We start from the raw sequence: 55,823 nt of genomic DNA, 5'->3' as shown, positions 1-55,823 counted from the left end.
TTTCTTTGGGCCCGTTTGGGGGGGGGTGGGTGTGCGCCCCCGGGGCCGGGCCCCCCCCCCCCCCCCGGGGGCCCGAACCGTCAGATCAGGCCCGGGGCGTCCATGACCTGGGTCTGCTCCATGGCCTTGACGTACTTCGGCTCCTCCATGCGGCGCATGGCCTCCTCGGGGTCGGGCGCTTCCACGCGCTCTTGGAGCCACCAGATGTTGCCGAGGGGGTCGCGCAGGCGGGCGACGCGGTCGCCCCAGGCCTGGACGTCGGTCACGGGGGTCACGATCGTCGCTCCGGCGCCGACGGCGCGGGCGAGTACGGCTTCGGCGTCGTCGACGTAGAGCCGCAGCAGCGCCGGGGTGTCCACAGTGAACGGCGTGTCGAAGAGCATCACGATCGAGGTCCCTATGCGGACTTCGGCGTGGCCGATCCTGCCGGGCTCGAGTTCGACCCGGCCGAGCTCCTCGCCGTCGAAGGCGTCCTTGATGAAGTCGATGACGCGGGCGGTGTCGCTCGTGACGATCCAGGGCGTGACGGTGCCGTAGCCCTCGGGGACCGGTTCGGGCTTGGTGCTCATGGCGACTCGCTTTCACTCGTGGAACGATGCCGCCTCAGAATATCAGAACGGAATAGTTTGTTCCCGCATTGGGGCGAGCGGGTCGAGGGCGATGGCGTTCGTGCGCACGATCTCCAGGGCGCGGGCCAGCGCGCCGAGGGTGACCACGCCGCCGCCGAGCGGGGAGGCCGCGAGCTCGGGCGCGGGCGGGTGGGTCAGCTCGTCGAGGCGGGCGGCCGTGCGGGGCAGGAGCAGGCCGAGGGACTCGGCCACGGCTCCGGAGAAGACGATGCGCTCCACGTCGAGGAGCCCGCCGAGCACCGCGCAGATGCGGGCGAGCCGCTCGGCCATGCGGTCGAGGAGCGCGAGCGCGGCCGGGTCGCCGGCCTCGGCGGCATGGAACACGATCTCGGCGCCGAGCTGCTCCTTGGGCGTCTTCATGATCAGGCTGTCGTCGCTCACTGCGCCTGAGGTGCGCAGGTCGAGGGCCCAGGTGCGGAGCAGGGCCGCGATGCCGTGGGTCGAGCCGACGCCTTCGACGAGCGAGAGGAGCCGCAGCTCGCCCGCCGCGCCGCGCTTGCCGCGCACGAGGTGGCCGTCGACCACGTAGCCCGCGCCGAACCGCTCCCCCGACATCAGGGCGATGTAGGAGGAGGCGCCGACCCCGGCGCCGAGGGCGCCTTCGGCGAGCGCCGCGAGGTTCGCGTCATTCTCGACCTCGGTGAGCCAGCCGCGCTCGCGGAAGTGCGCGGCGAAACCGGGGTTCATGCGGGACCAGAACTCGAACTCGCCATCGGGCGAGGCGCCGTCGAGGTCGGTGGGGGCGGGCACGCCGACGGCGGCGCAGAGGACCGACCGCTCCAGGACGCCCGCGGCGTCGAGCGCCTTCGCGATGGTCCGGTCGGCGATGGAGACGCGGTCCTCGATGCCGTCCGGGTCGACCTCGGTGTGGACGCGCGCGAGTTCGCGCCCGCGCAGGTCGGCGACCGCGGCCGTCACGCAGTGCTGGCCGGCGTCGACGCCGACGACCGATCCGGCGTCGGCGCGGAGCCCGTACCTGCGGGCGGGGCGGCCCTTGCGGTACTCCTCCCCCGCGGCGCGGGCGTTCGGGAGCTCCGCGAACCAGCCCCGTTCGACGAGGTCGTCGCAGAGCGCTATCACCGTGGAGCGGGTCAGCCCGGTGGCGGCGATGGCGTCGCTGGCGGTGAACGCGGTCGTGCTCCAGGCGTACTCGAGCACGGCGGCGGCGTTCGCCCGGCGCAGTGCGAACGCGTACTTCTCGTCTTCTCGGGGCAACTCTCTTGACACCTCGGCTTTCCGTGCCTCAGTATGGCAGGAGCCACTTGATTTTCAAATTAGATTTAATCAGGATATCAACAGCTGAAAGGCTCATGTCCATGACCGAGCTGCTCACGAGCACCACCGACAACGCCGCACCCGGCCGCATCGACGCCGACTGGTGGCGCCAGGCGACCGTCTACCAGATCTACCCGCGCAGCTTCGCCGACGCGAACGGCGACGGCCTCGGCGACCTCCCCGGCATCACCTCCCGCGTCGACTACCTCGCCGGACTCGGGGTCGACGCCGTCTGGCTCAGCCCGTTCTACCCCTCCGAGCTGGCCGACGGCGGCTACGACGTCGCCGACTACCGCGACGTCGACCCGCGCCTGGGCACCCTCGCCGACTTCGACGACATGATCGCGGCCCTGCACGCCGCGGGCATCAAGCTCATCGTCGACATCGTCCCCAACCACTCGTCCGACCAGCACGAGTGGTTCCAGCAGGCCCTGGCCTCCCCGAAGGGCTCCCCCGAACGCGACCGGTACGTCTTCCGCGACGGCCTCGGCCCGCACGGCGAACTGCCGCCCGCCGACTGGGTCTGCATGTTCGGCGGCCCGGCCTGGGAGGCCGTGGGCGACGGCCAGTGGTACCTCCACCTGTTCGCCCCCGAGCAGCCGGACTTCAACTGGCGCAACCAGGACGTGCGCGACGACTTCCTCAAGACCCTGCGGTTCTGGTCCGACCGCGGCGTGGACGGCTTCCGCGTCGACGTCGCGCACGCCCTCGCCAAGCACCTCCCCGAGGACCTGCCCTCCGAGGCCGAGCTCGCGGCGATGGACCGGGCCACCGGCACCCACCTGCTGTGGGACCGCGACGAGGTGCACGACATCTACGCCGGCTGGCGCGAGGTCTTCAACGAGTACGAGCCGCCGCGCATCGCCGTCGCCGAGGCCTGGGTCGACCCGCCCGCGCGCCGCGCCCGCTACGCCAGCGCCGAGGGCCTGGGCCAGGCGTTCAACTTCGACCTCCTCGAAGCCGACTTCGACGCGGGGGCGTTCCGCCGCATCATCGTCGACAACCTCGAGCAGGCCGCCGCGTCCGGTTCCTCCACGACCTGGGTGTTCTCCAACCACGACGTGGTGCGCCACGCGACCCGGTACGGCCTGCCGCCGAACGGGGACCGGCCGCGCCACTACAACCGCAAGTGGCTGCTCTCGGGCGGCTCCGACCCGGTGCTCGACACCGCCGCCGGGCTGCGCCGCGCGCGGGCCGCGACCCTGCTCATGCTCGCGCTGCCGGGCAGCGCGTACCTCTACCAGGGCGAGGAGCTCGGCCTGGGCGAGGTCGCGGAGATCCCGGACGAGGAGCGGCAGGACCCGACCTTCTTCCGCAGCCCCGGCACCGACGTGGGCCGCGACGGCTGCCGGGTGCCGATCCCGTGGACGGAGAAGGGTGAGTCCTACGGGTTCGGCAGCGCCGAAGCCCATCTGCCGCAACCGGAGTGGTTCGGCGCGGTCTCGGTCGAGGCGCAGTCGGACGACCCTGACTCGACCCTCAACCTGTACCGCGACGCCCTGGCGCTGCGGCGGCGGCTCCAGACCGACGAGTCGCTGACGTGGGTGGACTCGGGACCGCAGGTGCTGCATCTGCGCCGGACGAACGGCTGGGAGGCCGTGGCGAACTTCGGCGCGACCGCCGTGCCGCTGCCCGCCGGCGAGGTGCTGATCGCCAGCGGGCCGGTCGACGGCGAACTGCCGCCCGAGACCACGGTCTGGCTGCGCGGCGGCGAGTGAGTTCCCGGCCCCGCCTCCGGTGCGCGATGGGCGCATCGGAGGCGGGGCCTGGTGCGGGAGCGCCGGGTGGGATAGGCTCAGGGTTTGAAACGATTCAAACTGCGGTCGGGGCCGCAGCGGCGGTCAGGGGTACCGGCGGCCGCGGCGTCCGGGCCGCAGGTTGCCCCACCCGTCATCTCCCGATAGGCCCGCACATGACGCAGCGACAGTTTCCCCGGCCCAAGGATTTCCTGCCCTTGGTGAAGTTCAAGAAGCCGGACTTCAACGCGAAGCGGCGGCGCCTGCGCGCCGCCCTCACGATCGAGGACCTGCGCCGGATCGCCAAGAAGCGCACCCCGCGCGCCGCGTTCGACTACACCGAGGGCGCCGCCGAGGCCGAGCTCTCGCTGGCGCGGGCGCGGCAGGCGTTCAAGGACATCGAGTTCCATCCCGCGATCCTGCGGGACGTCTCGAAACTCGACACCGGGTGGGACGTGCTCGGCCGACGCTCGGCGCTGCCGTTCGGCATCGCCCCCACGGGGTTCACGCGCATGATGCACACCGAGGGCGAGCGGGCCGGCGCCGGAGCCGCGGCCGCCGCCGGCATCCCGTTCGCGCTGTCCACGATGGGCACCACGCCGATCGAGGACGTCGCCGAGGCGGGAGGCGCGAACGGCCGCAACTGGTTCCAGCTGTACATGTGGAAGGACCGCGACCGCTCCATGGCGCTCGTCGACCGGGCCGCCGCGGCCGGGTTCGACACCCTGCTGGTCACTGTGGACGTACCGGTGGCGGGGGCGCGGCTGCGGGACAAGCGCAACGGCTTCGCGATCCCGCCGGAGCTGACGGTGAAGACCGTCTTCGACATGGCGAAGCACCCGAACTGGTGGTTCGACATGCTCACCACCGAGCCGCTCGCGTTCGCGTCGCTCTCGCGCTGGTCCGGGACCGTGGCCGACCTGCTGAACTCCATGTTCGACCCGACGGTGGACTACGAGGACCTGGCCTGGATCAAGGCGCAGTGGCCCGGCAAGCTCGTGGTCAAGGGCGTGCAGACCGTCGCCGACGCGAAGCGCTTGGCGGACATGGGAGTCGACGGCATCACCCTCTCCAACCACGGCGGCCGCCAGCTCGACCGCGCCCCGGTCCCCTTCCACCTCCTGCCCGAGGTGGTGCGCGAGGTCGGCCGGGACACGGAGGTGCACGTGGACACCGGGATCATGTCCGGCGCGGACATCGTGGCCTCGATCGCTCTGGGCGCCAGGTTCACCATGATCGGCCGGGCGTACCTGTACGGCCTCATGGCGGGCGGCCGCGACGGTGTGGACCGCACCATCGCGATCCTCAAGGAGGAGGTCGAGCGCACCATGAGGCTCCTCGGCGTGGCGAGCCTGGAGGAGCTGGAGCCGGGCCACGTGACCCAGCTCCAGCGGCTCATCCCCCGCTAGGCACCGCGCTGGCGGCGTCGAGCGTGTACGGGTAGAACGTTGACGGGGTGAAGGCCGAGCCGCTGGTGACGCGGTCGCCGGTGCAGTCGACGAGGATGCTGCCGCTCTGGCGCAGCTGCGCGGTCGCGTCGGGGTAGAACGGGTCGTTCACGTTGTCGAAGTAGGAGTTCTCGATGACCATCTTCGTGGCGCCGCGGGAGTAGTTGCCGTACCCGCTGACGTCCTGCAGGTGGTTGTTGTAGAGGTGCGCGTAGGCGACGTTGTCGGTGCTCGGGTTGCGCTGGTTCGTGCCGTGGATCCAGTTGTGGTGGATGGTGATCCGGGCGGTCGTGTTCTCGGTCCAGCCGATGCCGAAGGACTTGTTGCCCGGACCGAGCTCGTTCCAGGAGACCGTGAGGTTCGTGGTGTCCTTGCGGGAGTCGATGAGGCCGTCGTTCATGTTGTAGATGCGGTTGTGGTCGATCCACACGTTGCTGGCGGTGTCCATCTGGATGCCGTCGTAGTCGTACGCGTCGTCGCCGGGGTCGTCGTCGGCCATGAGCGTGTCGCGGATCGTCAGGTTGCGGATGATGACGTTGTTCGTGCCCGCGCCGAGGAAGAACCCGCCGCCCACGATCTGGCCGGAGGTGCCGACGCCGATGATCGTCTTGTTCGAGCCGACGCGGATCTCCTTTCCTTTGGGGCTGATGTTGATCGCGGCCGCGACCTTGATGATGTAAGCGCCCGAGGCGTTCGCATAGGTCTCCAGGTCCGCCTGGTTCGTTACGGTGACGGTGGTGCCGCCCTGGCCGCCGGTGGTGCCGTTGCCGAAGCCCTCCAGGTCGTCCACGTGCCCGGGGCGGCCCGAGCCGTCGACCGGGACGAGCCGCCACTGCTGGTTCACGGCACCGGTCGCCGTGTACTGGGAGATCCTGCCGCCCTTCACGGTCGACCACTCCCAGAGGTCGAGGGCCTTGCCGGAGGCGCGGTTCACGAAGGTGGCGTAGCCGCCGCTCTCCTGGATGCGCCACTGCTGGTTGGTGGAGTTCGCGTCGCCCCACTGCTGGACTTTCGCGCCGTCCGCGGTGGAGCCGCTCGCGACGTCGAGGACCTTATTCGAATGCCGGGCCTGAATACGGTAGTAGCCGCCGCCGGAGTCGACGAAGCGGAACTGCTGGTCGTAGGAGCCGTTGGCGTCCCATTGGACGGCTTCGGCGCCGTTGTCGGGCGAGGCCGCCCGGATGCCGAGGACGAGGCCGGAGTGGCGGGACTGGAGCTGGTACCAGGTGCCGACCTCGAAGGCCTCCGCCTTCGGGGTGTGCCAGGCGCTCACGCCGGTGGCGGCGAGGACGGCGCTGGCGAGGAACGCGAGGACCAGCGTCAGGCGCTTGGCGCGAGTCGCGGGCGGGCGCGGCGGTGCGCTCGCGGGCGGTGAGGAGGACATGGCGTGCCTTTCGATCGGAGGGGGCGACGGTCGCCGTCCGACGCTGCGGATATCGACGAACATCACATTTATTTTCATCAATTTACATAATGCGGGGGAACTCTGGCAAGCGTTGGCAGTCGTCGATTTCGGACGGTTCGCTCCAGGCCGGTCGGCCGCGAACCGGCGCGGCGCCGGCGCGCGCGGCGTTAGGGTGGCCCCATGATCGCGATCGACCTCGAAGGCAGGACTGCGCTCGTCACCGGCTCCACCCAGGGCATCGGCGAGGCCATCGCCGCGAAGCTCGCCCTCGCCGGGGCGCGCGTGGGCGTCAACGGCCGCAAGCCCGCGACCGTCGACGCCGCCGTGGCCCGCATCAACGAGATCACCTTCACCGACCGCTGCTTCGCCGCTCCGGGCGACCTCGCCACCGAGGACGGCACCGCCGCGCTCGCCGACGGGCTCCCGACGGTCGACATCCTCGTCAACAACCTCGGGATCTTCGGCGCCGAGCCGGCCCTGGAGATCGCCGACGACGAATGGCGGCGCTACTTCGAGGTCAACGTGCTCTCCGCCGTGCGCCTGATCCGCACGTACCTGCCCGGCATGACCGCGCGGGGCTGGGGCCGCGTCCTCAACATCGCCAGCGACTCCGCCGTGGTCATCCCCGAGGAGATGATCCACTACGGCACCACCAAGACCGCGCTCCTCGGCGTCTCCCGCGGCTTCGCCAAGTCCTCGGCCGGCTCCGGGGTCACCGTCAACTCGGTGATCGCCGGGCCCACCCGCACCGGCGGCGTGGAGGACTTCGTCTACCAGCTCGTCGACCGGGACCTGTCGTGGGAGGAGGCGCAGCGCGAGTTCATGCGGCTGCACCGCCCGCAGTCCCTGCTGCGCCGCCTCATCGAGCCCGAGGAGATCGCGAACCTGGTGGCGTACCTGAGCTCGCCGCTCGCGTCCGCGACCACCGGCGCGGCCGTGCGGGTCGACGGCGGGTACGTGGACTCGATCCTTCCCTGACCGCCGGAGCAGCGGCGACGCTGAGCGGCCGTGAGTCGTCAACCGATTGCCAGCGCTATTTCCGCGGAACCCTCGCCTCCGCGAACCGGGCGGGCCTCCGGTATGCTCAGTAGGCCCTGTCGCGGAACGCGGCTGCGTGGCACCAAACGATTGCCGGATGACAACCTCCGGCAACAAGCGCGAAAGGGGAGGCATGGAGCAGTCCGACGCCGCCACCCGTCCCCGCAACGGCGATCGCAAGGCGCCCCCGACGATCTACGACATCGCGCGCCTGACCGGGGTGAGCCCCTCGACGGTGTCGCGCGCGCTCAACAAGCCCGGGCGGCTCAACGCGCAGACCGAGCGGCGCATCCGCGACGCCGCCGCCGAGCTCGGCTACCGGATCAACCCGATGGCGCGGGCCCTGCCGACCGGGAAGACCGGCACGCTCGGCCTCCTCGTCTCGGACATCACGAACCCGGCGTACTTCGACCTGGTGCGCGCCGCCGAGCGGGTGGCCTCCGAGACCGGCATGACCATCGTCTTCGCGGACTCGCAGGAGTCCCCCGAGCTCGAGCGGGCCACGGCCGAGCGGCTCCAGACCTCTGTGGACGGCCTGCTGCTGGTGGGCTCGCGCCTGGAGGACCACCAGATCCAGGACCTCTCCTCGGTGAAGCCGCTCGTGGTCGTGAACCGCCTCGTCGAGGGCATCCCGGCCGTCATCCCCGATGTGCGCCCGGGCATCACGACCGCGCTGGAGCGGCTGCGCGAGGCCGGCCACCGCCGCATCGCCTACCTGGCCGGGCCCGAGGCCTCGTGGATGAACGGGCAGCGCTGGCAGCACGCGTTCGAGATCGCGGTGCAGTGGGACATGTCCATCGTGGAGATCAAGTCGAACGCGCCGACCCGTGAGGGCGGCGCGGAGGCCTTCGGGCGGGTGAAGGCCGCCGACGTGAGCGCGGTGCTCGCCTACAACGACCTTGTGGCGCTGGGACTCCTGCGGGAGTGCCGGGACCACGGCCTGGACGTGCCGGGCCGGTTGAGCATCATCGGGTTCGACGACATCTTCGGGGCCGACCTGCCGACGCCGGCGCTGACCACGATCCGGATGCCGCTGGCGCTGGCCGGCGAGCGCGGGATCAGGCGGCTGCTCATCGAGATCGACGGCGGCGCTTCGGAGAACGAGGCGGCGCTGCCGACGGTGTTCGTCGACCGCGAGTCGATCGGGCCCGCCGCCTAAGACGCTGCGCAGGAGGGCGTCGAGCGCGGGGTTGCCGTGGCGGTGGCGCCACACGCCGTGGAGCTCGACGGTGTCCGGCGGCAGGTCCGCGATGTCGAGGAAGACCAGGTTCGAGAGGTTGAACGCGCTGGCCGAGGAGGGCACGAGCGCGACCCCGAGCCCGGCGTTGACGACCGACAGGACCGTGTGGACCTGGCTGATGTGCTGCACGTACCGGGGCTTCAGATGGGCCTGCTGGAACGCGGCGACCACGAGCTCGTAGAAGTACCAGGCCTCCGAGGGCGAGTACGTGACGACGTCGTGCTCGGCGATGTCCTCCATTGTGGGCGTTCGGTGGAGGCGCGTGAGGGCGTGGTCGCGCGGGGCGGCGAGGATGAGCGAGTCCCTGGCCACGAGCCGGGAGTCGAGCAGGTCCGAGCGGGGCACCTGGCGCACGAGGCCGACCTCGATCTCCCCTGCCAGGAGCGCGTCGAGCTGCGCGTGCGTGACCATCTCGCTGAGGACGAGGTCGACGCCGGGCAGTTCGGCGGCGGCCACGCTGATCCACCGCCCGAGGACGGTGAGGGCCGAGACTGCGGTGAAGCCGATGCGGATGGTCCCGGCGGTGCCCGCGGCGACGCGGCGGGCGCGCAGCGGCGCGGTGTCGGCCGACGACAGGAGGCGGCGGGCCTCCTCGAGGAAGATCCGGCCGGCGGGGGTGAGCTCGGCGCCGCGCTGGGTGCGCAGGAACAGGTCGAAGCCGACGGCGCGCTCGAGGCGCTGGATCTGGCGGCTCAGCGGCGGCTGCGTCATGCGCAGTCGCTCTGCGGCCCTTCCGAAGTGGGACTCCTCGGCGACCGCCACAAATCCGCGGAGTTGGTCGAGTGTGTACCCGATGTCGCCTGTGGCCATGCCCTGAAGGTATCAGTCGATGTCGAATGAGTGTTGGACCGGTATGACCCACGGCGGATACGGTACGGACCACATCCCCGAAACAGGAGACTGCCGCATATGTCGCGATACACCCCCGCAGAGATCCAGCGTGCGCTGGGCGAGGGGCTCTTGTCCTTCCCCGTGACCCACTTCCAGCAGGACCTCTCGTTCGACGAGGCGGGTTACCGGAAGCACTTGGGGCACTTGGCGTCCTTCCCTGCGGCGGGACTGTTCGCGGCGGGCGGCACGGGCGAGTTCTTCTCGCTCACCCCCGACGAGGTCGGCCGGGTCGTGCGCGTCGCCGCCGACGAGGCCGCCGGCGCCGTCCCGATCATCGCCCCGGCAGGGCAGGGCACCGCCCAGGCGGTCGCGTTCGCCCGCGACGCCGAGGCCGCCGGCGCCGACGCGGTGCTGCTGTTCCCGCCGTACCTCACCGAGGCCGGCCAGGACGGCCTGGTCGCCCACGTGCGCGCCGTCTGCGCGGCGACCTCGCTGGGCGTCATCGTCTACCACCGGTCGAACGCCGAGTACAGCGTCGGCACGATCGAGCGGCTCGCCGCCGAGTGCCCGAACCTCATCGGCTTCAAGGACGGCGTGGGCGACATCGAGTTCATGACCCGCCTGTACGCGACCCTCGGCGAGCGGCTGCTGTACATCGGCGGCCTGCCCACGGCCGAGACCTTCGCGCTGCCCTACATCCAGCTCGGCGTGACCACGTACTCCTCGGCGATCTTCAACTTCGTCCCCGAGTTCGCGCTCGCGTTCTACGACGCGGTGCGCGCCGGGGACCGCCCCGAGGTGTACCGGCGGCTGCGCGAGTTCGTGCTGCCCTACCTGGACATCCGCAACGCCGGCAAGGGTTACGCGGTGTCGATCGTCAAGGCGGGCATGACGGCCGTGGGCCGCTCGGCCGGTCCCGTCCGCCCGCCGCTCACCGACCTGAACGAGGGCGAACTGGCCGCGCTCGCAGCGCTGATCGAGCAGTCCGCCTCGTGACGCGACTCGAACCGGCCGCTGGCCCAGCGGAACAGGCGACCACCCCCACCGTGACCGCGATGCGCGTCGTGCCCGTGGCCGGGCAGGACTCCATGCTGCTCAACCTCTCCGGTGCGCACGCCCCGTACTTCACGCGCAACCTCGTGATCCTCACCGACGAGTCCGGGAACACCGGCGTCGGCGAGGTGCCCGGTGGCGAGGCCATCGCGCAGACCCTCCGCGACGCCGCCGACCTCGTGGTGGGCTCCGGGATCGGCGCGTACCGGTCCGTGCTCGAGGCCGTGCGCCACCGCTTCGCGGACCGCGACGCGGCCGGGCGCGGCAGCCAGACCTTCGACCAGCGCGTCACCGTGCACGTCCGCACCGCGCTCGAGGCGGCACTGCTCGACCTGCTCGGCAAGCACCTCGGCGTGCCGGTCGCAGAGCTGCTCGGGGACGGGCCGCAGCGCACCAGCGTGCCCGTCCTCGGGTACCTGTTCTTCATCGGCGACCGGGGCCGCACGGACCTGCCGTACCGCGACGGCTCCGGCGCGGACGACGCCTGGACGCGGCTGCGCGACGAAGCGGCGCTGACGCCCGAATCCGTGGTGGCCCTGGCTGAAGCGGCCGAGGCGCGGTACGGGTTCCGGGACTTCAAACTCAAGGGAGGCGTGCTGCCGGGACCGCAGGAGGCCGAGGCCGTCAGGGCGCTCGCCGAGCGGTTCCCCGACGCACGGATCACTTTGGACCCCAATGGGGCCTGGTCGCTCAACGAAGCGATCGAACTGTGCCGGGGACTCGAAGGCGTACTCGCCTATGCCGAAGACCCTTGTGGAGCGGAGAACGGCTATTCAGGCCGTGAAGTACTCGCCGAATTCAAGCGCGCCACCGGAATGCGCACCGCGACCAATATGATCGCCTGCGACTGGCGGGAGTTCGCGCACGCGGTCCGTTCGAGCGCGGTCGACATCCCCCTGGCCGACCCCCACTTCTGGACCATGGCCGGCTCGGTGCGCGTCGCGCAGGCCTGCGAGGCCTTCGGCCTGACCTGGGGTTCCCACTCCAACAACCACTTCGACGTCTCGCTGGCGATGTTCACCCACGTCGCCGCCGCCGCGCCCGGCGAGATCACCGCCATCGACACGCACTGGATCTGGCAGGACGGACAGCGCCTCACCGTCGAACCGCCGCGCATCGAGAAGGGCGCCATCGCAGTGCCCACCGCGCCTGGTCTCGGCATCGAACTCGATGCGGCGCAAGTAGAAGCAGCTCACGAGCAGTATACGAGAAATGCTCTGGGCGCGCGCGATGACGCCACCGCTATGAAATACCTTGTCCCCGGATGGATGTTCAACCCGAAACGCCCCTCGCTGGGGTGAATTCGGTGGCTATTCGATCACTAAGAGGAGCAGACAATGCAACACCCCCTCCCCCGACGCGGACTGCTCGCCGGTCTCGCCGCCGTGCCTCCGCTCGTCGCGCTGTCGGCCTGCCAGGTGCAGGGCGGCGCTGACGAGGCGAACGCGACCTTCCCGACCCGCGCGGTCGACTTCTGGGTCCCTTTCGACGCCGGCGGCTCCGGCGACCTCATCAGCCGCGCAGTGGCCAAGGCCGCCGAAGAGCCCCTCGGCGAGTCGCTTCCGGTCACCAACAAGCCCGGTGCCAACGGCGCCGTCGGGCTCAAGGAACTGCTCGCGGGCAAGGCCGACGGCTACACGATCTCCCTCGCCGTCAAGTCGCTGTTCGCCATCGGCCCGCTCATCGTGGACGACCCCGACGCGGTCGTCATCGAGGACCTGCGCATCATCACCACCCTGACCAACGAGGGCTACGTGCTCGTGGTCCACGCCGACTCGCCGTACCAGACCCTCGCGGACCTGCTCGCGGCCGACCAGGTCAACTACGGGACCACGGGTGTCGGCACCGGTTCGCAGCTCTCGGCCGGACTGCTGTTCGGGCTCGCGCAGGTCCCCGCGACCGACGTGCCGTTCGACGGCGGCGGCCCCACGGTCACCGCGCTACTGGGCCAGGACATCGACGCGGCGTCGCTCTCGCTCGCCGAGACCATGCCGCACATCGAGGCCGGGGACATGCGGCCCCTGTGCGTGTTCTCCGAGGAGCGCAGCGTCTACCTCAACGACGTGCCGACCGCAGTGGAGTCGGGTCACGACATCCTCGTCGACCAGCGCCGGTTCATCGTCGTCCCCGCCGACACCCCCGACGAGGTCGTGGGCGTGCTGACCCTGGCGTTCGAGGAGGCCCGCGAGGGCTCCGAGTACGGCCAGTTCCTCCAGGACAACTTCATGGAGCGCTGGGAGGTCGACGGCATCGAGGCCGAACTGCACCTGGCCGAGGCCACCCAGCAGTTCGCCGACCAGATCGAAGCGTCCGGCGTCGAGCTGGGCACCGCGGAATGAGCGAGGCGGTCATGGCCGATGCCGAAACCGAAGCGGCCCTGGGCGAGCAGCCTGAGGAGCCGCGCGCGGGCGGACGGGTCCAGTCGGTGGTCGCGGGTGCGATCCCCGTGCTGCTCGGCGCCGTCGCCGCCTGGTTGAGCTTCGGACTGAACATCGGGAGCCTCACCGAACCCGGGCCGGGGCTCTGGCCGCTGATCGTGGCCGGCCTGCTCGTGGCCTCCGGGATCGGGATCATCGCCGTGACCGCCAAGACCCGCAGGGACACCGAGGCGTTCACGCGCGGGACGATCGCGGTGCTCGCCGCCGCGGGCGGCCTCGCCGTGTACGCCTCGCTGTACGAGATCGTGGGCTTCGAGGTGCCGACGGTGCTCCTGCTGTTCGCGTGGCTGCGGTTCCTGAGCCGCGAGTCGTGGCTCATGAGCGCGATCCTGGCGGTCGCCGTCACGGCGGTCGCGTACGCCCTGTTCATCATCGGGCTCAACGTGCCGCTCCCGCACCTCATCGCCTTCTAGTCCGTCCCCTCTGGAGTAACGAACGTGGACTTCTCCTCCGTGCTCTCCGGGTTCGCGGTGGCGTTCGAGTGGCAGAACATCCTCTTCTGCCTGCTCGGCGTCACTGTCGGGATGCTGATCGGCGTGCTGCCGGGCCTCGGCCCGGCCGCGACGATCGCGATCCTGCTGCCCATCACCTACAACCTGGAACCGACGGCGGCCGTCATCATGCTCGCCGGGATCTTCTACGGCGCGCAGTACGGCGGCACCATCACCTCGGTGCTGCTGCGCCTCCCCGGCGAGGCCTCCACAGTGGTCACCGCGCTGGACGGGCATGCGCTCGCGCGGCGCGGCCAGGCCGGACCCGCGCTGGGGATCGCCGCGATCGCCTCGTTCATCGGCGGCACCGCGTCGATCATCCTGCTCTCGTTCATCGCCCCGGCCCTGGCCGGCGTCGCGCTGGCGTTCGGCCCGGCCGAGTACACGGTCCTGGCGCTGATCGGGATCTTCCTGGTCGGCACGCTCGGGAACGGCTCGATCATCAAGAGCGCCGCCGCCGCGTCCGCGGGCCTCCTGCTCGCCGTGGTCGGGCTGGACCCGCTGCTGGGCACCCCGCGGTTCACGTTCGGCACGGACCAGCTCGCCGACGGCATCGACTTCACCATCGTCGCCATGGGGCTCTTCGGGGTCGGCGAGATCCTCTACAACCTCGAGCACCGCGACCGGCCGCAGACGGCCGTGCCGTCGTTCGGGCGGGCGATCCCCGGCCGCCTGCACTGGCTCCAGTCCCGGCTGGCGATCCTGCGCGGCTCGGTCACCGGCTTCGTCCTCGGCATCCTGCCCGGCGGCGGGGCGACCATGGCCTCGCTGGTGGCGTACGCCGTCGAGAAGCGCTCCGCGAAGGACCCGTCCCGGTTCGGCAAGGGCGCCATCGAAGGCGTCGCCGGCCCGGAGTCGGCCAACAACGCGGCGGCGACCTCGTCGTTCATCCCGCTGCTGACGCTGGGCATCCCGGCGAACGCGACCATGGCGGTGCTGTTCGGGGCGCTCATGCTCCAGGGCATCACGCCGGGACCGGGGCTCATGAGCGACCACCCGGACGTGTTCTGGGGCGTCGTGAACTCGATGTACCTGGGCAACCTGCTGCTGCTGGTGCTGAGCATCCCGCTCATCGGGCTGTTCGTGCGGATGCTGAAGGTGCGCCCGGGGGTCCTGGCGCCGATCACCATCGTCATCACGATGATCGGCACCTACTCGATCCGCAACAACGCCTTCGACATGCTGCTCGTGATCGGCCTGGGCCTGCTCGGCTACGGGATGCGCAAGCTCGGGTTCGAGCCGGGGCCGTTCGTGCTCGCGTTCGTGCTCGGCTCGCTCCTGGAGGCGTCGTTCCGCCGTTCCATGCGGATCTTCGGGGGCGACGTGAGCGAGTTCGTGCAGCGGCCCGTCTCCGGGACGCTCGTGGCGATCCTGGTCCTGACCGTGGTCGTCGTGCCGCTGCTGCGCAAGGTCCGCACCCGCCAGACGGCGAACGCCGAAGAAGAAGGCGTCAGAGCGGACTGACCGTGTCCGCACTGAGCGGGGGTCGGGGGGGGGGGGGGGGGGCGCCCCCCCCCCCCCCCCCCCCCCCCCCCGGTGCGTTCCAGTGCAATTCGATTGACATCGATGCGGCGCTGGCGCATCGTTGGCGCTTGTGCCCCTCATCGACCGCTCGCGCGTGAACCCGTACCTGCTCTACCTCGCGGTGCGGGTCGGGCTGTCCTTCCTCGTCGCCATGGCCTTCACGACCTCGATCGTGTACCGGGTCGAGGAGGGTGGGATGAACCCGTTCGAGCTCATGCTGATCGGCACCGTGCTCGAGGCCGCGTACCTGGTGTTCCAGCTGCCCACCGGGTTCCTGGCCGACCTCGTGAGCCGCCGCGCGTGTGTCGTGGCGGGCTTCGGGGTGTACGCGGGCGGCCTGGTCTGGATGGGGCTCTCGGCCGCGTTCTGGGCGCACCTGGCGGCGCAGGTGCTCTTGGCGCTCGGTGCGGCCCTCATGAGCGGCGCCCAGGAGTCCTGGGTCGCCGACGAGACGCAGCGGGCCGAGATGACCCCGGTCTACCTGCGCGCCACGCAGCTCAGCTTCATCGGCGGCATCACCGGCAGCCTCCTCAGCGGGGCTCTGGGCACGATCGCGCTGAGCCTGCCGATGCTCGTCGGCGGCGCGCTCATGGGCCTCGGCACGGTCGCGCTCGCGCTCGTCATGCCCGAGCGGCACTTCCAGCGCCCCGCCGGCGACGGCAAGGTGCGGAGCGTGCTCGGGCAGGCGCGGGCCGAAGTGGGCGAACAGGTCCGCACCGCGCGCCGCGCCCCGCGGCTCGTGCCCGGCCTGGTCCTGCTGCTGGGCATGACGTTCGCGTTCGGGCTGTGGAGCGAGAGCTTCGACCGGCTCTCCGGCGCGTTCCTGCTGGAGGACATCGGGTTCCCGACGGTGTTCAGCCTCGAGCCGGCCATGTGGTTCAGCCTCATCTCGTGCGCCGTGGCGCTCGGCGGCATCGGCGTCACCGAGTGGGCCACCCGGCGCACCGCGCGCCTCGGCTCGGGCGCGATCATCGGGATGCTGGTGCTGTTCACCGTCCTCACGCTCGCGGGCGTCATCGGATTCGGTCTGGTGCAGGGCTTCTGGGTCGCACTCGTGTGCATGCTGCTGGTCTCGGTGACCCGGCCGCTGTACGAGCCGCTCGTGAACGGCTGGCTGGTGGTCAGGGTCGAACCGAAGGTCCGCGCCACCGCACTGTCCGCAAGGGACATGTTCGACAGCGGCGGCCAGATCATCGGCGGACCCGTCATCGGCGCGATCGGCACCGCGTTCACCCTCCGGGCCGCGCTGCTCACCGGCGGCGCCCTGCTCGTCCCGGCGGTCCTGTGCCTCGTCGGCATGGGCCGGAAAGCGGGCGAGCCGGAGCCCGAATCCGTGGGCGCCACCGCGGGCCGCTGATCCAGACACCGCTCTCACCTGGGGATATGACGCCAGGGGGGCCGTGCTGTTCCCCCGCTGGCGCGCCCCGGTCAAGGCCCGGTCCTTGGCGCGGGGCCGAAACGGAGCGAAGATGGACCGGAACCGGAAACGGGCGTACGTCGAAACCAGGCGCTCAAGCCCACCAGTGTCACTCGATCTTCTCAAGGAGCCACCGTGCCGACCGTCACCGCCTGGGCCGCGCCGTCCGCGACCGAGCCGCTCGTCAAGACCACCATCGAACGCCGCGAGCTCGGCCCGCACGACGTGCTCATCGAGATCAAGTACGCCGGCGTCTGCCACTCCGACATCCACACCGTGCGCGGCGACTGGGGCCCGAAGCAGTACCCGCTCGCGCCCGGGCACGAGATCGTCGGCTTCGTCACCGAGGTCGGCGCCGAGGTCGTCAAGCACGCCGTCGGCGACCGGGTCGGCGTCGGCTGCATGGTCCGCTCGTGCCGCGAATGCGAGCAGTGCCTCAAGGGCAACGAGCAGTACTGCCTCAAGGGCTTCGTCGACACCTACGGCTCGGTCGACGCCGACGGGACCATCACCCAGGGCGGCTACACCACCCACATCGTCGTCGACGACCACTTCGTGCTGCGCATCCCCGAAGCCATCCCCTTCGAGGCCGCCGCGCCGCTCCTGTGCGCCGGCATCACCACGTACTCGCCGCTGCGCCACTGGAACGCCGGCCCCGGCAAGAAGGTCGCGGTCATCGGCATGGGCGGCCTCGGCCACATGGCCGTCAAGTTCGCCCACGCCCTCGGCGCCGAGGTCACCGTCGTGTCGCAGTCGCTGAAGAAGCAGGAGGACGGCCTCCGCCTGGGCGCCGACCACTACTACGCGACCAGCGACCCCGCCACGTTCGAAACCCTCTCGGGGACGTTCGACCTCATCATCCACACCGTCTCGGCCAGGGTCGATTTCGACGCCTACCTGCAGCTCCTCAAGGTGGACGGCGCGCTCGTGAACGTCGGCGCGCCCGCCGAGCCGCTGTCAGTGGCCGTGTTCCCCCTGCTCCTGGGCCGCTTCTCCATCGCCGGCTCCGCCATCGGCGGCATCGCCGAGACCCAGGAGATGCTCGACTTCTGCGCCGAGCACGGCATCGCCTCCGACGTCGAGGTCATCGCCGCCGACCAGATCAACGAGGCCTACGAGCGCGTGCTCGCCTCCGACGTGCGCTACCGCTTCGTCATCGACACCGACACCATGCGGTAAGGGCCGCAAGCAATGCGAAACGCCGGGGCGCTGATGCGCCCCGGCGTTCGGCGTTGCTACTGCTGCACTTCCACGGCCGGCGAATCCGCCACCGGGGAGGCCATGTCGAGCAGGGCCAGCGCGTCCTCCTGGTCGGTGCCCGGCTCGGCGTAGTAGACGATCATCCGCACCCCGTTGCCGCCGGCGAGGTCGAACCCCTGGTAGCCGAGGGTGATGTCGCCCAGGAGCGGGTGGTGGTAGGACTTGCGGCCCGTGGTGTGGGGCCGCACCTCGTACCGGTCCCAGAGCTTCGCGAACGCCGGGCTCTTCACCGACAACTCCCCCACCAGGGCCTGCAGGTCAGGCGCGTCCGGCTCGGTGCCGGCCAGCGCCCGCAGGTTGGCCACGCAGCCGCGCACCTGGTTCTCCCAGTCCGCGAAGAACGCCTTCGCGTCCGGGTGCAGGAACATGTAGCGGGCGACGTTGCGCTTGGCCGCGGGCCAGTCGTCGATGCCCGGCAGCAGGCGCAGGCCGCCGGGGTTGGCGGCGAGGACGTCCATGTTGCGGCTCATCACGTACGCGGGGTTCGGGCGCAGGCGCTCGAGGATCTGCGCGATCCCCGGCGGCAGGGTGCGGCTCGGGGCCTTCGGGGCGTCGGTGGAGCGGCGGGCGGCGCTGGCGGCGAGGTCGCGCAGGTGCTCGTGCTCGGCCTCGCTGAGTTTGAGGGCCCGGGCGAGCGCGTCGACGACCTGCGGGCTCGGGCGGGTCTCCTTGCCGCGCTCGAGGCGGGTGTAGTAGTCGATGCTGACGCCCGCGAGGGTGGCGAGCTCTTCGCGGCGCAGCCCGGGGGTGCGGCGGATGCCGGGGCCGGCGGTCAGGCCGACCTCGGCAGGGGTGATCTCCTCGCGTCGGGCGCGCAGGAACCGTCCGAGCGCGGAAGCGGCGCCGGGCTGCTGCGTATTCGTCATGCCTCCAAGTGTTCCACCGGCGCGACCTGGGCCGCCGCGGGTTGAGGGGCCGCGTTGCACCCCGGCACCGCGTTCAGGTCGGCCTCGAACGGCAGGTGTGAGTTGCGACACTCGTTCGGGCGTTTCCAGCGGATTCCCAGTGGTTTCCCACTTATGTCCATTTCGGTCTGCGCAGCTGGCCTGTCATGGTGGGGCGCAAGGGTATTGACTCCCTTGCATCTCGATCGCGACGGCGCCGTCCACCCCCGGCGCCTTCACCCGTCACAACGAGGAGCCGTCTTGTCAAGTAAGCAACGATGGCGTCAGGTACTCGCAGTCTCGCTTGTGGGAGCGCTACCATCGGCCTTCGCCGGTGCCGCGCCCGCCCTCGCGCAGACCGAGACCGACGCGACAGCACTGCTGGAGCAGAAGGTCGAACCCGCCCTGCTGGCCGAGATCGACGCCGAAGGCGAAGCCGAACTCTGGGTCCAGTTCGAGGGCGCCCCGGACTACTCGGCCGCCTTCGCCGCCGAGACCAAGGCCGAGAAGGGGGCCGCTGCCATCGCGGCGGCGAAGGCGTTCGCCGAGTCCTCCCAGGCCGACGTGACCGCCGCCCTGGACGAGGCCGGCGTCGAGTACGAGTCCTTCTGGGCCTCCTCGACGCTCAAGGTCACCGGCGACGCCGGCCTGCTCGAGACCCTCACCGCCTTCGACGAGGTCACCGAGGTCGTCGACGCCCCCAAGGTCGTGGACGTCGAACCGGTCGCACCCGCCGAGACCGAGCTCGAGACGGCCGCCGCCGGCTGGAACGTCGCCGACATCAACGCCCCCGCCGTCTGGGACCAGCTCGGCACCACCGGCGAAGGCGTCGTCGTCGCCAGCATCGACTCCGGCGTCCAGTACGACCACCCCGCGCTCGTGAACCAGTACCGCGGCAACAACGGCGACGGCACCTTCACGCACGACTACAACTTCTACGACGTCGAAGGCGGCTGCGGCGCCGCCCCGTGCGACCTCAGCAACCACGGCACCCACACCGTGGGCACCATGGTCGGCGACGACGGCGCGGGCAACCAGATCGGCGTCGCCCCCGGCGCCGACTGGATCGCCGCCAACTACTACGGCAGCAGCATGGAATCGGTGCTCAGGGCCGGGGAGTGGATGGTCGCGCCCACCGACTGGGCCGGGAACAACCCCGACCCGTCCAAGGCGCCCGACATCATCAACAACTCCTGGGGCCGCGAGGGCGACGACCCGTACTTCGAGGACATCGTGGACCTCTGGCACGCCGCCGGGATCATCCCGGTGTTCGCGGCCGGCAACAGCGGCCCGGTCTGCAACACCGCCATCTCCCCCGGCGACTACGCGAACGTGATCGCCGTGGGCGCCTACAGCGTCAGCGGCACGATCGCGGACTTCTCCTCCCGCGGGCCCACCAGCGACGGGCGCGTCAAGCCGGACGTCTCGGCCCCCGGGTCGGGCATCCTCTCCTCGGTGCCGGGCAGCGCCTACGGCTCGCAGAGCGGCACCTCGATGGCCGCGCCGCACGTGGCCGGCACCATCGCGCTCATGATGTCGGCCGAACCCGCCCTCCGCGGCGACTACGGCCTCGTCTACGAGCTGCTCACCGGATCGGCCCGCTACACCGCGGACGACCAGTGCGGCGGCACCGCCGAGGCGAACAACGTCCACGGCCACGGACGCATCGACGCGCTCGCGGCCGCCCAGGCCCTCCCCGACGGGGACTCCGGCTCCATCTCCGGCACCGTCACCGGGCCCGACGGCGCGCCGCTGGCGAACGCCGAACTGGTCTTCGACGGGGCCTTCGACCGCCGCGCCACCACCGCGGCCGACGGCACGTACACCGTGAAGTTCGCCCTCACCGGGCAGCACGCGGTCACGGTCACCAAGTTCGGGTATGCAACGGCCACAGGCACAGTCACCGTCGCGGCCGACCAGACCGCCGTGTTCGACAAGGTCCTGACCCCGCTGCCCACCACAGTGGTCACCGGCACCGTCGTCGACGGCTCCGGTCACGGCTGGCCGCTGGCCGCGTCCGTGTCCTCGGTCGGCGGCGAGGTCACCACCCAGACCGACCCGCTCACCGGGGAGTTCTCGCTGACGCTGCCCACCGGCGGCGTGGACCTGGTCGTCGAGGCCGCCTACGGCGGTTACCAGACCGTCCAAGTCGAGGCGAACGCGGCGAACCTGCAGATCGAGGTGCCGGTCGCTGCGAGCTGCACGGCTGCCGGCTATGCGTTCGACCCGCTGGGCACCGGCTTCGAGTCCCTGAGCACGCCGCTGGGGTGGACCGTCGACAACCGCGGCCCCGCGCCGTGGATCTTCAACGACCCCCACAACTACGGCAACCGCACCCCCGGCTCGGGCGGCTTCGCCTTCGCCCGGCCGCCGGGCGGCGGCACGATGGACACCGACCTCATCTCGCCGGTGTTCGACCTGTCGAGCGCGCCCGAGCCGGTCCTGACCTTCGCCACCGACTTCACCGGGTACCTGCCGTACTCCGCGGCGGAGGTCGCGATCAGCACCGACGGCGGCCAGACCTGGACGAACGCCTGGGCCGCAACGGGGTCGATCCGCGACAGCACGGTCACCGTGGACCTGAGCGCCTGGGCCGGAGCGCAGGAGGCCCGGCTCAAGTTCCACTACTACCACGCCTACATGTCGGGGTACTGGTGGCAGATCGACGACGTCCTCGTCGGCGGCACGCCCACCTGCGCCCCGCTCGCGGGCGGGCTGGTGCGGGGCACCGTGACCGATCAGAACGGCGCGCCCGTCGCGGGCGCCGTGGTCACACACACCGCCTCGGGCCACCACGGCGTCTCCGGGGCCGACGGCGTGTACTGGACCTTCGCGCCCGGTTCCGGCTCGTCGCAGTTCTCGGTGGTGGACGCCGAGTCCGGCTCGGCCACCGGTTCGGTCAATGTCGCAGCGGACGACGTGACCGAAGCGGACTTCACGCTCTCCTAAGATCTGTCCATTGAGGAACGGGCCCGGTGGCGTCGCTACCGGGCCCGTTCCCTTACTCCGCGGGCGCGAGGAGCGCGGCGTAGAGCGTCAGGCCGGGACCGAAGGCGAGGGCGACGACCGGGCCGTCCTGCGGCCCCAGTTCCTGCATGACGAGCAGCACGGTCGCCGAGGAGCAGTTGCCGTGCTCGGCGAGCACCTTGCGGGAGGCCGCGAGCGCGCTCGGGCCGAGCTCGAGCCCTTCTTCGATGGCGTCCAGGATGCGCGGACCGCCGGGATGGACCGCCCACGCCGCGACGTCCCGCACGTCAAGGCCGTGGCGGCCCAGGAGGTCCTTCACGAGCGGGCCCACGTGCTCGGCCAGGGCGTCCGGGACCTCCGCCGAGAGGCCCATGCGGAAGCCGAGATCGGTGATGTCCCAGGTCATCTGGTGGCGGCGGTCAGTGTCGGTGCGGGCCGCGACGTCGACCACGCGCATCCCGGCAGCGCCGGGCTTGACGACCACCGCGGCGGCGGCGTCCGCGAACAGCGCGTGCGAGACCATCTGCCCGGGATCGATCGTGGCCGGCTGCAGGTGCAGCGAGGTGAGCTCCAGACAAAGCATCACCGCCGGCCGGTCATGGGCCGCAACATAATCTGCGGCCGTGGCGAGCGCCGGGAGCGCCGCGTGACAGCCGGTGTGTCCGATGAGGAGCCTGCGGGCGTCGGCGGGGAGCGGGAGCATCCGCGCGAGCTCGATGTCGAGCCCCGGCGTGCGGTACCCGGTGCAGGTGACGACGGCGAGCAGGCCGACCTCCTCTGGGTCGGTGTCCGCCGCCTCCAGCGCGTTCCGGACCGCCTCGAGGCCGAGCGGCGGCGCGACCTCGCCGTAGCGGACCATGCGCTCGGCTGTGGACCAGTCCGCGACCGCCTTGAATTCGGCGGGATCGGTGGCGGAGTGGCGGGTCCGCACATCGGAGGCGGTGAAGATCCGCTGGGCGACGCGGCTGCGGGAGAAGTGCCAGCGGAACACGTCCTCCCACAGCTGGTCCTGGGTGTAGGTGGGCGGCAGGGCGGCGCCGATGCCCGCGATCCGGGCGGTCACCATCGCGGCACTGCCGCGTCGTGGTCGGGGTCCTCGCCGAGCGCGGCGACCCCGAGCCAGTCGGCGCACACGTCGGAGGTGGCCGGCTGCAGTGCGCCGCAGCGGGCGTCGCGGTAGAGCCGTTCGAGGGTGTGGCCGCGCCGGGACGCGGAGGCCCCGGCGGCTTCGAGCAGCGAGGAGGCCACCTGGACGGCGGTGTCCCCGGCGGTGAGCTTCGCGCGCCAGACCCACTGGTTGGTCTCGGGATCGCCTGGGGCGCTGTCGATCCGCGCGGCGGTCTCGGCGACGACGAGCTCGGCGGCGGCGGCCATGGCGTCGGCGCGGCCGAGCCGGGCGCGCGCTGCGGGAAGGCGGCCGAGGCCGCGCCGCCCCAGGTGCTCAGCGGCGGCGTCGACCGCGGCGCGGGCGACGCCCGCGTACACGGCGGAGTAGGACGCGACGAGCCACTGCGGCATGGCCTCGGCGATCATCAGGGTGAGGCCTTCGACGCCGCCGAGGAGCGCTTCGGAGCCTACTTCGAGGTCGAAGTGGACGTCCTGGCTGCCGGTGGCGCGCATGCCGAGCGAGTCCCAGGTCTCCTCGACCCGGATGCCCTCGCCCGCGGGGACGAGGAAGTAGGAGACCTGCGGTTCCTCGGCGTCGGCTTCGCGCGCGGTGACGAGGTAGGCGTCCACGTGCCCGGCCCCGGAGACGAAGGCCTTGCTGCCGGTGATGCGGTACCCGGAGTCGGTGCGGCGGTAGGCGGTCGTGGTCTGGGAGAGGCGGGATCCGCTGCCGCGCTCGCTCATCGCGACACCGTAGAGGGCCCCGCCCGCGGCGGCTTCGAGGGCCTTGTCGCGGGCTTCGAAGGAGCTTCTCGGGGCGCCGAGGAGGCGCACCAGGTCGTCCGGGGTCTGAGCGAGGGCGCCGGTGACCGAGGCGTGCATGTTGAAGATCAGCGCCGTGGAGCCCGCGCCGCGCGCGAGCGCGGAGGCCACGCGCGTGTACTCGGTGAAGGAGGCGCCGAAGCCGCCGAGGCGTTCGGGCACCATGAGTCCGAACAGGCCTGCCGCGCGGAGGTCCGCGAAGTCCGCTTCGGGGAACCGGCCGCCCTGGTCGTGGGCGGCGGCGCGTTCGGCCAGTTTCGGCGCGAGCTCGCGGGCCAGCGCGAGTGCTCGTTCGCCGGGGCTCTCTGCTGCAGTCATGCGTTTCAGTGTCCCCGGAAGCCCCGTTCGGATCAACCCTCAGTTCAGGCGGCGGATATTCCAGTGTGGAGCAGGAGTGCGACGTCGATGAGGGCCACGAGCATCACCGCTCGGAACGCGGCCCGGGAGCGCGGGCGGTTGTCCAGCATGAATCCGGTCACGAGGATCGTCACGGCGAGGGGCACCGTCCCCAGGGCGAGCGGTGACGGCGGGCCGTCCGGTCCGAGCACCAGGAGCAGCGAGGTGGTCAGGACGAGGGCTGCGGTGGCGAGGCGGCTCGGGAGCGGGCCGAGGCGGTGCGGGAGGCCGCGCACGCCGGTGGCGGCGTCGTCGGCGAGGTCGGGGAGCACGTTCACGAAGTGCGCGGCGGAGCCGAGGGTCGCGGCGGCGGCGATGAGCCAGGGCGGCGGGAACGGGTCGCCGTTCGAGAGGAACGCGGGCAGCAGGCCGAAGGCGATCGCGAAGGGCACCACGGAGAACGCGGTGGCCTTGACGCCGAGGTCGTAGGCCCAGGCGCACGCGAGCGCGGCGAGGTGCGCGGCGGCGGCGAGCGGAGCGGAGAAAAGTGAGAGGACCACGGCGGCGAGCGCGGAGGCGATGAACGCTGCGCGAACCGCGGCTGGCCGGATCTCGCCGGCGGCCAGGGGCTTGTCAGTGCGGCCGACGCGGGCGTCGCGGGGGGCGTCGACGAGGTCGTTGAGCCAGCCGACGGAGAGCTGCCCGGCGAGGACCGCCGCGATGGCGCAGGCGGCCGAAGCGGGCCCCCGGTCCGAGCCCAGGGCCAGTCCGGTGGCGACTGCGGAGACGGCGACCGCGGGCAGCGGGTGGGAGGCCCGCACCAGCGCCCAGCTCGTCGACAACTGCTTCACGGCCATCAGTGTGTCACTCTGACGGGATGAGCGGAACCCCCGAATCCTTGGCGCCCAATGATCCGGCCATGTACGACCGGTTGGCGGCGCAGTGGTGGCGGCCGCGGGGCGTGTTCGCGATGCTGCACTGGCTGGCGGCGGCGCGGGCCGCGCTGGTGCCTCCTACGCCGCACGAGGACGCGGTCCTGGTGGACCTGGGCTGCGGGGCGGGGCTGCTCGCACCGCATCTGGAGGGCAAGGGCTACCGGCACATCGGGGTGGACCTCTCGTTGGAGGCGCTGCGGCAGGGCGCTGCTCACGGCGTGCTCGGCGTCCAGGGGAGCGTGCTCGCGGTGCCGCTGCCGAACGCGTGCGCGGAGGTCGTGGTGGCGGGCGAGATCCTGGAGCATGTGCCGGATCTCCCTAAGGCGGTCGCGGAGGCGTGCCGGCTGCTGCGGCCGGGCGGGTTGCTGGTGATCGACACGCTCGCGGCGACCGCGTTGTGCCGCTTCCTGGCGATCGGTGTCGCCGAACGGATTCCGCGGATCGCGACGCGCGGTGTCCACGACCCGGCATTCCTCGTCGACCGGAGGCTGCTCGTGGCGGAGTGCGCGAAGCACGGTGTGGCACTGGAACTGCGCGGGATCCGGCCGTCGCTGATCGACTTCGCGCTCTGGCTCGGGGGGCGTCGCGAGTCGGTGCGGATGCTGCCGGTGCCGACGACGGCGGTGCTCTTCCAAGCCCGGGGTCGCAAGCGCTGATGGCTGGCGCGCTCAAGTTACTTCTGGGAGGGGTGTTGCACCCGTCTCATCGAGCCGGTTATATTTGTTTGGTCATACCATTAAACAACGGCCCCCTCAGCCTGCACAAACACCGGCGAACCCTGTATCCCCCAACGAAAGGCATCGCCATGGGCGACACCTCAAGCAACGTCCCCGCGTTCCGCATCCAGCGCCGAGGCCTGTTCCAGGCCGGCGCCGCGGGCGCGGTCGCAGCCTCCCTCGCCGGGTGCGCGGCCCTCGACGAAGGCCCCGAAGGCACCGCGGCCGGGTCCGACGAACTCGCGGATCTGCTCCCGACGTACACCCCGTACGAAGGCGGCATCGAACCCGACCTGCCCGGCCAGCCCGACGGCTCCGTCACCCCCGGGTTCCTCTCGCGCCCGGCCGAACCGGTCACGGCCGTCACCGAACCGGTCATGACCACCGGCGAGGACATCACGGCGGTCACCCCCCTGTGGAACCCGACCCCGCCCGGCCTGCCCGACAACTCGTACTTCGCCACGGTCAACGAGATCCTCGGCGGCACCGTCGTCTTCAACATCGCCGACGGCAACAACTACCTCGACAAGATCACCACCACCCTCGCCAGCGGCGACGTGCCGGACATGTTCCAGATCCCCGGCTGGGAGATCGTGAACCTCTCCGACTTCAGCGAGGCCGCGAACGAGCTCTTCGCCGACCTCTCGCCCTACCTCGCCGGCGACAAGGCCGCCGCGGACTACCCGCTCCTCGCCTCCTACCCCACGGCCGCATGGGCCATGGGCGTCTTCGGCGGCAAGCTCCTCGGCATCCCCTGGGAACGCGCGCCCTACACGAACGCCCTGTTCGCCCGCCAGGACATCCTCGACGAGCTCGGCCTCGAGCAGCCCACGAACCTCGACGAGCTCCTCGCGATCGCCGAAGAGGTCAACGACCCGGGCAGCAACCGCTGGGCGTTCGCCAGCCTCGACCAGACCGTCCAGGAGGCCATGGGCGTGCCCACGCTCTGGAAGGTCGAGGGCGGCAAGCTGGTCCACAAGTTCGAGACCGAGGCGTTCGCCGCCGCGATCGAGTTCACCAGGCAGGTCTTCGACAAGGGCCTCGTCCACCCCGACTACGTGGCCGACCGCAACACGAACTCCAAGGAGCTCATCGGCTCCGGCCAGGCCGTGTTCTACGAGGACGGCCTCGGCGCCTGGCACGAGATGTACCAGACCTACCGCAGCGTTGAAGGGTTCAACCTGCAGGTCATCGACCCGCTCGCCCGCGAGGCCGGCGGCACGCCCACGATCTGGCGCGACGACCCCGCCGGCATGTTCACCTTCATCAAGAAGGACCTCTCCGAAGAGCGCGTCCAGGAGTGCCTGCGCGTGGCCAACTGGTGCTCGGCCCCGTTCGGCACCGTCGAGTACGACCTGGTCTCCGACGGCGTCGAAGGCGTCCACTTCACCATCGACGCCGAAGGCGTGCCCCAGCGCACCGAACTCGGCCAGACCGAGGTCGCGCCGACCTACATGTTCCTCTCCGGACGGTCCAACGCCAACAACCGGTTCCAGTACCCCGGCATGGTCGAGCGCCTGCACGAGTGGGAGACCAACGCCGCGCCGTTCCTCGACCCCAGCCCCTTCCAGGGCCTGCGCGTCGAGATGCCCTCGGACCTCTCCGCCGAGAACGAGCCGATGAAGGACGCCCACCACGAGATCTACCGCGGCCAGCGCGACGTCGCCGCCTGGGCGACCATCGTCGAGGACTGGCGCGCGAAGGTCGGCGACTCCGCCCGCGAGTACTACACCGAGGTCGCGAAGGACAACGACCGCCTGTGAGCACCGTGACCGACAAGGAGTCCCCGGTCGAGCAGGCCGGGGACTCCCCGAAGCGGAAGGCGAAGGCGAAGGCGCACTGGCGGGAGCGGCTGCGCCGCGACTGGCCGCTGCTGCTCATGGCCGCGCCCATGATGATCCTGGTGTGGGGGTTCTGGTGGATCCCGACCCTGGGCAACGTGGTCGCCTTCCAGGACTACAAGCCGTTCACCGGCGGCATCTTCGGCTCGCGCCTGGTCGGGTTCACGCACTTCCAGGTGCTGTTCGCCGACTCGGAGTTCCTGCGGGCCATGGTGAACACGCTGTCGATCACCGCGTTCCAGCTGGTGTTCTACTTCCCGGTGCCGATCGCGCTGGCGCTGCTCATGCACTCGATCGCGTCCGAGCGGCTGCGCGCGATGCTGCAGAGCGTGGTGTACCTGCCGTACTTCTTCTCCTGGGTGCTCGTGATCGCGATCTTCCAGCAGATGCTCGGCGGGGCGGGCCTGCTCTCGCAGATCCTGCGCTCCAACGGGTTCGAGGGCGTGGACTGGATGACCGATCCGGACACGTTCATCCTGCTGGTGACCTCGCAGGCGATCTGGAAGGAGGCCGGGTTCGGGGCGATCATCTTCCTCGCGGCGCTGGCCGCGATCGACCCGAACCAGTACGAGGCGGCGGCGGTGGACGGGGCCGGGCGGTGGCGGCGCCTGTGGCACATCACCTTGCCGGGCATCCGGCCGGTGATCGTGCTGCTGCTGATCCTGCGGCTCGGCGACGCGCTGAACGTCGGGTTCGAGCAGTTCTTCCTGCAGCGCAGCGCTGTGGGTTCGCAGGCCTCGGAAGTGTTCGACACGTTCGTGTACTACAGCGGCATCCGCACCGGCGACTTCGACTACGGCGCCGCCGCGGGGCTGTTCAAGGGCGTGGTCGGGCTCGTGCTGATCCTGGCCGCCAACAAGTTCGCCCACATGCTGGGCGAGCGGGGGGTGTACTCCAAATCATGAGTTCTCGGAACCGTCCCGCCTGGGAAGAGAAGCCGAGTGCCGCCGGACTGGCGGCCAAGGGTGCGAGCATCGTGGTGATCGCGCTGCTGATCCTGTTCCCGCTCTACACGATCGCATTGACGAGCCTGTCGAGCGGGGACACGGTGAACCGCGTCGGCGGGCTCGTGATCTGGCCCGGCGACGGGGTCACGTTCGAGGCGTACGAGCAGATGTTCCGCAACCCGGTGGTGCTGCGGTCCCTGGTGGTCTCGCTCGGGATCACGGCGGTCGGCACGTTCATCAGCGTCGTGGTGTCGATCCTGGGCGCGTACTCGCTGTCGCGGCCGGGGTCGTTCGGGCACAAGACGATCCTGTTCTCGGTGCTGCTGATGTTCGTGATCTTCCCGGGCCTCATCCCCGTGTACCTGTGGGTGAGCGCGATCGGGCTGCGCGACAACTACCTGGCGATCATCCTGCCGATGGCCGTGTCCGCGTTCAACGTGGTGGTGCTCAGGGCGTTCTTCATGAGCATCCCGCAGGAGCTGTTCGACTCGGCCCGGATCGACGGCGCCGGGGAGTTCCGGGTGCTGTGGCAGATCGTGGCGCCGCTGTCGAAGGCCGTGATCGCCGTGGTCACGCTGTTCTACGCGGTCGCGTACTGGAACAACTGGTTCAACGCGTTCCTGTACCTCGACGACACCGGGAAGTGGCCGCTCGCGCTGGTGCTGCGCACGTACGTGGTGGAGTCGGCGCCGCTCCCGCAGGCCTCGGGCCTGCAGGACGCGCCGCCGACCCTCGCGGTGAAGATGGCGATCGTCATGATCGCGATCATCCCCGCGCTGATCATCTACCCGTTCGTGCAGAAGCACTTCAAGAAGGGCGTGATCATCGGCGCGGTGAAGGGCTGACCGATCCGAAGCGGACCGCACGCTCCCTCCGGGGGCGTGCGGTCCCGTCGTTCACCTCTTCGGTTCGGGGAAGAGCTCGGCGATGAGGGCTTCGACGCGGGCCCTGATCTCGTCGCGGATGACCCGGACGGGCGCGATGCCCTGCCCGGCCGGGTCGTCCAGCTTCCAGTCGAGGTAGCGCTTCCCGGGGAACACCGGGCAGACGTCGCCGCAGCCCATGGTGATGCACACGTCGGAGGCCTCGACCGCGTCCACGGTGAGGATCTTCGGCGACTGGTCCGCGATGTCGATGCCGACCTCCCTCATGGCCTCGACGGCCATCGGGTTGACGCTCTCGGCGGGGGCCGAACCGGCCGAGCGGACCTCGACGCGGCCCGCCGAGAGGTGGGTGAGCCACCCGGCGGCCATCTGTGAGCGGCCGGCGTTGTGGACGCAGACGAAGAGGACTGAGGGCTGCTCAGACATCGGCGGTGTTCCTTTGCGGTCGGGTGTCGAAGAATCGGCGGGCCCACAGGCTCACGTAGACGAGGCCCACGAGCACCGGGACCTCGATGAGCGGGCCCACCACTCCGGCCAGGGCCTGGCCGGAGGCGGCGCCGAAGGTCGCGATGGCGACGGCGATGGCGAGTTCGAAGTTGTTGCCGGCGGCGGTGAACGCGAGCGTCGTCGAGCGTTCGTAGTTCAGGCCGATGGCCTTCCCGAAGAGGAAGGAGCCGGCCCACATGAGCGCGAAGTAGACCAGCATCGGGAGCGCGATCCGGACGACGTCCATCGGCTGCCCGATGATCGCTTCGCCCTGCAGGGCAAAGAGGACCACGATCGTGAACAGCAGGCCGTAGAGCGCGAACGGGCCTATCTTCGGCAGGAGCCGCTCCTCGTACCAGTCGCGGCCCTTGCGGCGCTCGCCGATGCGGCGGGTCAGGTATCCGGCGGCGAGCGGCACGCCGAGGAACACGGCCACATTGAGGGCGATCTCCCAGCCCGAGACTTCGAGGCCGGTCGAGTCGAGGCCGAGCCAGCGCGGGAGGGCGTCGAGGTAGAGCCAGCCGAGTGCGCCGAAGGCGATGACCTGGAAGACCGAGTTGAGGGCGACGAGGACGGCGGCGGCTTCCCGGTCGCCGCAGGCGAGGTCGTTCCAGATGATGACCATGGCGATGCAGCGGGCGAGGCCGACGATGATCAGCCCCGTCCGGAACGCGGGGAGGTCGGGCAGGAAGATCCAGGCAAGGGCGAACATGAGCGCCGGCCCGACGAGCCAGTTCAGGACGATCGAGGAGACCAGAAGCCGCTTGTCAGCGGTGACCGAGTCGAGCTTGTCGTAGCGGACCTTGGCGAGGACCGGGTACATCATGAGCAGCAGTCCGGCCGCGATCGGAAGGCTGATGCCGCCGATCTGGACCGCGTTCAGCGCCTTGCCGACCGCGGGGACGAACTGGCCGATGGCGATGCCTGCGAGCATGGCCGCGCCGATCCACACGGGCAGGAACTTGTCGAGCGTCGAGAGCCTGGCCGGAGACGCGGTGGCGAGGTCGGTGCTCACGCGTTGGACTCCTGCAGGACGGCGGGCTGCGGGACGGCCAGCACTGCCGAGAGCAGGCCGAGCGCTTCGGCCCGGGCCCGGTAGTAGACCCAGGTGCCGCGGCGTTCGGCCGTGACGAGCCCGGTCTCCTTGAGCACCTTGAGGTGATGGGAGATGGTGGGCGCGGTGAGGTCGAACGCGTCGGTCAGGTCGCAGACGCAGACCTCGCCGCCCGCGTGGGAGGCGATGAGCGAGAGCAGCCGCAGCCGCACCGGATCGCCGAGCGCCTTGAAGGACGGGGCGAGCCGCTCGGCCTGGCCGGCATTGAGCGGCTCGCTCACGAGGGGCACCCGGCAGTCGTCCAGATCGCCGCGCGCAGCGATATGAACAGGTTGCTTAGACATGCGCCTATTTTGGCAGACGTCTAATCAAGCGTCCATTCGCGTCCCGATAGTTCTCACCACAGGTGCCCCCGGGCCGCTCCGGCCGGCGGAACGCGGTCCGCCGGTACGGGGAGCAGGCCCGACTGGGCCTTCGCTCAGTTCCTCAGCCGAGGGCGTGGTCCAGCAGGAGCGCCATCACGGTCTCGAGCGGTGCGCCGGTGTCGATCTCGAGTGTCGCGCCCTGGCGGAGCAGCGGTTCGACCTCCGCCTGGTCCTGCAATGCCCGCTCCAGTTGGCCAGGGCGCTTGCCGTAGTCGTTGCCGGTGCGCTCCAGGAGTCGGCGCCGCACCACCTCCGGTGCGGCGCTGAGCAGTACGATCCGGTCGAAGTCGGGGTAGAAGCGACCCTGGTTCGAGACGCAGCCGCCCACGAAGAGCGGGTTGCCTCCTGCGGCCAGCAGCTGCCGGAGGCGCGCCTCGTTCCAGACCCAGCCGGGCTCGGCGGTCGGCTTCGGCGGATCGATGTCAGGACCGGGCGAGCAGTAGCCGCCGTAGTCGGTGTCCACCGCCGCATGTCCGCGGGCAGCGAGTTCCGCGACGACGGTGGACTTGCCGACTCCTGACACGCCCGTGATGAGCACCCGCTTCATGACGCCAAGCTAGCAGGCGGGTCAGCCGCAGCAGCCGGACTTCAGCTGCGGCAGCTCGACCCGCTCACCCGCGCGACCGTGGAGTACGCCAGTGGCGAGGCCCCGGGGACCGACGGCCACCGGCTCGGGCTGCTCCGTGCCGCAACCGGAGTCGGCACTCGTGCCGCACCCGGCGTCGTCGGCGGCGGCAGTGGTGCCGCAGCAGCCCCCAGACTCCGCCGCGTCGGCGATCGAGGTGGCGTCGAGCGCCCGGCTGGATGAGCAGACGCCGGTCTCGGGCAGTTCCAGTTCGACCGCGTCGGCGGCCTCGCGGTCGCCCGCGAGGGCCGCGGCGATGGACCGCACCTGCTCGTACCCGGTGGCCAGCAGGAAGGTCGGGGCGCGGCCGTAGCTCTTCACACCCGCGATGTAGAAGCCCTCGTCGGGGTGGGCGAGATCGGCCTCGCCGTGCGGCGGGACCGTGCCGCAGGAGTGGAAGTTCGGGTCGATGAGCGGGGCGAGCTTCGCCGGGGCCTCAACGGTGGCGTCCAGGTCCAGGCGCACTTCGCGCAGCAGTTCCAGATCGGGCCGGAACCCGGTGGCGGCGGCGACATTGTCTGCTTCGATCGCCACGGCGAGACTGCCGGTCCTGCCGGTGACGGTCACCGATCCGTCTGCGGCCGTGTCGAACCCGGAGATCGTGAAGGAGGTGACCAGCTCGATCGCACCCGACTCCACAAGGCCCTTGAGACGGGTGCCGATCGTGCCGCGCGCCGGTAGCGCGTCGGCCGTGCCGCCGCCGTAGACCTTCGCGGCGGACTGGCCCCGCACGGCCCAGGTGATCACGGTGCCCGGTTCGGTCTCGGCGAGTTCGGCCAGCACGATGAGGGTGTTGGCGGCCGAGTGGCCCGCGCCGACGACGAGGGTGCGCTTCCCGGCGAAGCGGGCGCGGTCGGCGCCGAGGACGTCAGGGAGCGGACCGGCCTGCCAGGGCGCGTCGGCGGTCTCGCCAGCTGCGGGCAGGCCGTGGGCGCCGAGCGGGTTGGGCCGGCCCCAGACGCCCGACGCGTCGATCACCGCGTCAGCGACCACATCGGACCATTCGCCGTTGCTCACCGTGCGCAGCAGGTAGGACCGGCCCTCGCGGCCGATGGTGTGGGTCTTGTCCGCGTCCACGCGGCTCACGCCGGTGACGCGAGTGCCGTAGCGGACATGGGAGCCGAGCGCGGCGGACAGCGGCTCGAGGTACCGTCCGATGAGTTCCGCGCCCGTGGGCAGGCCGTCCGCGTCCGGCTCGGCCCAGCCGGCGCTTTCCAGGAGTCGCCTCGCGGCTGTGTCGATGTCGAAACGCCAGGGCGAGAAGAGGCGAACGTGCCCCCACTGGCCGACCGCCGCCCCGGCACTCGGGCCGGCTTCGAGCACGACCGGGGTGATGCCGCGCTCGAGCAGGTGGGCGGCGGCGGCCAGGCCGACCGGTCCGGCCCCGATGACGGCGCAGGTCGCGGCCGGGCGGGTGGTGAGAGACATGGTGACCTCCTTGCAGTGGTCGCGCCGATCGCGATCACATGAATTGATGTAAGTAATACCAGCGATTGCTGTTGATAGCAAGTTCTGTGGTTTACTTGATCGATGAGCCGCCTGATCGAGATCGAGTTGACCGACGTCACCGCCGAGTCCGACGAGAAGCTCGTCGAGCGCGCCCGCGACCTCGCACCCCAGTTCAAAGCCCTCGCCGACGAGAACCGCCTGGCGATCGTGATGCTCCTTTCCGAGCGCGACCGCACCGTGCGCGAACTCACCGAGGCGACCGGTCTCGCCCAGACCCTCGTCTCCCACCACCTCGCGCCGCTGCGCGAACTCGGACTTGTCACCGTGACCCCCAAGGGCCGCAGCAACATCTACGCCCTGTGCTGCGACGCCTTCACCGGCCCGATGCGGGCGCTGGCCGGCCTCTCGACCGCCACCAGTTCTCAAGGCTGCTGAGCCAAGGGCCGCTGAGCACGCGAAAGGGCCCCGCATCATTGAGATGCGGGGCCCTTTCGGCGTTCGTCAGGCTGCGGCGAGGCCGGCCAGCGCGATCGTGTGGCCGGTGCGCTCGACCTTGGCGCTCAGGTACCGGACGTTGCTGTCGGTCGCGAAGACGCCCGTGGGGACGGTCGCGGTCACGTCGGCGCCGAGGTCGCGGAGCTGGCGGGCCTTGTCGGGGTTGTTGGTGAGGAGCTCGAAGGCGCCGGTGCCGAGGGCCTCGAGCATCTGGGCGGCGGCGGTGTAGTCGCGGCCGTCCTCGGGCAGGCCCAGGGCGGCGTTGGCCTCGTAGGTGTCGAGGCCGCCGTCTTGGAGGGCGTAGGCGTCGAGCTTGTTGTACAGGCCGATGCCGCGGCCCTCCTGCCGCAGGTAGAGGAGGACGCCGCCGCGCTCGCTGATGCGTTCGACGGCTTCGCGCAGCTGGGGGCCGCAGTCGCAGCGGGCCGAGCCGAAGACGTCGCCGGTCAGGCATTCGGAGTGGAGGCGCACGAGGGGGGCGGTGCCGGGGGCGGGGTGGCCGAGCACGAGCGCCAAGTGCTCCTGGCCGTCGGCGAGGCCTCTGAAGGTGACGGCCTCGGCGGTGGTCGCGTAGCCGTCGGGGAAGGTGAGAGGGATGGTGACGCGGGTGCGGACCGCGGCGGTCGCGTGAACGGTTTCCATGTCGTCTCCGATGCTCAACCGTTTCAAATTTGAACTGCTTGGACTAAGGTACAGTTGAGTTCAAATTTGAACAAGGAGTTAGGCTGGAGGCATGGGTCACACGAATTGGCTGAACGAGGAGGAGATGAACGCCTGGATCGCGTTCATCTCGGCGGCGACCCTCGTCGACCGCGAGCTCGACCAGCAGCTCAAGGAGGACATGGGCCTCTCCCACCTCCAGTACCAGATCCTCATGACCCTCAACCGGGCCGAAGCCGGCGCGATGCGCATGACCGAGCTGGCCGAGCGGATCATCAACTCCAAGAGCGGCCTCACCTACCAGATCGGCCAGATGGAGAAGGCCGGGCTCGTCACCCGCCGCCAGTGCGAGTGGAGCAAGAGCGGGGTCCTCGCCGAGATCACCGCCGAGGGCCGCGCGACCCTCGAGCGCGCCGCGCCCGGGCACGTGGAGGCCGTGCGGGAGATCCTCATCGACGTGCTCACCCCCGAGGAGCGCAAGGCCGTGGCCGACGGGCTCGGCCGGGTGCGCGACCGCATCGCCGAACGCAAGCAGGGCGGCACCTGCTGGTAGCCGCACCGCGGGAAATCGGACCACCGAAGGTACAGCCTGCGGGATCCCCAGCGGGGCAATACCTTTCATAGACTCTCAAATGCAATAGGAACGACCGGGCCGCGCCCGCGCGGTCCGGTGTACTTCGGGCAGAAGGACTTCCTGCATGAGAGCATCCACCCGTTACCTCACCGCGGCCGGTTCGGCCGCGGTCCTCGCGATCACCCTCCTCGCCGCGTCCCCCGCGGCTGCGGGCTCCGGCCACCACGGCATCGACTGGCAGCCGTGTCCCGACACGGACCCGGCCGAAGCGGTCGAGTGCGCCACGATCGAGGTCCCGCTCGACTACGACCGCCCGCGCGGCGAGACGATCGAGATCGGCCTGGCCCGCAGGCAGGCCGCGAACCCTGACGAGAAGCTCGGCACGATCCTCATGGACCCCGGCGGGCCCGGCGGCTCCGGCGTCGACTCGGTCAAGCAGTACAACCCGCTCACCGGCGAGGCCGCCGAGCGCTTCGACATCGTCGGCTTCGACCCGCGCGGCGTCAACACCAGCACGCAGGTCCTCTGCGGGATCGACGCCGTGGCCGCGGTGGACGCCGTCGGCGTCCCGACCGACCAGGACTCGTTCGAGGCCCTCGAGGACGCCAACGCGGCACTCACCGAGGACTGCCGCGAGCGCACCGGCAGGCTCTTCGACCACGTCTCGAACCTCGAGACCGTCGAAGACATGGAGCGCATCCGCCGCGCGCTCGGCGAGGGCAGGCTCAACTACCTCGGCTACTCCTACGGGACCATCATGGGCCAGCAGTACGCCGAGGCCTACCCGCGCAAGATCCGCACCATGGTGCTGGACGGCAACATGGACCACAGCCTCGCATCGGTGTGGGAGTTCATGAGCACCGAGACCGAGGCCGTGGAGGAGAACTTCGCCGCGTTCACCGCCTGGTGCGCGGGCGCGCCCGCATGCGCGCTCCACGGCGAGGACGTCACCGCGCTCTACAGCGAGATCAAGGCGAAGGCCCGCGCCGGGGAGCTCCTCGACCCCGACACCGGTGAGCCGCTGGACTTCTACGCACTGTCCATGCAGTACACGTTCGCCGCGAACTCCCCGCACGCTTGGCCGAGCCTCGCCGAGGCGTACGTCGCGATGCGCGACGGCACACCCCTCAGCGGCCTCACCGCACTGCAGGAGGAGGACGAGGTGGAGCACCTCTACTACCCGGCCTGGTGCCAGGACTACGGCTGGGAGATCGAAGACTACGAGGAGCTCGCCGACCTCCAGGAGCGCCTGACCGAGGACTACCCGAACGTCGAGTGGACGCCGTACAACAACCACGCGCTCACCTGCGTCGGCTCCGGCATCGAGCACACCAACGAGCGCGAGGAGCTGGACGTCGACCACGCCCCGCCGATCGTGTTCATCGGCAACGAGCACGACCCCGCGACCGTGTACGACTGGACGCTGGCCTCCGCCGAGCAGGCCGACGGTCACCTCGTCACCTACGAGGGCTACGGGCACACCGTCTACGGCGGCATCTCCGAGTGCATCGACGAAGCGGTGAACGCCTACTTCGTGGACCGGGCCGTTCCTGAAGCGGGCCTGAGCTGCCCGAACCTGGACTTCCCGGGAGTGGGCGCGCTGAACGACCGGCGAGTGCCGCGCACCGCCGGCCCCTTCTAAGGATTTGCAGCGGCGGCCGGGCCCCCCAGCCCGACCGCCGGGCGCGGCCCCCCCCCGCCGGCCCTTTTCTAGTTTTTGCGGGGGGGGGGGGGCCCCCCCCCCCCGCCCCCCGCTTTTCCCTTACCCCCCAGTGAGGTCTATGACGACTTTGACGTCGTCGGGTTCGCCGCGGAAGGCCTCCTCGAAGCGGCCCAGGGGCACGCGGCGGGTGATCATGCGGCGGAGCCAGGCCCGGTCGGCCTCGGCGAGCTGCCGCGCCGCCTCCGCGTAGTGGTCCAGATTGGCGTTGACCGTACCGAAGACCACGTCGTTCTCCAGCACGATCTGCCGGTTCACGCCGCCTGCGTCCACATCGGACGTCCGTCCGGCGGATGACACGCCGGTGAGGCAGGTGATCCCGAAGGCCCCCGTGGCGCTGATCGCGTCGAACACGAGGTCGGCCACGCCGGTGGCCTCGATGACGATGTCCGGCTTCGCGGCCTCGACCGCGGCGGCCATGCTCTCGTGGTGGTAGGCCGCGCCGAGGTCGGCGACGAGCTTCGGCTTGGGCCCGTGGTCGTTGTGGTCGTAGACGTGGACCTCGAGCCCGCGCCGCGCCCCGATCAGCGCGGCCAGCAGCCCGATCGGGCCCGCGCCGGTGACCAGGACCGACTTCGGCTCGAACCAGGCGCGGGAGCCGATCCGGTCGATCTGGTCCCAGGCCTTGGCGAGCACGCTCATCGGCTCCAGCAGCACGCCCACATCGGACAGCTCCGGGTCGAGCTTGACGGCGTACTCGGCCTCGACGGTCCACAGCTCGCTGCCGTAGCCGTCGAGCTGCTTGATGCCGCGCTCGGTGTAGTCGCCGTTGCGGCACGAGTCGAACTGGCCGCGGGCGCAGGCGCCGCACGGTTCCGGGTCGGGGCGGCGCACCACGCCGACCACCAGGTCCCCCGCGGCGAAATCGCTGCCTTCGGGCGCGGTCTTGACGCGGCCGAGCGACTCGTGCCCGATGACCATCCGGTCGGCGCCCTCGGGCGCCCAGCCGTACTCGCCGTTCGCGAGCTCCTTGTCGGTGCCGCACACGCCGAGCGCCAGGCCCTCGACGAGCAGCTCGCCCTCCCCCGGTGCGGGGTCGTCGATCTCGGCGAGCTCCAGAGTGCCCTGCTTCCCAGGGGCGAAGGTCAACGCGCGCATGGCGGCTCACTCCCTCTCGACGGGCTCGTGCGCGGGCCGCACGGCACGCGGGCCGGGAGCGTCCACTCGTAATGCTCGATGCGCGAAGCCAAGTCGTCCCACTCCCTCCAAGGCGGCCGTTCCTTCGTCCCGCTCGGCTACCCAGACGGGCCGGGTGTATGCCTGCGGTGGACCAGATCACCGGCACAACCGTGCGGGACGAACCGAGCACGGGAGCGCGCGGCGACCGGTGCCGCCGGTACTCACCATGCCACGGATCAAGCGCCGCCGCAGGTGGATCGGGTCGAACCGGTCGGAGAACGGCACGCCGTAAGGAGCCGGCGCCCGTCAGACTTGAAGGCCTTTCACGAAGAAGTCGAGCGAGTGCGAGACCTCCGGGAGGCTCGGCGCGTGGTTCAGGTGCCCGTGCGTCATGCCATGGGCCACGTACGACTCGACCGGGACGCCGACCTCGCGCAGCTGGCGCTCCAGCAGATCGGCCGAGGCGCGCAGGTCGTCGTACTCCGAGACGACCAGGCGGGTGGGCGGCAGGCCGTCGAGCCGGGCCGCGCCCGGGAGCGCGTTCGGCGGGATGTCGCTGATGCGGCCCACGTAGTTGCGGACCATCTCCTCGACCCCTTCGGCCTCGAAGCGGAACGGGAGCACCGCCATCTCGGCGCTCAGCGCCGGGCTCACCGCCGGGTTCGGGTAGTGCGCGAAGGGATAGGCCAGGAGCAGCACGTCGGCCGGGCGGCCGCCGAGGTCCCTGGTGCGCAGCGCGGCCGTGAGCGCCAGCGCCGCACCGGCGCTGGCGCCGCCGAGGCCGATCGGCGCGCCCTCGGGCAGCGGCTGCTCGCACCACCAGTCCCAGGCGACGAGCACGTCGTCGCCGGGCACGGGGTACTTGACGGTGTCGTTCGCGAGCCGGTAGTCCACGGAGGCGACCGCGACGCCCGCGCGGCGGGCGAGCTCGATGCTCACGACGTGGGCCTCGAACATGTCGAGGTCGCCGTATTTGAAGCCGCCGCCGTGGCACCAGAGCACCGAGCCGGCGAGTTCGCCTTCGGGGCGGTAGAGGCGCAGCGGGATCGGGCCGTGCGAGCCCTCGATCACGGTGTCCTCGACCGTGATGCCGGTGGCGTCCCAGGCGAGGGCCTCGCCGATGTACTCGCGCATGTAGGCCTGCGCGAGCGCGTCCTTCGCCTCGTCGGTCTCGCCCGGCGCGGTGGCCTGCTCGAGGCCCCGGAACATGGTGGTGAAGTACTCGTCGACCGGCAACGCCGCCTCCTCGGATCAGTGCCGCAGGATCAGTGCAGCACCTGAATCATGGCGTGCGTGCCGCTGATCCGCCAGTCCGGGGAAGCGTTGTCCAACTCGGTGAGACGGGCCGGGGGGATGCCGACCGCGAGGTCCGACTTCGCGGTGCGGAGGGCGGCCACGTCGCCCGGGAAGTACGCGACGACGTCGCCGAAGGGCGTGGCCGGGTCCCACTCGCGGTCGCCGACGAGGCGGCGGTAGTTCAAGTCGCCCTTGACGATCACGAGCCTGGCCGCGCCGTAGTCGCGGGCGAGGCCGGGCGGCAGGTGCCGGTAGGTGGAGGGCAGCGCGTAGAAGCCGTGGGTGCGCACGCGCAGCGACTCGTCGCGGATCGCCTCGCGCAGCCGCTGGGCGAGGGCCTGCACGGGCTTGTTCGGGTCGGCGTCGAGCGCGTCGAGGGTGGCGAGCAGGTCGTTGCCGGTGGCGTCCGAGACGAAGTACGGGTGCGGTTTGAGGTGGAGCTCCACGACACCGGTCTCCAGGAGCGCGTCCACCAGGGCGAGGTCGGCGGTGAGCTCGCGGCCCGCGTTGTCGGCCACCACGATCACCGGTCCGCCGCCGGGGCCGTCGACGAGGTCCCAGACGGCGGCGCCGTCGTCGACGACGACGCCGCTGCGGCCCGCGATGTCGGTGGTGGTGCGGAAGCCGAGGTCGGCCTGGTTGCCCCAGAGGCTCGCGTGGAGGAGGGCCTGGCGGCGCTCGGTGCGGTCGCGTTCGCTGAGCGCGGCGTAGGCGTCGAGGTCGGCCCGGATCTCGGGGCCGGCGAGCTGCGCGTGCTTCTGCGGGGCGAAGAGGTCGACGCCGCACCAGGGGCTCTCGGTGTCGAAGTACTCGGTGGCGTCGAGGAGGCGGCGGTAGAAGTACGACTCGGCCCATAGGTAGGGCAGGGCGCTCCAGGGACGGCCGGCGCACGCGGCGAGCTCGGCGGCCCAGAACGCCTGGTTCGGGCCCGGCGGGACCTCGGGCGGGACGGTGCCGTCGAGGCTCTCGGCGAGCAGTGCCTCGAGCCGGGCGCGGATGCGCGGCGGGTACGGGTGGTCGGCGATGAGGTTCGCGATGAGCACCGGGTGGCGCTCGTGGAAGCACGAGCGGCTGAACGACCCGGGCCGGTCGATGCCGATGCGCGGGGGCGGTTCCGGGCGCAGGTCAGCCATTGCCACTCCGTTCGTTCGCGGTTGCGCCGGCCAGCGCGGTGATCGCGGGCCGGAGTCGGTCGGGGTCGTCGCCGGTGAGGGCCAGGTGGTGGAGGGTGCCGGTGAGGGCCAAGGCGATCGCTTCGGTGTCGGTGCCCGCGGCGAGGCGGCCGAGGCCGCGTTCGGCGGCGAGGTACGCGGCGGCGGCCTGCTCGATCGCGTCGAGGGCGGTGGCCTCGCCGAGGACGTCGTGGACTCGCCGGGCGAGGTCGGGCCGGAGGACGAGGAGGCGCGCGAGCGCGGCGAGGGGCTCACGGGGGATGGCGAGGAGGGCGTCGGCCAGGTTCGCGGCGGGGTCGCCGGTCCCGGCGCGTGCGGAGAGGCGGCCGGCAGCGGCTGTGACGACGAAGGAGCGGTCGACGGCGTAGGCGGCGAGGAAGTCGTCGAGGTCGGCGAAGTGGGCGTAGAGGAGTCCGGCGGCGACGCGGGCTTCGGTGGTGACGGCGCGGCCGCTGAGCCTGCCGGGGCCGTCGCGGAGGATCACGCGCTCGGCGGCGGTGAAGAGCTGCTGGCGCAGCTCGGGAATGGCGACTCCTCTTGGCACGGGCCCAGTGTAGCGGGCGGCGCAGGGCCCCTCGCCGCAAGTTTGAACAATCGTTCATACTGATGATGAACACGTGTTCAAACCAAGGAGGCGGCAATGGCGGAGTACGGGAAGCGCACGGCGGTCGTGGTCGGGGCGGGGATCGCCGGACTGGCGGCGGCGCTGCGGCTGCACCGGGCGGGCTGGCGCGCGGTCGTGGTCGAGCGCGCGCCTGCGCGGCGCAGCAGCGGGTACATGCTCAACCTGATCGGCGGCGGCTTTGACGCGGTCGAGCGGTTGGGCCTCCTGCCCGCGTTGGCGAAGCGGGACCTCGGCGCGTTCACCTCGGTCCTCGTGCGCGCGGACGGCAGCGCCAAGTTCACGGTGCCGCAGGCGATCGTGGAGGCCGCTCAGGGCGCGCGGGCGGTGTCGGTGTTCCGGGGCGACCTGGAGACCGTGCTGTTCGAGGCGGTCGAGGCCACGGCCGAGTTCCGGTTCGGCACCACGGTCACCGCGATCGCGCAGGACGCGGACGGGGTCGTCGCGACCCTCAGCGACGGCTCCCGGGAGCATGCCGACCTGCTCGTCGGCGCCGACGGCCTGCACTCGGACGTGCGGCGGCTCGTCTTCGGCGAGGAGGCGGCGTTCCGGGTCGACCTCGACCACATGGTCGGGGCCTTCCCGCTGCGCCGGGTCCCGCAGGGCCTCGCGGAAGGCAGCGGCACCACGTTCATCGGCCCGCACCGCACCGCGGCCGTCATCAACCTCGGCCCCGGCCGCTCGTCGGCGTTCTTCGCCTACCGCAGCGCCGACACCGGAGCGGACCTCGCGCGCGGGCCGGCCGCCGCGCTCGGCGAGGCCTTCGGGGACCTCGGCGGCGGCGTGCCCGAGGCCTTGGAGCAGCTCCGGGAGGACCACGGCGCCTACTTCGACTCGGTGGCCCAGATCCGCATGGACTCCTGGAGCGACGGCCGGGTCGTGCTCCTCGGCGACGCGGCGTGGTGCGTGACGCTCTTCGCCGGTTACGGTGCGGGCCTGGCGATCTCGGGCGCGGATGCGCTCGGCGGGAGCCTGGAGCGGCACGGCGCGGACGTCCCCGCGGCGCTCGCCGAATGGGAGTCGCGGCTGCGTCCCGAGGCTGAAAAGCGCCAAGCCTTGGCGCGCAAGGGGATCGCCCGGTTCGCGCCGCCCACGCGGTGCCACGTCTGGTTGAGCGACATGATGATGCGGTCCATCACGCTCCCGGGCGTGCGGCAGCTGGTGGAGCGGTCGATCAGGAAGTCACGCTGAACCAGAAAGGGCCCGCAGACCGTCCACGACCTCCGCGGCGCTAGGGGCGCGGTCGGGGTCGATGAGGTGCTGGGTCATCACGCCCATGATGAGGGCGAAGTGGAGGGAGCCGGCGGCGCGGCGCGAGTTCCCCGCGTCAGGGGTGAGGTGGCGCCCGAGCCCGTCGCGGGCGCGCTCCTGGGTGTCGGCGAGGCGGGTCCGCAGCTCCGGGTCGTGCAGGGTCTGGACGAGGATCTCGAGGTTGGCCCGCCACAGGCCGGGGTCGGTGCGGAAGGACGCGATCATGCCCTCCCAGAACGCGAGCAGCCGCGAGGCGGCGTCCCCCGCGCCCGGGTCGACCGCCATCATCCGCTCGGCCAGCTCCCCCGACATCTCGACCATGGCCTGCAGCAGCAGCTTGTCCTTGGTGCCGTAGTGGTATCCGATGGACCCCAGGTTGGTGTGCGAGGCCTCGACGATGTCGCGGGCGGTGGTCCGGCTGTAGCCGCGCTCGACGAGGCACCGCTTCGCGCCTTCGAGCAGGTCCTCTCGGTGTCCCATGCGGCGATCCTAGCGGGCGTCCTGGATTTATACATTCGTATGATACGTTTGTATAAATCGACGCGTTCCCGCGTCGCACCAGAGAGGACCCCCATGCGCCCCGAGCGATACACCCGCGGCAACTTCGCGCCCGTCACCGAGGAGGTCACGGCCTACGACCTCCCGGTGAGCGGCGCGATCCCCGCCGACCTCAACGGCCGCTACCTCCGCATCGGCCCCAATCCGCTCGGCCTCGAGGACGCCTCGGCCCACATCTGGACCCTCGGCGAGGGCATGGTCCACGGCGTGCGGCTGCGCGACGGCCGCGCCGAGTGGTACCGCAACCGCTGGATCCGCTCGGCCTCGGTCGCGGACCGGCTCGGCGAGCCGCGCCGCGGCCGCACCGCCGAGGCGGGGTTCGACGAGCGGTTCGACTTCGCCCCGAACGTCCAGGTCGCCGGGCACGGCGGCCGCGTCTACGCCCTCATCGAGGGCGGGATCGCCCCCTACGAGCTCACCCCCGAACTGGAGACCGTCGGCCCCTGCGACCTCGGCGCGACCCCCGAGGGCTTCACCGCCAACGCCCACACCAAGTTCGACCACCGAACCGGCGAGATGCACTCCCTCGCGTTCCGCTACGGCGCCGACTTCCTCCAGCACATCGTCTTCTCCCCCGGCGGCACCGCCGAGCGGGTGACGAACATTCCCGCGCCCACGCTCCCGTACATGCACGACTTCGGCCTGACCGAGCACTACGTGCTCATCTACACCTCGCCGGTGGTGTTCGACCCGCAGCGCCTGGCGACCGGCGTGCCGTTCGGGTGGAACCCGGAGCTGCCCTCTCAGGTCGGGGTCATGCCCCGCGCAGGCGGTGCCGTGCAATGGATCGACCTGCCGCCGGGCATGGTCGGCCACACGCTCAACGCCTTCGAGGAGGCCGGGTCCATCGTGGTCGACGTGGCCTGGCACCCCGGCCGGTTCGACATCGCCGACATCGGCGGCGGACGCCCCGTCCTCGAGCGCTGGACCCTCGACCTCGCGGCAGGGAAGGCCCGCACCGAGCTCCTGCACGACCGGCCCCAGGACTTCCCGCGGCTCAACGGGCGGTACTCCGGTCGCCCCTACCGGTACGGGTACACGGCCTCGACCGAGCTGTACGCGGCGCCGAGCACGATCGACGCCGACCGCCCCGACGAGGGGTTCTCCAACGCGGTCCTCAAGCACGACCTCGTCGCTGGGACCACCGAGGCGCACGAGTTCGGCCGCGACGCCGCCGCGGGCGAGACCGTGTTCGTGCCCTCAGCAACGGCCGCAGCCGAAGACGACGGCTACAACCTGCTCTACGTCCACGATCCCGAGCGCGGCGCGGCGGACCTGGTCATCCTCGCCGCGCAGGACTTCGCCGGCGAACCGCTCGCCCGGGTCCACCTGCCGGCGCGCGTGCCGCTCGGCCTGCACGGGAACTGGATTCCCGAGGCGTAAGGCCCGTCCGCCGAGCAGGCCGGACAGGAGCGCCGCCAGCGCCGTGATGCGGCGGCCCCGCGGATCGGGGTCCGCTGTGGACAGTTCGTCGAAGAGCGCGGAGACGCGCGGGCGCTCGCCGCCGGCGGCCACGTGGCTCAGGTACGCGACGGCCCTGCCGGACTGGTCGGCGGCGGCGAGCTCGTTGCGCGCGAAGGTGGCCACGAGGGCGTTGAGGAGGGCGAAGACCTCGAGCTTCGCAGTGGCGTCGCCAGGGTGGTCGGCGAGGACGTCGAGCACGTGGTCGAGCACCGCCACCCCGCCGGGGCCGAGGGCCGGGCGGGTGACCGCCAGCTCCGGGAGCCAGGGGTGGCGCATCATGACCTCGTGCAGGCCCTCGGCGACGGCCACGAGGTCGGCGACCGGGTCGCCGGTGGGCGGTTCGAGGCGGCATTCGGCGGCGGTCGCGTCGATCATGAGGTCGAGCAGGTCGTCGCGGCTGGAGACGTAGCGGTAGAGCGAGGCCGCGCCGGTGCCGAGTTCGACCGCGATGCTGCGCATGGACACCGCGTCGAGACCGCCGCGGTCGGCCACCGCAATCGCGGCGGCCGTGATCTCGGCGCGGTCGTGCGCGGCGGGTCGGCCGGTGGCGGCGCGCTCGGGTCGCAGCCAGATCACGTCGGTCATGTCACTCCTCCGGGTATTTGCGAACAGTGTACTCGAAGCGCTATAGTTCGAGAACAGTGTTCGCGAACTCCGAGGAGGAGCCATGAGCCAGACCCCCACCGGCTACGCCCGCAACGGCATGGTCGAACTCGCCTACGAGGATCACGGCGGCGCCGGCGGCGAGCCGCTGCTGCTCGTCATGGGCTCGGCGGTGAGCCGCTTCTGGTGGCCGCCGGGCCTCATCGCGGCCCTCGTCGAGCGCGGGTTCCACGTGGCGTCCTTCGACAACCGCGACGCCGGGCAGTCCACGCACTTCCCCGAGACCGCCTACCCTGTGACGGCGCTCTTCCGCAAGCGCGCCCCCGCCTACACCGGCGAGGACGTCGCGGACGACGCCGCGGCGGTCATGGACGCCCTCGGCTGGGACTCGGCCCACCTCTTCGGCCACTCCAACGGCGGCCTGCGGGTGCAGCGCATCGCCCTGCGCCATCCGGACCGGGTGCGCAGCTTCGTCTCCTCGGCCGCGGTCTCGAGCGACGCCGGGAGCCTCAAGCTCCTGCGGTACATCCGCTTCGGCTTCGTCGCGAAGATGGCGCGCCTGAAGTTCCCCGAGACGCGCGAAGGCGACATCGCCCTCTCGATGGCCGTCTCGCGAGCGCTCGCCTCACCGGGCTACCCGTTCGACGAGGCGGAGGCGCTGGCGCGCATCGAGCGCGACGAGGTGAGCTCCCTCCAGGATCCGAAGACCATGGGCCGCCAGCTGGGCGCGCATTGGAACGGCGGCGGCCTCGCCGAGCTCCGGCTCCCGGTCACGGTGATGCACGGCGACGCCGACCAGCTGCTGCGCACTTCGGCGGCGCGGGACCTCGCGAACGCCGTCCCCGGTGCCCGGCTCGTCATCGTCCCGGGCGTCGGCCACGACATCCCGCCGGCGATGTGGGAGTGCTACGCGGACGAGATCAGGGCGACCGCCTCGCGATCGCCGCGGGCGGCCGAGCGCTAGTTCGCGACGCGCGGGCGGACCGAGCCGCGGAGTACGAGGTGGGTGCCGAGGACCGTGTGCGGGGGCGGGCCGCCTTGGCGGGCGTGCTCGAGTGCGAGGCGCACCGCGGTGCGGCCCAGTTCCTCATGGGGCTGGTAGACGGTGGTCAGGTCGATGTCGGCGGCCGGGGGCAGGTCGTCGAAGCCGACCATGGAGAGGTCCTCGGGTACGCGGAGGCCCTGTTCGAGGAGGGCCTGGCGGGCGCCCGCCGCGATCTGGTCGTTGCCGGCGAAGATCGCCGTGTAGTCCGGCGGCCCGGCGGCCAGGCGCTCCTTCATCATCCGGTAGCCCTCGAAGCGCTCGAAGGTGCCGTCGACCTCCAGGCCGGGGTCGTGCTCGGCGCCGTACGCCGCTAGGGCCTTGCGGTAGCCCTCGATCCGGGCGTCCGCCGTCGTGAAGCCGTCGCGGCGGCCCAGGTACAGGATGCGCTTGTGGCCGTTGGAGAGCAGGTGGCTCGTGGCCGCGAACGCGCCACCGGTGTTGTCGTACTCCACGACCACGGCCGGCACGTCGGGCCCGAGCGGGGGCCGGCCGCAGAGCACCAGGCGGGAGCCGATGGCCGCGAGCGCGTGCGCGTACCGGCTCATGCGGGCGCGGTACTCGGCGTCGGCGTTCACGTTCCCGACGAGGATCACGGCCTCGGGGTGCTGCTCGCGCATGAACTGGACCATGGCGAGCTCGCGCTCGGCGTCGCCGCCGGTGGTGCCGATCTGGCACAGGCGGCTGTCCTCGGCGGCCTGGGTCTGGACCCCTTGGGCCACATGGGCGTAGTGCGGGGAGATCACCGAGTTCACGATGATGGCGATGCTCTTGCGGGTGGTCCCCTGGAGGGCGCGGGCGTGGTGGTTGGCGACGTAGTCGAGCTCCTCGACGGCGCGCATGACCTTGCTGCGGGTGGCGGGCGCGGCAGGGTAGGTGCCCGAGAGGATGCGCGAGACGGTGGCGACCGAGACGCCGGCCCGCTCGGCCACCTCGCGGATGGTGGTGTGGCGCGTCCCGTCGCCCGAAGCACTCGCTTTGCGCGCCAAAGTATCCACCTCGGTTAAACAGTTTCAAGAACGGTTACGTAAACCCATGATTCCCGCTCAGTGCCGGTGTGTCAAGTTCGGGGGCCTCCTGCGCCGGGCTAGCGCGGCCCGCCGGGGGCCGCCGCGCGCACGGCCATGGAGCCCTTGCCGCCGCCCGCGTGGATGCGGAGGATCAGGCGCATCGGCAGGAGTCGGCTGAGCGCCGTGATGACCTTGTTGTGCCAGCCGGGAATGCTCACCGCCCGGCCTCGGCGCCAGTCCCGCAGAGCGCCCTTGACCAGGGTGTCCGCGTCGAGCCACAGGAAGCCCGGGACCTTCGCCATGTTCATCCCGGCGGTGTCGTGGAACCCGGTGCGCGTGAAACCCGGGCAGAGCACGGTGACATTGACGCCGTGCGGCCGCGCCTTGGTGTGCGCGGACTGGCTGAAGTTGATGACCCAGGCCTTCGAGGCCGAGTAGGTCGAACTGGGGAAGAACCCGAGGACCGAGCCGGTGTTGACGACGCCGCCGGCGCCGCGCGCGATCATGGCGGGCAGGGCGGCGATCGTGAGCCGCAGGACGGCTTCCACGTGGACCCGCGACATCGCGATCTCGGCCGCCGCCGAGGTGTCGAGGAATTCCGTGGGGTGGCCGAACCCGGCGTTGTTCACCAGCAGGTCGAGGCCCGTCCGGCAGCGCTCCTCGACCTTGGCGATCGCGCCTTCGTCGGTGAGGTCCGCGGTGATGGTCTCGGCGTCGAGCGAGGCCGCGAAGGCCTGCAGCCGTTCGTGATCGCGGTCCACGAGGACGAGGCGGTACCCCTCGGCCGCGAGCGCCCTGGCGAACGCGGCGCCGATGCCGGACGCGCCGCCGGTGATGAGCGCGGTCGGCCGGGGTGCTCGCTCGCCATGCATCGGGCGAGTCTAGCGATCCGGCACGCGCCCAGCGGGAACGGGAGTGGGGAGCGGCCTCGGCGGGCCGCTCCCCCGCGGTGCTGCTACTGCTCGCTCTGGAACAGGGTCTCGGCCTCGGTGAAGAAGAGGTCGGCGGCCTCGGCCGGGGTCATCTGCGCGTACTGGACCTGGCCGTAGATCTCGGTGAACTTGGCCTCGATGGCGCCGGCGGCGGCCGGGGGCACCACCGGGGCCTCGATGAGGTACTGCTCGACGGAGGCCTCGTAGTCGAGCACGATCTGCGAGGCCTCGTCGATCTCCACGCTGTCCAGGCCGGTCTTGGTCGAGGGGATGCCGCGGTTGGTGCCGAGGATCGCGGCGGCCTCGGGGTCGGAGAGCAGGAACTCGATGAGCTTGGCGCTCTGCTCGGGGAACTCGGAGTTCGCGGCGATCACGAACTGCACGGACGGGCGCAGGTGCAGCGCGAGGTTGTCCGGGTCCGCGGAGGGCGGCGGGGCGAGGGCGAGGGTGCCGCCGCCGTCGGACACGGCCGCCCAGTAGCCGCTCATCGCGGTGTCCCACCGCAGCTCGGTGGCCATCACGCCGCCGGCGACGCCGGGCGCGGTGGCCTCGGCGACGACGTCCGGCGGGGGCATCGCGCCCGAGGCCACGAGCTCGGTGGTCGAGGACCACCAGGTGACGAGCTGCTCCTGCGTGAAGGCCAGGCTCGCGGCGTCGTCGGCGTAGAACGCGGCGCCCTGCTGGCGCAGCCACAACTCCATGAGCAGGTACGAGCCGGCCCAGTCGCTGCCGCCCCACTTGTCCTCGCCGAGCGCGGTGGTGGCCTGGGCGATGAGCCGCCCGTAGTCCTCCCACGAGTACCCGGCCTCGGGGACCGCGATGCCGTGCTCCGCGAACCAGTCAGGCCGGTAGATGACGCCGAACATGTTGCTGCCCACCGGGACGGCGACGAGTTTGCCGTCCAGTTTCGCGGTGTCGAGCACGCCGTCGCGGAAGTCGTCGGTCGCGACCACGCCGTCGAGCGGCAGCAGCATCCCGGTGGCGCCGAACTGGCGCAGGCGCGGGTAGTCCATCTGGAACACGTCGGGGAGGTCGCGCGAGGCCATGCGGCCGGTCAGGCTCTCCCAGTAGGCCGGGTAGTCGGCGAAGTTGGTGCGGACCTTGATGCCTTCGTTCTTCTGCATGAAGAGCTCGACGGCCTGCCGGGTGACCTCGGCGCGGGCGTCGTCGCCCCACCATTCGAAGCCGATCTCGACCGGGTCCTCGGCGGTCCCGGCGGGGGCGTCGTCGCCGCACGCGGCCGTCGCGCCGAGCGCCGCGGCGGCGGTCGCGCCGGCGAGGAGGCTCCGGCGGCGGAGGGGATTGTGGATCGACATTGATGCACTCCTTCAGGTGGTGAGGGGAAGGGCGGGGAGGGGGTCGCGCCCGGTTGTTAAATCGTTTTAACTTTTGCTGTGTCACCTTAGAACGCGCTTTCCGAGGCTGTCAAGACGCTTCGGCGGCGATTCAGTCGTTCCCTGCGAAGATCCGGGCGCGGAGCACGTGCCGGCCGGGTTCGAGCACGCCGGTGAGCACGGGCAGCACCGTTGCGGGCCAGTACAGGTGGGTGCCGGGCATCGGCGCGATCAGCCCGGCGCAGCGGTTGGCGCCGTCGTCCACGAGCTCGCTGCGGATCCCTTGGGAGACCACGGCGATGCGGTCGTTCGCGACCGCCGCCTCGTGGCCGCGCTGCGGGACGCACCAGCCGCCTTCGCCGGTGTGGAGCCGGCGCGCGGTCGCGATCTCGTGCGTGCGGGAGTGCCAGCCGTCGCGCGCGCCTTCCAGCGTGGTCGTGACGGTGACGTCCCCCCAAGGCCGCCAGGTGATCACGACCGTGCCGTCGGCGCGCACGACGCCGTCGTCGGAGTCCTCGCGGCCGCGCCAGTGCCGCCCGTCCTCCGAGAACACCAGGGCCCCATCGGGAGCGGCGGCTTCGAGGCCGGGCCCGTCCACCGAGTGCGAGAACCCGGCGAGCGAGGAGTACGCGAGGCGGCCGTACGTGTCCTTGCCGCCGCGCATCATCGGCCGCCACGCCTGCCCGTTCAGGCGGGTCACATGGCCGCCGGTGTCGCGCACGTGGACCGCGCGTGCGGGCGGGTGCGGTTCGCTCAACGGTCCCGGCAGGGCCGCCTCGGCGGTCCAGAACGGGTGGGCGGGGCCGGCGAGCAGCCCGGTGAACACCTTCGTCGCCCACCAGGGCGAACCGGCCGTCAGGTACTGCTCGACCAGGGCGTCGTTCGGGTAGCCGTAGCCGACGCTGAGGCGCCCGTCGGGCTCGAGGATCGGCTTGTCCCACCACCACTGGAGGTGGCGGCGGCTGAACCCCGCAGCCTCGGCCCACGGCACCGCCTCCACATCGGCGGCGGCCAGCGCGCCCCACAGGGAGCCCTGGGCGAACCGGTAGCCGAGACTTCGTCCATAGGGGACGGCCGCGCCGTCCGCGGCGAACCAGGATCGGAACCGCCCGGCGAAGGCCGCGGCGGGTGCGACGAAGCGGTCGTCGCCCGAGATCCGGTAGTGGAGCAGGCCGTAGGTGTGGAAGGCGAAGGGGTTGTAGTAGTCGACCCGGTTGCCCGGGCCGTCCTCGAAGACGCCGTCGCCGAGGTAGAACTCCCCCAGGCGTTTGAGGTGCGCGTCGGCGATCGCGGGGTCGCGTTCGACGCCGACGGCGTCGAGGCCGTGGCCGGCGAGGACGGGGAAGAACCGCCAGTTGCTGTCGATGACCTCGGTCTCGTAGGCCTGGGAGAGCCAGGCGGCGACCTTGTCCTTGGCCTTGGGCGCCAGCGGGTCCCAGAGGAGTTCGGGGGCCAGCACGAGGCCCCAGCCGACGGCGGCGGACTCGACGCACCGCTGGTTGCGGGGGCCGGCGTCGCCGATGTACCAGTCGTCGGCGGGGTCGAGGGCGCGGGCCAGGGTGCCTGCGAGCGTGTGCCAGAGGTCCCGCGGCACGGCGTCCTTCGCGGGGGCGAGGCCCCAGAGCGGGCGGGTGAGCAGTTCGAACCAGTTCTCCTCGTGGGAGTGGTTCGACATGGTCACCGGCATCGCGTCCGGCCCGCGGGCGGCGAGGTCGACGGCGGGCCGGCCGAGGGCCGCCGCCGCTTCCCGCCAGCCGGTGAAGGTCGGTTCGAGCGGCCCGAAGGCCCGCAATGGGGAGGTCACAGAGCACTCGCTATCGGTTCATGGGGGCGGGGCCGCCCGGGGCGGCCCCGCCGGGCGGTCAGTAGGTGATGCGCGGCGCGGGCGGGGTGGTCATGCCCGCGCCGAGGAAGTAGTCGACGTGGTGGGACTGCATGTACCCGTGGAGGGTCATGGCGTTGCGGTAGGCCGGGTTGTGGGCCAGCGTGTAGAGCCTGGTGGAGGTGGGTTTGTCGGTGGTGAAGATGATGAGCTGGTCGTAGGCGGCGTTGGTGTAGACGACCTCTTCGCGCCAGTCGCCGAAGAGGTCGCCGACGAGGGTCGGGCCGCTCTGGGCGGCGGTGACGGCCCCGTGGTTCCAGGTGCTCTCGATGCGGGGCAGGCTGCCGGTGGGGGTCGGGTTGAGCGGGTCCCACTCCTCGATCTTGCCGGCGTTGAGCAGTTCCATGGTGAGGTCGCCGTCCCACCAGAGGCCGAGCTGCGGCCAGGGGCGCAGGGACGCGTCCGGTTCGGTGAGCTTGTTCTGGGACGCGTTGTAGAGGCCGTCGAAGGACCAGACCTCCATGCCCGGGAAGCGCGGGTCGACGTCGCCGGCCATGCCGCGGCCGACGTCGGCGGTGCCGCTGAGGGTGTGCTTCCAGATCATCTGGCCGGTGCTCGCGTCGTAGTAGTACTCGCGCAGGCCGCTGGGGTTGTTCTGCTGGACGCCGTAGCCTTCGAGGCCGGGGCGGGCGGGGTCGATGTCGGCGATGTGGAACCGGTCGCCGTGGATGACGCCCTGGCTCGCGAGCGAGTAGCGGAGGGTGCCGTCGCCGTTGAGGACGAAGCCGATCTCGGCCACTTCGTCCTTGCCGTCGCCGTTGACGTCGACGATGCGGGTGTTGTGGCCGTCGGGGGCGTTCGTGCTCCCGCGCAGCCACTTCCATTTCTGGGTGAGGTTCGAGCCGCTCCAGTTCCAGGCGGCGATCATGAGGTTGAAGGAGCCGTCGTCCTTGCGGTTCTTCATGAACGCGACCAGGCTCGGGGTGACGCCGTCGAGGTACCCGACGCCGAAGCGGGCGGCGAGCGGGCCGTCCGCGAGGTAGTCGGTGGGGACGGCGGACCAGTTGCGCAGGGCGCCGGTCTGGCCGTCGAGGATGGCCATGAACTGGCGGTTGTCGTCGGCGTGGGTCCAGGTCGCGCCGTCGCCGAAGGTCACGCCGTCAGCGATCTTGAGGGCGACTTCGGCGCGGCCGTCCATGTTGAAGTCGTAGACCGTGACGCCGTCGTTGTGGCCGACGTCGATGGTGGCGGAGCCGGGTTCGATGTTGTCCTGGTTGGTGCTGTTGGGGCCCAGGTCGACCTCCCAGAGGAAGGTGCCGTCGCTCTTGTAGGCCTCGATGGACTGGGGCGAGGTCTGTCGGTCGACCACGTAGTCGTACGCGCCGTCGCCGTCGAGGTCGCCGGTCCAGGTGAACTTGACGGGGCCGCCGGGGCGCAGCGGCACGCGGACCACCGGTTCCTCGGCGTGGTTGGCGCTCAAGGTGAACGCGGTGCTCGGCGCCTGCTCGGCGCCGCCGGTGACGGCGGTGACCCGGTAGGCGTTGGCCTGCGCGAGGTTCGCGGTGGTGTCGGTGTAGTTCGTGCCGCCGGTGAGGGGCGAGCCGTTGAGCTTGGTCCAGGCGCCGCCCGCGGTGGAGCGGTAGACGTTGAAGCCGGTGCCGTTCGGGTCGAGCCCGAGGAGGCGCCAGCTGACGAGGACGCCGGCGCTGCCGGACCGGACGGCGACGACGCCGCGGCCGAGGTCCTCCATGGGGCGGAGGGCCTGCTCGGCGTCGAGCTGCTGCGCCGTGGTCTCGGCGTGGGTGGCGGTGGTGCCCAGGGCGAAGCCGGCGGAGGCGACCAGGAGGCCGACCACCGCCCCCACGACCCGAACCCGCGTAAACGTTTCCATGACTGCTCCAAGTATGCCGGTTGGATGGCAAGCGCCTGCACGCCGGTCGACTTGCAGTGATCAGGCCGGTTCTAGGCGCTTCTTTGAATGCTTGACTATACATTGACGCATGACTATATTGAACCCCCTGAGTTAAAACGATTAAACGTCCCCGGCGCACCCCATCCCCTTGGAGGAACCTTGACCAGCCCCGCCACGCAACCGCACGGCGTCAGCCGCCGCGGCGTCCTCGCCACCACCGCTGGAGTCGCGGCGGCCGCCGCGCTCTTCGAATCCGCACCCGCCCACGCGCAGACCGACACCGGCGAGGGCCCCGACTCGGTCCAGCTGCGCTGGCTCGAAGGCCGGCCGGCCGAGTCCCCCGGCTCGACCTGGGGCGTGCCCTGGGGCCGGGGCCGGTTCCCCGAGGACCAGCAGTTCAAGCTCACCGCCGACGACGGCGCCACGGTGCCCGTCCAGACCTGGCCGCTCGCCTACTGGCCGGACGGCTCCCTGAAGTGGACCGCCCACGCCGTCGGCCCGGCCGCGACCGCTGAGACCTTCACGCTCACCGCCGGGGAGCCCGCGGCCCCCGCGTTCGCCGTCACCGTCTCGGAGTCCAAGAAGCACATCGACGTCAACACGGGCGTCATCACCGCCCGGATCGGCAAGAGCGGCACCGACCTCGTCAAGCACATCAAGCGCGGGGACCGCACCCTCGTCAAGGGCGGGCACCTCGTCAACATCACCCAGGACGAGGCCCCCGACCCCGAGACCGGCTCGGTCAGCCGCGACCGGTACACCAGCGACATCGACGAGGTCGTCGTCGAGCAGGACGGCCCCGTGCGCGCCGTCGTCAAGGTCCAAGGCACGCACCGCAAGAGCCGCGGGGACACCTGGCTGCCGTTCACCGTGCGCCTCTACTTCTACGCCGGCGGCGAGTCCTTCCGCATGGTCCACACCTTCGTCTACGACTCCGACGGCGACGACGCCTTCATCGCCGGCCTCGGCGTGCGCTTCAAGGTGATGCTCACCGACGAGCACTACGACCGGCACGTGCGGTTCGTGGGCGAGGGCCACGGCCAGCTCACCGAGGCCGTCAAGGGCATCACGGGGCTGCGGCGCGACCCCGGCGCGGCCGTGCGCGCCGCCCAGATCGCGGGGCAGCCGCTCCCTGATCCCTCCACTTGGGACCAACGGGTCACGACCCGTCTCCACTGGATCCCGAACTGGGGCGACTACTCGCTCGCGCAGCTCAACAGCGAGGGGTACGCGGTCAAGAAGCGCACCAAGGACGGCCACGGCTGGGTGCCCGTGGACCAGGGCCGCCGCGCCTCCGGATTCGGGTACGTGGGCGGGCCCTCCGGCGGGTTCGGATTCGGCATGAAGGACTTCTGGCAGCGCCACCCCACCGGGCTCGACATCCGCGGCGCCCACACCGACGAGGCGACGGTGACCGTGTGGATGTGGTCCCCCGAGGCGCAGCCGATGGACACGCGGTTCTACCACGACGGGCTCGGCCAGGACACCTATCCGAAGCAGCTCGACGCCCTCGAGATCACCTACGAGGACTACGAACCCGGCTTCGGCACCCCCTACGGCGCCGCCCGCACCACCGAGCTCCAGTTCTGGGTCACCGAATCCACGCCCTCGCACGAGCGGCTCGGCGCGATGGCCGACGTCGTGCGCGCCCAGCCGCAGGTCATCGCCCCCACCGAGCACATGAGCGCGGCCGGGGCCTTCGGCGGGCTCTTCGGGCCGGTCGACCGGTCCCACCCGGTCAAGGCCGACGTCGAGGACACCCTGGACTTCCTGTTCGAGCACTACCGCACCGAGCAGGACCAGCGGCACTGGTACGGGTTCTGGGACTTCGGCGACTTCATGCACTCCAAGGACACCGACCGCAAGACCTGGCGCTACGACGTCGGCGGCTACGCCTGGGACAACTCCGAGATCTCCCCCGACCAGTGGTTCTGGATGGCGTACCTGCACACCAACAAGCCCGAGGTGTTCCGCTTCGCCGAGGCCATGACCCGCAAGACCAGCGAGGTCAACTGCTACCACATCGGCGAGTGGGCGGGCCTCGGCACGCGCCACGGCGTCCAGCACTGGGGCGACTCCTCCAAGCAGGTGCGCGTCTCGAACGCCAACTACCGCAGGTACTTCTACTACCTCACCGCCGACGAGCGCACCGGCGACATGCTCCACATGCTCGCGAGCAGTGAGGAGACCGCGCTCGTCCTCGACACCGGCCGCAAGATCCGCTCTCCCGAGGACCCGTGGAGCCCCGACCGGAACGCGGTCGACATCGGGTTCGGCACCAGCTGGGCGGCCCTCGCCGCCGCGTGGCTCACCGAGTGGGAGCGGCGCGGCCCGGACTGGGAGTTCTGCCGCGACAAGGTGCTCGGCACGATGGAGACCATTGCGGCGCAGCCGAACGGGTTCGCGCAGGGCTCGGCCCTGTACGACCTCGACACCGGCCGGTACGCGATCGCCGAGACCCCGGTGACCGAGCGCAGCAACCTCAGCAACTCCTTCGGGCGCATCGAGATCTGCGCCGAGCTCATCCAGCAGATCGACATGCCGGCGTTCGAGGCGGACTGGCTCAAGTACTCCCGCTTCTACACCGCCACCCGCGCGGAGCAGGAGGCCGAGTACGGCGGGCGCTTCGGCGACCTGTTCCTGTACTCCTACACGCGGGCGAACGCGTTCGTCTACCAGCGGACCGGGGACGAGTCGCAGGCCAGGCTCGCCTGGGACCGGTTCCGGGGCGCGAAGGACGCGCCGGACTACACGCCGCGCGAGACCGAGGCCGTCGAGACCACCCTCAACCCGATCGCCTGGTGGCCCAACGGCGGCACGAACGACATCGCCCAATGGGGACTGGCCGCGATCCAGATCCTGCACCTGGCCGGCGACTTCGCGCCCGAGGAGTAGCCCGCGGCCGAGGGGCCCCGGGCGGGGGCCGCGGCCGGGCGGGCACAGTGTGCGGGGGATACACGAGCGTGGGTCGGGC

The 55,823-nt window shown here is 71.2% G+C and carries 46 protein-coding genes and 2 pseudogenes; 23 read left to right on the top strand and 25 right to left on the bottom strand.

The window, feature by feature from the left end; translation table 11 throughout:
- Positions 1–80: 80 nt before the first annotated feature.
- Together O2L52_RS02070 and O2L52_RS02065 are read right to left on the bottom strand one after the other, a co-directional pair.
- Positions 81–569: a VOC family protein gene (locus O2L52_RS02070; protein WP_270113636.1), complete on the bottom strand. Its 489-nt coding sequence runs from the start codon at positions 567–569 to the stop codon at positions 81–83.
- Positions 570–611: 42 nt separating this feature from the next.
- Positions 612–1,856, bottom strand: a complete 1,245-nt coding sequence (locus O2L52_RS02065; protein WP_270113635.1) for an ROK family protein — start codon at positions 1,854–1,856, stop codon at positions 612–614.
- Positions 1,857–1,939: 83 nt separating this feature from the next.
- Between O2L52_RS02065 and O2L52_RS02060 the strand changes: the two genes are divergently transcribed.
- Positions 1,940–3,622: a glycoside hydrolase family 13 protein gene (locus O2L52_RS02060; RefSeq protein WP_344474129.1), complete on the top strand. Its 1,683-nt coding sequence runs from the start codon at positions 1,940–1,942 to the stop codon at positions 3,620–3,622.
- 194 nt (positions 3,623–3,816) lie between these two features.
- Positions 3,817–5,049: an alpha-hydroxy acid oxidase gene (locus tag O2L52_RS02055; RefSeq protein WP_344474132.1), complete on the top strand. Its 1,233-nt coding sequence runs from the start codon at positions 3,817–3,819 to the stop codon at positions 5,047–5,049.
- On the opposite strand, the gene O2L52_RS02050 is transcribed toward O2L52_RS02055, so the two are convergent.
- A complete protein-coding gene (locus O2L52_RS02050; RefSeq protein WP_270113633.1) occupies positions 5,036–6,472 on the bottom strand; it encodes an RICIN domain-containing protein in 1,437 nt (478 codons plus the stop codon). The genes O2L52_RS02055 and O2L52_RS02050 overlap by 14 nt on opposite strands.
- Positions 6,473–6,676: 204 nt before the next feature.
- Between O2L52_RS02050 and O2L52_RS02045 the strand changes: the two genes are divergently transcribed.
- Together O2L52_RS02045 and O2L52_RS02040 are read left to right on the top strand one after the other, a co-directional pair.
- A complete protein-coding gene (locus tag O2L52_RS02045) occupies positions 6,677–7,471 on the top strand; it encodes an SDR family NAD(P)-dependent oxidoreductase (RefSeq protein WP_344474445.1) in 795 nt (264 codons plus the stop codon).
- Positions 7,472–7,664: 193 nt separating this feature from the next.
- Entirely contained in the window at positions 7,665–8,690 is a 1,026-nt protein-coding gene (locus tag O2L52_RS02040; RefSeq protein WP_270113631.1) for a LacI family DNA-binding transcriptional regulator, read from the top strand.
- A gap of 60 nt (positions 8,691–8,750) precedes the next feature.
- On the opposite strand, the pseudogene O2L52_RS25385 reads toward O2L52_RS02040, so the two are convergent.
- A pseudogene (locus O2L52_RS25385) lies at positions 8,751–9,581 on the bottom strand (LysR family transcriptional regulator); the annotation flags it as partial.
- 99 nt (positions 9,582–9,680) lie between these two features.
- Between O2L52_RS25385 and kdgD the strand changes: the two are divergent.
- From kdgD to O2L52_RS02000, 7 genes are all read left to right on the top strand, one after another.
- A complete protein-coding gene (gene kdgD / locus O2L52_RS02030) occupies positions 9,681–10,598 on the top strand; it encodes a 5-dehydro-4-deoxyglucarate dehydratase (protein ID WP_270113630.1) in 918 nt (305 codons plus the stop codon).
- A 59-nt stretch (positions 10,599–10,657) separates the two neighbouring features.
- Positions 10,658–11,956, top strand: coding sequence for an enolase C-terminal domain-like protein (locus O2L52_RS02025; RefSeq protein WP_270113629.1), 1,299 nt, complete (start codon positions 10,658–10,660; stop codon positions 11,954–11,956).
- Between the two features lie 36 nt (positions 11,957–11,992).
- Entirely contained in the window at positions 11,993–12,994 is a 1,002-nt protein-coding gene (locus tag O2L52_RS02020) for a Bug family tripartite tricarboxylate transporter substrate binding protein (protein ID WP_270113628.1), read from the top strand.
- 11 nt (positions 12,995–13,005) lie between these two features.
- A complete protein-coding gene (locus O2L52_RS02015) occupies positions 13,006–13,506 on the top strand; it encodes a tripartite tricarboxylate transporter TctB family protein (RefSeq protein ID WP_270113627.1) in 501 nt (166 codons plus the stop codon).
- A gap of 24 nt (positions 13,507–13,530) precedes the next feature.
- The gene (locus O2L52_RS02010) at positions 13,531–15,048 is read left to right on the top strand and encodes a tripartite tricarboxylate transporter permease (protein ID WP_270113626.1); all 1,518 of its coding nucleotides are present in this window, start codon (positions 13,531–13,533) and stop codon (positions 15,046–15,048) included.
- A gap of 130 nt (positions 15,049–15,178) precedes the next feature.
- Positions 15,179–16,465: an MFS transporter gene (locus O2L52_RS02005; protein ID WP_270113625.1), complete on the top strand. Its 1,287-nt coding sequence runs from the start codon at positions 15,179–15,181 to the stop codon at positions 16,463–16,465.
- Between the two features lie 195 nt (positions 16,466–16,660).
- Positions 16,661–17,704, top strand: a complete 1,044-nt coding sequence (locus O2L52_RS02000) for an NAD(P)-dependent alcohol dehydrogenase (protein ID WP_270113624.1) — start codon at positions 16,661–16,663, stop codon at positions 17,702–17,704.
- A gap of 56 nt (positions 17,705–17,760) precedes the next feature.
- Here the strand turns inward: O2L52_RS02000 and O2L52_RS01995 are convergent, their stop codons facing one another.
- Complete coding sequence (locus O2L52_RS01995; RefSeq protein ID WP_270113623.1) at positions 17,761–18,651, bottom strand: helix-turn-helix transcriptional regulator; 891 nt, start codon at positions 18,649–18,651, stop codon at positions 17,761–17,763.
- 324 nt (positions 18,652–18,975) lie between these two features.
- Between O2L52_RS01995 and O2L52_RS01990 the strand changes: the two genes are divergently transcribed.
- Positions 18,976–21,618 carry a S8 family serine peptidase gene (locus O2L52_RS01990; RefSeq protein WP_270113622.1) on the top strand — a complete coding sequence of 881 codons (2,643 nt, stop codon included), beginning with the start codon at positions 18,976–18,978 and terminating at the stop codon, positions 21,616–21,618.
- Positions 21,619–21,670: 52 nt separating this feature from the next.
- On the opposite strand, the gene O2L52_RS01985 is transcribed toward O2L52_RS01990, so the two are convergent.
- The 3 genes from O2L52_RS01985 to O2L52_RS01975 are packed head-to-tail and all read right to left on the bottom strand — an operon-like array spanning position 21,671 to position 24,752.
- The gene (locus tag O2L52_RS01985; RefSeq protein ID WP_270113621.1) at positions 21,671–22,702 is read right to left on the bottom strand and encodes a type III polyketide synthase; all 1,032 of its coding nucleotides are present in this window, start codon (positions 22,700–22,702) and stop codon (positions 21,671–21,673) included.
- Entirely contained in the window at positions 22,696–23,883 is a 1,188-nt protein-coding gene (locus O2L52_RS01980) for an acyl-CoA dehydrogenase family protein (RefSeq protein WP_270113620.1), read from the bottom strand. The genes O2L52_RS01985 and O2L52_RS01980 overlap by 7 nt, the downstream gene beginning before the upstream one ends.
- Positions 23,884–23,927: 44 nt before the next feature.
- The gene (locus O2L52_RS01975; RefSeq protein WP_270113619.1) at positions 23,928–24,752 is read right to left on the bottom strand and encodes a UbiA family prenyltransferase; all 825 of its coding nucleotides are present in this window, start codon (positions 24,750–24,752) and stop codon (positions 23,928–23,930) included.
- A 26-nt stretch (positions 24,753–24,778) separates the two neighbouring features.
- Here O2L52_RS01975 and O2L52_RS01970 point away from each other — a divergent pair, with 26 nt between their 5' ends.
- The 4 genes from O2L52_RS01970 (at position 24,779) to O2L52_RS01955 (ending at position 29,185) form a co-directional block, all read left to right on the top strand.
- Positions 24,779–25,492, top strand: coding sequence for a methyltransferase domain-containing protein (locus tag O2L52_RS01970; protein WP_310295045.1), 714 nt, complete (start codon positions 24,779–24,781; stop codon positions 25,490–25,492).
- A gap of 149 nt (positions 25,493–25,641) precedes the next feature.
- The gene (locus tag O2L52_RS01965) at positions 25,642–27,315 is read left to right on the top strand and encodes an extracellular solute-binding protein (RefSeq protein WP_270113617.1); all 1,674 of its coding nucleotides are present in this window, start codon (positions 25,642–25,644) and stop codon (positions 27,313–27,315) included.
- On the top strand, positions 27,312–28,298 hold the full coding sequence (locus O2L52_RS01960) for an ABC transporter permease (protein WP_270113616.1): 987 nt from the start codon (positions 27,312–27,314) through the stop codon (positions 28,296–28,298). Before O2L52_RS01965 ends, O2L52_RS01960 begins: the two co-directional genes overlap by 4 nt.
- Entirely contained in the window at positions 28,295–29,185 is an 891-nt protein-coding gene (locus O2L52_RS01955; protein WP_270113615.1) for a carbohydrate ABC transporter permease, read from the top strand. The genes O2L52_RS01960 and O2L52_RS01955 overlap by 4 nt, the downstream gene beginning before the upstream one ends.
- Before the next feature lie 51 nt (positions 29,186–29,236).
- On the opposite strand, the gene O2L52_RS01950 is transcribed toward O2L52_RS01955, so the two are convergent.
- The 5 genes from O2L52_RS01950 to O2L52_RS01930 all read right to left on the bottom strand — a co-directional run bounded on the left by O2L52_RS01950 (position 29,237) and on the right by O2L52_RS01930 (position 33,242).
- A complete protein-coding gene (locus tag O2L52_RS01950) occupies positions 29,237–29,650 on the bottom strand; it encodes an arsenate reductase ArsC (RefSeq protein WP_270113614.1) in 414 nt (137 codons plus the stop codon).
- On the bottom strand, positions 29,643–30,725 hold the full coding sequence (arsB, locus tag O2L52_RS01945; RefSeq protein WP_270113613.1) for an ACR3 family arsenite efflux transporter: 1,083 nt from the start codon (positions 30,723–30,725) through the stop codon (positions 29,643–29,645). Before arsB ends, O2L52_RS01950 begins: the two co-directional genes overlap by 8 nt.
- Positions 30,722–31,108: an ArsR/SmtB family transcription factor gene (locus O2L52_RS01940; RefSeq protein ID WP_270113612.1), complete on the bottom strand. Its 387-nt coding sequence runs from the start codon at positions 31,106–31,108 to the stop codon at positions 30,722–30,724. Before O2L52_RS01940 ends, arsB begins: the two co-directional genes overlap by 4 nt.
- A 142-nt stretch (positions 31,109–31,250) precedes the next feature.
- Complete coding sequence (locus O2L52_RS01935) at positions 31,251–31,736, bottom strand: AAA family ATPase (protein WP_270113611.1); 486 nt, start codon at positions 31,734–31,736, stop codon at positions 31,251–31,253.
- Positions 31,737–31,757: 21 nt separating this feature from the next.
- The gene (locus O2L52_RS01930) at positions 31,758–33,242 is read right to left on the bottom strand and encodes an NAD(P)-binding domain-containing protein (RefSeq protein WP_270113610.1); all 1,485 of its coding nucleotides are present in this window, start codon (positions 33,240–33,242) and stop codon (positions 31,758–31,760) included.
- A 102-nt stretch (positions 33,243–33,344) separates the two neighbouring features.
- Here O2L52_RS01930 and O2L52_RS01925 point away from each other — a divergent pair, with 102 nt between their 5' ends.
- Positions 33,345–33,698 (top strand): ArsR/SmtB family transcription factor, encoded by a 354-nt coding sequence (locus O2L52_RS01925; protein ID WP_270113609.1) that lies wholly within the window; start codon positions 33,345–33,347, stop codon positions 33,696–33,698.
- A gap of 66 nt (positions 33,699–33,764) precedes the next feature.
- Here O2L52_RS01925 and O2L52_RS01920 read toward each other — a convergent pair whose 3' ends face one another.
- Positions 33,765–34,400 carry a GTP cyclohydrolase II gene (locus tag O2L52_RS01920; RefSeq protein ID WP_270113608.1) on the bottom strand — a complete coding sequence of 212 codons (636 nt, stop codon included), beginning with the start codon at positions 34,398–34,400 and terminating at the stop codon, positions 33,765–33,767.
- Between the two features lie 91 nt (positions 34,401–34,491).
- Between O2L52_RS01920 and O2L52_RS01915 the strand changes: the two genes are divergently transcribed.
- Both O2L52_RS01915 and O2L52_RS01910 read left to right on the top strand, forming a co-directional pair.
- Positions 34,492–34,971, top strand: coding sequence for a MarR family winged helix-turn-helix transcriptional regulator (locus tag O2L52_RS01915; RefSeq protein WP_270113607.1), 480 nt, complete (start codon positions 34,492–34,494; stop codon positions 34,969–34,971).
- A gap of 145 nt (positions 34,972–35,116) precedes the next feature.
- Entirely contained in the window at positions 35,117–36,634 is a 1,518-nt protein-coding gene (locus tag O2L52_RS01910; protein ID WP_270113606.1) for an alpha/beta hydrolase, read from the top strand.
- 120 nt (positions 36,635–36,754) lie between these two features.
- Here the strand turns inward: O2L52_RS01910 and O2L52_RS01905 are convergent, their stop codons facing one another.
- The 4 genes from O2L52_RS01905 to O2L52_RS01890 form a co-directional block, all read right to left on the bottom strand.
- Positions 36,755–37,810 (bottom strand): glucose 1-dehydrogenase, encoded by a 1,056-nt coding sequence (locus O2L52_RS01905; protein WP_270113605.1) that lies wholly within the window; start codon positions 37,808–37,810, stop codon positions 36,755–36,757.
- Between the two features lie 327 nt (positions 37,811–38,137).
- Positions 38,138–39,067: an alpha/beta hydrolase gene (locus tag O2L52_RS01900; RefSeq protein ID WP_270113604.1), complete on the bottom strand. Its 930-nt coding sequence runs from the start codon at positions 39,065–39,067 to the stop codon at positions 38,138–38,140.
- Positions 39,068–39,096: 29 nt separating this feature from the next.
- A complete protein-coding gene (locus O2L52_RS01895; RefSeq protein WP_270113603.1) occupies positions 39,097–40,260 on the bottom strand; it encodes a damage-control phosphatase ARMT1 family protein in 1,164 nt (387 codons plus the stop codon).
- Positions 40,253–40,843: a TetR family transcriptional regulator gene (locus O2L52_RS01890; RefSeq protein WP_270113602.1), complete on the bottom strand. Its 591-nt coding sequence runs from the start codon at positions 40,841–40,843 to the stop codon at positions 40,253–40,255. Before O2L52_RS01890 ends, O2L52_RS01895 begins: the two co-directional genes overlap by 8 nt.
- Positions 40,844–40,939: 96 nt before the next feature.
- Between O2L52_RS01890 and O2L52_RS01885 the strand changes: the two genes are divergently transcribed.
- Complete coding sequence (locus O2L52_RS01885; protein WP_270113601.1) at positions 40,940–42,112, top strand: FAD-dependent oxidoreductase; 1,173 nt, start codon at positions 40,940–40,942, stop codon at positions 42,110–42,112.
- Here the strand turns inward: O2L52_RS01885 and O2L52_RS01880 are convergent.
- Positions 42,104–42,652, bottom strand: coding sequence for a TetR/AcrR family transcriptional regulator (locus O2L52_RS01880; RefSeq protein WP_270113599.1), 549 nt, complete (start codon positions 42,650–42,652; stop codon positions 42,104–42,106). The two genes, O2L52_RS01885 and O2L52_RS01880, sit on opposite strands and share 9 nt — an antisense overlap.
- Before the next feature lie 93 nt (positions 42,653–42,745).
- Between O2L52_RS01880 and O2L52_RS01875 the strand changes: the two genes are divergently transcribed.
- Positions 42,746–44,113 carry a carotenoid oxygenase family protein gene (locus O2L52_RS01875; protein ID WP_270113598.1) on the top strand — a complete coding sequence of 456 codons (1,368 nt, stop codon included), beginning with the start codon at positions 42,746–42,748 and terminating at the stop codon, positions 44,111–44,113.
- A gap of 27 nt (positions 44,114–44,140) precedes the next feature.
- On the opposite strand, the pseudogene O2L52_RS01870 reads toward O2L52_RS01875, so the two are convergent.
- Positions 44,141–44,779 (bottom strand): annotated as a pseudogene (locus tag O2L52_RS01870) (TetR/AcrR family transcriptional regulator); the annotation flags it as partial.
- An 82-nt stretch (positions 44,780–44,861) separates the two neighbouring features.
- Here O2L52_RS01870 and O2L52_RS01865 point away from each other — a divergent pair.
- Positions 44,862–45,761 (top strand): alpha/beta fold hydrolase, encoded by a 900-nt coding sequence (locus O2L52_RS01865; protein WP_270113597.1) that lies wholly within the window; start codon positions 44,862–44,864, stop codon positions 45,759–45,761.
- On the opposite strand, the gene O2L52_RS01860 is transcribed toward O2L52_RS01865, so the two are convergent.
- From O2L52_RS01860 to O2L52_RS01840, 5 genes are all read right to left on the bottom strand, one after another.
- Entirely contained in the window at positions 45,758–46,837 is a 1,080-nt protein-coding gene (locus O2L52_RS01860) for a LacI family DNA-binding transcriptional regulator (protein ID WP_373897020.1), read from the bottom strand. The genes O2L52_RS01865 and O2L52_RS01860 overlap by 4 nt on opposite strands.
- Before the next feature lie 89 nt (positions 46,838–46,926).
- The gene (locus O2L52_RS01855) at positions 46,927–47,721 is read right to left on the bottom strand and encodes an SDR family NAD(P)-dependent oxidoreductase (protein ID WP_270113595.1); all 795 of its coding nucleotides are present in this window, start codon (positions 47,719–47,721) and stop codon (positions 46,927–46,929) included.
- Positions 47,722–47,804: 83 nt separating this feature from the next.
- Positions 47,805–49,097, bottom strand: a complete 1,293-nt coding sequence (locus tag O2L52_RS01850; protein WP_270113594.1) for an ABC transporter substrate-binding protein — start codon at positions 49,095–49,097, stop codon at positions 47,805–47,807.
- A gap of 130 nt (positions 49,098–49,227) precedes the next feature.
- Positions 49,228–50,919, bottom strand: a complete 1,692-nt coding sequence (locus O2L52_RS01845; RefSeq protein WP_270113593.1) for a DUF2264 domain-containing protein — start codon at positions 50,917–50,919, stop codon at positions 49,228–49,230.
- Positions 50,920–50,977: 58 nt separating this feature from the next.
- The gene (locus tag O2L52_RS01840; RefSeq protein ID WP_270113592.1) at positions 50,978–52,828 is read right to left on the bottom strand and encodes a rhamnogalacturonan lyase family protein; all 1,851 of its coding nucleotides are present in this window, start codon (positions 52,826–52,828) and stop codon (positions 50,978–50,980) included.
- 180 nt (positions 52,829–53,008) lie between these two features.
- On the opposite strand from O2L52_RS01840, the gene O2L52_RS01835 reads away from it, so the two are divergent.
- Positions 53,009–55,744, top strand: a complete 2,736-nt coding sequence (locus O2L52_RS01835) for an exo-rhamnogalacturonan lyase family protein (protein WP_270113591.1) — start codon at positions 53,009–53,011, stop codon at positions 55,742–55,744.
- The last annotated feature ends 79 nt before the right edge of the window (positions 55,745–55,823 follow it).

It is taken from the genome of Glycomyces algeriensis, assembly GCF_027622855.1.
GTDB classification, from domain to species: domain Bacteria; phylum Actinomycetota; class Actinomycetes; order Mycobacteriales; family Micromonosporaceae; genus Glycomyces; species Glycomyces algeriensis.
Note: the sequence above shows the minus strand (reverse complement) of the source record. Positions and strands in the feature narration are given on the sequence as shown.

Bases quoted from the DNA above. Each gene is read 5' to 3' on its own strand.
- O2L52_RS01895 (WP_270113603.1), bottom strand. From the start codon at position 40,260: ATGGCTGACCTGCGCCCGGAACCGCCCCCGCGCATCGGCATCGACCGG.
- O2L52_RS01925 (WP_270113609.1), top strand. From the start codon at position 33,345: ATGAGCCGCCTGATCGAGATCGAGTTGACCGACGTCACCGCCGAGTCC.
- O2L52_RS01875 (WP_270113598.1), top strand. From the start codon at position 42,746: ATGCGCCCCGAGCGATACACCCGCGGCAACTTCGCGCCCGTCACCGAG.
- O2L52_RS01885 (WP_270113601.1), top strand. From the start codon at position 40,940: ATGGCGGAGTACGGGAAGCGCACGGCGGTCGTGGTCGGGGCGGGGATC.
- O2L52_RS02040 (WP_270113631.1), top strand. From the start codon at position 7,665: ATGGAGCAGTCCGACGCCGCCACCCGTCCCCGCAACGGCGATCGCAAG.
- O2L52_RS01995 (WP_270113623.1), bottom strand. From the start codon at position 18,651: ATGACGAATACGCAGCAGCCCGGCGCCGCTTCCGCGCTCGGACGGTTC.
- O2L52_RS01970 (WP_310295045.1), top strand. From the start codon at position 24,779: ATGAGCGGAACCCCCGAATCCTTGGCGCCCAATGATCCGGCCATGTAC.
- O2L52_RS01855 (WP_270113595.1), bottom strand. From the start codon at position 47,721: ATGCATGGCGAGCGAGCACCCCGGCCGACCGCGCTCATCACCGGCGGC.
- O2L52_RS02055 (WP_344474132.1), top strand. From the start codon at position 3,817: ATGACGCAGCGACAGTTTCCCCGGCCCAAGGATTTCCTGCCCTTGGTG.
- O2L52_RS01955 (WP_270113615.1), top strand. From the start codon at position 28,295: ATGAGTTCTCGGAACCGTCCCGCCTGGGAAGAGAAGCCGAGTGCCGCC.
- O2L52_RS01915 (WP_270113607.1), top strand. From the start codon at position 34,492: ATGGGTCACACGAATTGGCTGAACGAGGAGGAGATGAACGCCTGGATC.
- kdgD (WP_270113630.1), top strand. From the start codon at position 9,681: ATGTCGCGATACACCCCCGCAGAGATCCAGCGTGCGCTGGGCGAGGGG.
- O2L52_RS02025 (WP_270113629.1), top strand. From the start codon at position 10,658: ATGCGCGTCGTGCCCGTGGCCGGGCAGGACTCCATGCTGCTCAACCTC.
- O2L52_RS02060 (WP_344474129.1), top strand. From the start codon at position 1,940: ATGTCCATGACCGAGCTGCTCACGAGCACCACCGACAACGCCGCACCC.
- O2L52_RS01980 (WP_270113620.1), bottom strand. From the start codon at position 23,883: ATGACTGCAGCAGAGAGCCCCGGCGAACGAGCACTCGCGCTGGCCCGC.
- O2L52_RS01930 (WP_270113610.1), bottom strand. From the start codon at position 33,242: ATGTCTCTCACCACCCGCCCGGCCGCGACCTGCGCCGTCATCGGGGCC.
- O2L52_RS01880 (WP_270113599.1), bottom strand. From the start codon at position 42,652: ATGGGACACCGAGAGGACCTGCTCGAAGGCGCGAAGCGGTGCCTCGTC.
- O2L52_RS01965 (WP_270113617.1), top strand. From the start codon at position 25,642: ATGGGCGACACCTCAAGCAACGTCCCCGCGTTCCGCATCCAGCGCCGA.
- O2L52_RS01940 (WP_270113612.1), bottom strand. From the start codon at position 31,108: ATGTCTAAGCAACCTGTTCATATCGCTGCGCGCGGCGATCTGGACGAC.
- O2L52_RS01850 (WP_270113594.1), bottom strand. From the start codon at position 49,097: ATGTCGATCCACAATCCCCTCCGCCGCCGGAGCCTCCTCGCCGGCGCG.
- O2L52_RS02070 (WP_270113636.1), bottom strand. From the start codon at position 569: ATGAGCACCAAGCCCGAACCGGTCCCCGAGGGCTACGGCACCGTCACG.
- O2L52_RS01920 (WP_270113608.1), bottom strand. From the start codon at position 34,400: ATGGAAACCGTTCACGCGACCGCCGCGGTCCGCACCCGCGTCACCATC.
- O2L52_RS01985 (WP_270113621.1), bottom strand. From the start codon at position 22,702: ATGGTGACCGCCCGGATCGCGGGCATCGGCGCCGCCCTGCCGCCCACC.
- O2L52_RS01905 (WP_270113605.1), bottom strand. From the start codon at position 37,810: ATGCGCGCGTTGACCTTCGCCCCTGGGAAGCAGGGCACTCTGGAGCTC.
- O2L52_RS01950 (WP_270113614.1), bottom strand. From the start codon at position 29,650: ATGTCTGAGCAGCCCTCAGTCCTCTTCGTCTGCGTCCACAACGCCGGC.
- O2L52_RS02020 (WP_270113628.1), top strand. From the start codon at position 11,993: ATGCAACACCCCCTCCCCCGACGCGGACTGCTCGCCGGTCTCGCCGCC.
- O2L52_RS02015 (WP_270113627.1), top strand. From the start codon at position 13,006: ATGGCCGATGCCGAAACCGAAGCGGCCCTGGGCGAGCAGCCTGAGGAG.
- O2L52_RS02050 (WP_270113633.1), bottom strand. From the start codon at position 6,472: ATGTCCTCCTCACCGCCCGCGAGCGCACCGCCGCGCCCGCCCGCGACT.
- O2L52_RS01865 (WP_270113597.1), top strand. From the start codon at position 44,862: ATGAGCCAGACCCCCACCGGCTACGCCCGCAACGGCATGGTCGAACTC.
- O2L52_RS01910 (WP_270113606.1), top strand. From the start codon at position 35,117: ATGAGAGCATCCACCCGTTACCTCACCGCGGCCGGTTCGGCCGCGGTC.
- O2L52_RS01935 (WP_270113611.1), bottom strand. From the start codon at position 31,736: ATGAAGCGGGTGCTCATCACGGGCGTGTCAGGAGTCGGCAAGTCCACC.
- O2L52_RS01840 (WP_270113592.1), bottom strand. From the start codon at position 52,828: ATGGAAACGTTTACGCGGGTTCGGGTCGTGGGGGCGGTGGTCGGCCTC.